Here is a 57,518-nt window from a genome sequence, read left to right as displayed (position 1 = left end):
TGTCGAGCAACGATCCGGCATCGCGGCCAAGCTCGAGCATTTCTTCGACTAGCGCCTGATCGCCGCGCGCCGGCCGGTCCGCGATGTCCATGAACGTTCGGCGGTCCGATCGGCGTGCGCCGAAGCCGGCTCGGCCTATGGCGAGCAAGCGGGCGGCGTCCTCGGGCGCCGGGACGGTGTCGCACGTTACTTGCGAATGACCCGCAATTCACGTGCCGCTGCACGTTCCGGAGTGCATAAGGGTGGTCTCTGGCGCCGTTTGCGGTAATTCTCGCGAACCAGGTTCGGCTATTCCGGTTACCGACTGTTCCCGCGGGTTCACCCAGCGAGCGTGAGCAGTACTTAGTACTGAGCCTCCGTGCTCGAAAACCCGTCGCGGACACATGCACTATGGGTGATCAATGCGGATATTGTCCTTATGTCAAGAGGGAGGGGTTTGTCGGTACCTGACGGCTTTCCGGCCGTCGACGCGGGGGAGACCGGTCGACGTCGTCGGTGGTACCGGCACAGGCGAGGAGCTGGCTATGGAGGGGTTGACCATCGCCATCCTCGTGATCACGCTGTTCTCCGGAGTTCTCTACTCGTGGCGGAACCGCCAGGGGAACGACGCGCTCGCGTCGGTCGCCGGCGATTTCCCGCTCACTCCGGAGAAGGCAGCGCGGATCGCGGTGGAGGCTGGTCTGTCGTGGCGGGAAAGAACTCTGGGAAGGACCGTTCCCGTGGTACGCACCCGGGACGGGCTGAAGGTCGAGATCGGATGCAGGGCGGGAGTGATGGCGTTCGAGGTCAGCGAGACACCGGTGGGGAGCCGGGTCGCCGGCCACGCCGAGGAGGTCGCGGTCGTCAGGCTTCCCGAGCTGGGAGGGCTCGGCGCCTCCTCGACCAACGTGCTGTACCTGAGGGCCGGCACGCCGCGGAATCCGGCCAAGCTGCTCCGGCGGCGCGAGCGGGTGTTCCGCGCTCTCGCGCGCGCGGCGTCCCGCGGCGAGCGGCGGATCGGCAAGCACGAGCTCAGGGTGGGGGCCCGAGCCGGGAGAGATGACGAGCGCCTCGGCGAGCGCGTGGGCGTGAAGGTGGGGGGCCACAGCTGAGGCTCTGAGAGCGCGCACGCCCGCCCCGTCACCTGGCGGCGGTGGCGGGGCAGGCGTGCGTTGGCGGTGCCGGTCAGTCCCGGATGATGTGGACGTCCACCACGGCGGAGCGTCCCGATTCGACGGCCCGCAGCCCCCTCTGGAGGGCGGGGATGAGGTCCGCCCGGTCGGTGACGGTCTCCCCATCGGCGTGGCAGGCGCGCGCCACCGCCGCGAAGTCCGGAGGCGCGCTGAAGCGCGTCCCCTCGGCGTCGCCCCGGGTCGCCGAGAGACCCTGCGGGAAGAGCTCGAAGACGGGCAGCCGGCTGGCCCGGTAGCCGTCGTTGTTGAGCACGACCGCCAGGATCGGAGCGCCCGCCTCGGCCGCCAGGCACAGCGCCGCCGTGGGCACGCCGAACATGAAGGCGCCGTCGCCCACCACGGTCACGACGCGGCGTCCCGGCGAGGCCAGGCTCACGCCGACCGCCCCGGCCAGCCCCCAGCCGAGGCCCGGCGATCCCGTGCCGTACATCGTCGCGGCCTCGGTGCGGCTCAGGACCTCGTGCAGCGCGCGGGCGTTCGTCACGGCCTCCTCGATGACGAGGTCGTCCGGCCGCAGCACCTCGTTCAGCGCGGCGACGACCTCCACCCCCGTGATCGGCCCGTCGGTGGCCGCCTCGGCGGGCCGAGCGGTCTCCGGCGTGCTCGCCTGGGGCGCGGTGCGGCCCATCTCCTGGAGGCGGTCGGCGATCTGGTCCAGCGCGGTGGCGCCGTCGGCGGTGATCCCCACGTCGACCGGGAAGGTCCACATCGGCATGTCGGTCCTGAGTGGGTCGACGTCGATGTGGACGATCGTCGCATCCTCCCGGGGATGGGTGAACCTCGGGATCCACGGCACGTCTGCGTCCACGATGATGATCAGATCCGCCTCCTCGACGGCCCGCTGCCCGTCCGCCGCGGACAGCAGGTTCATCGGGTGGGACGTCGAGATGTTGACGCAGCCGCTCTCCGCGAGGTCGATCACCCGCATTCCCGCCAGGTCGGCGAGACGCGTGACCGCGTGGAACCCCTCGGGCCGCCGGCCCACCTTCGCCGTGACGAGCAGCGGCCGCTCGGCGCCCGCGAGCCGCTCGGCGAGCCAGTCCACGGTCTGCGGATCGGCCGCCGGCGGGCGCGGGACGGCGTACCGGGTCGTGCGGCCGAGCTCGAGCGCGGGCGGGTCCATGAGGACGTCGCGCGACACCATGAGGTACGCCGGACCCGGGCGGCCGCCCGTCGCCACCTGCACGGCGCGGCCGATCGCCCGGGCCAGCATGCCGGGCCGGGTGATCTCCATGACCCACTTGGCGTACCCGCGGACGACGCCGGCCTGGTCGGGGACGTCCTGCTGCCAGTGGATCGTGTGCGAGCGGCCGCCGGGGGCGCCGGGCTCCTCGGCGTACGGCGTCTTGCCCGCGATGACGATCACGCCGGCCCGGTCGCGCAGCATGTTGTGCATCATGGCGCCGAGGTTCTGCGTGCCCACGTCCACGTGGACGAACACGCACTGCGGGCGGCGGGTCACCTGCCAGTAGCCGTGCGCGGCGGCCAGCGCGACCGACTCGAAGGAGCAGATGATGATCTTGGGGGTGGGGACTCCCGCCTTGGCCAGCGTGGCGACCGCCTCCTGCAACGGGGCGGAGTCCGTGCCGGGGTTGAGGAAGAGGTGCTCGACGCCGTGCTCGGCGAGTAGCCACAGCAGGTGCTCGGCGGTGGTCGCCGGCTGGAAGTCGTCCACGCGGTATCTCCTTACATAACAGCATTTTTCGCGTTAAAGGTGCATTGAACATCGAGCGTAGAAGATCAGCACCCGCGCCGTCTCCCCCCTCGCCGCGTTCAGGAGCCGAGATAGCACAGGACGGCGAGCACCCGGCGGCTGTAGCCCGTCACGTGGGACAGCCCGAGCTTCTCGAAGATCGCATTGATGTGCTTCTCGACCGCGCTCTGCGACACGTGGAGCTGCGCGGCGACCGACGCGTTGGTGCAGCCCTGGGCCATGTGGTCGAGCACATCGCGTTCCCTGGGCGTCAGCGTGGCCAGCGGATCGCCGTGGCTCGTGCGGGCGAGCAACTGGCGCACCACCTCCGGATCGAAGGCCGCGCCCCCGGCGCCCACCCGGTCCAGGGCGTCGAGGAAGTCGGAGACCTGGGCCACCCGGTCCTTGAGCAGGTAGCCGACGCCCTCGACGTCACCGCTCATCAGCTCGGTCGCGTAGCGCTTCTCGACGTACTGCGACAGGACGAGCACGCGGGTCTTCGGCCACCGGCGCCGGATGTCGAGCGCGGCCCGCAGCCCCTCGTCGGTGTGCGTCGGCGGCATCCGCACGTCCGCCACCACGACGTCGGGCCGGTGCTCGGCCACCGCCGCGAGGAGCGCGGTGGCGTCGCCCACCGCGGCCGGTACCTCGTGCCCCTCCTCGAGGAGAAGCCGCACCAGGCCCTCGCGCAGCAGCGTCGAGTCCTCGGCCAGGATCACTCGCACGGCAGTTCCGCGACGACGGTGGTCGGCCCTCCGGCGGGGCTCTGGAGGTGGAACCGGCCGTCCAGCGCGGCGACCCGGCGCGCCAGCCCGGACAGGCCGCTGCCCGCGGGATCGGCCCCGCCCTGCCCATCATCGTGTACGCGCACGACGATCATTGTCTCCCGCCGGGCGAGATGGACGGTGATGAGCCGGGCGTTCGCGTGTTTCGCGGCATTCGTGACCGCCTCGCAGACCACGAAGTAGGCGGCGGTCTCGATGGTCGGCGCCGGCCGCTCGGCCAGGTCGTAGCGGACCTCGACCGGTACGGCCGCGTGCTCGGCGACCGTGGCCAGCGCGTCCCGCAGCCCGGAGGAGTCCAGGCCCGTCGGGTACACCCGCCAGGCGACCTCGCGCAGATCGCCGATCGCCTCCCTCGCCGCCTCGTGCGCCTGCAGGAGCAGCGCATCGAGCAGTTCGGGGGAGCGTCCCCGGCGGGCCCTGCCGATCAGCATGGCGAGGGCGACCAGCCGCTGCTGCAGCCCGTCGTGCAGGTCACGCTCGATGCGCCGTCGCTCCTGGTCCACGGCCGCCACGATCCCGGCTCGGCTCTCGGCCAGCTCGGCGATCCGCCGTTCCAGCAGTTCCGTCGTGCTCGGGCCGAGCAGCCGTCGCGCCAGGGCACGCTCCAGGGCCGCCACCCCGAACATGCCCGTGACGTCGAGGAACAGCAGCACGATCCCGGCTACGCCGAGGTAGAGCAGGATGGGCGGCGTGGGCGGGATGCCATCGTAGTTCTCACCGAGCGCCCAACCCCAGGCCAGCTGTGCCCCGGTGCCGAGTCCCAGGACGAGCAACAGGAGCACGATGCCGCCCAGGACGCCGACGGGCCAGCGAGCCGCCACGTAGGCGAGCGCGCGCCGCCCCTCGTACCGCTGGGGCTCCACGCTCGCTTCGCGCCGCGGCCGGCCGTGGGACCCGAGGGCGGACGCGTTCTCCCACCCGGGCACGGGGATGGCGGCCGCGCCCATGAGCCGCAGCCGCCGCACCTCAAGAGCGGCCAGCCGCTGGGCGCCCGCGAGTATCAGGCGCGTCGCCGCCCGCCGCCCCCGAGCGCTCGTCACGCAGCCGAGGGCGACGATCCCGGCCAGGACGAGGTAGATCAGCTCGGCCACGGCGGTGCCCGTGCCGAGCAGGAGCGCGAGCGGCACCCGGGCGGCCCGTCCCGCCGCTCCCGGGCCGGGCGGGTCAGCGAGAGCCATGCCTGCCCTTCTGACGCCGCTCGCTCAGCCGTACGGCCACGAAGGTCGCCGCGGCGAGCACGACCGCCCCGAGCACGATCTTCGACAGGATCCCCGCGTAGCTCTCCACCAGCCCCCAGTTCTCCCCGAGCTGGTGCCCGGCCAGGATGAAGATCGTGTTCCAGATCAGGCTGCCCAGCGTGGTGAGACCCACGAAGGGGACGAGCGGCATGCGCTCCACCCCGGCGGGAACCGATATCAGGCTGCGGAAGAGCGGGATCATGCGCCCGAGGAACACCGTCTTCTTGCCGTGCCGGGCGAACCACGCCTCCGCCTTCTCGATGTCGGACACCTTGACGAGCGGCAGCCGGGCCGCGATCGCCACCGTCCGGTCACGTCCCAGCAGCGCCCCGACGGCGTACAGCGCGAGCGCGCCGACCACCGAGCCCAAGGTGGTCCAGAGGAGCGCGTCGAACAGGCTCATGTCACCCCTGCTCGCGGTGAACCCCGCCAGCGGAAGGATCACCTCGCTCGGCAGCGGAGGGAACAGGTTCTCCAGGGCGATGGCCACTCCCGCCCCTGGGGCCCCGAGCTGTTCCATGAGTCCGATCGCCCATCCGGCGACGCCGTCCACGGTGTTGGTGTTCATGGCTGCACGCTAATCAATACCGGACATATCAGGGCATGAGGAGAACCGTCGGGCTTTCGGGGGGATGCCGCAGCCCGGGGCTGTGGAAAACCGCAGGCCGGAGCGGGCCGTTAGAGACGTTGTCCACAGGGCAGATGCTCGCCGGTCGTCGCGGAGATCAGGTCACTAGTGTCGTGGCAGGACCCGTGTGAACCCTCGTCGGACGGAGCAGATGAAGTGATCGCCGTGCGCCCCTCGCTCAGCGGAGCCGTCGCGTGACGCGCTTTCCCGGCGGCCCCGCCCACCGGACACGGCGATGGTCCGTCACCGGCGTGACACTCTTCGCGACCGCCATGACCCTGCTCCTCACCCCCACCCTCGCCACCGCCGCCCCCTTCACCCCACGTACCTCCGCCCCCGCCACCGCTCCGCGCGGCTCCGCGATCACGGCGCCGCGGCTGGAGGAGCGGGCATGTCCTGTTCCGGTGCCCTCGGGCACCCCCTGCGGGTTCCTGGTGGTGCCGGAGCGCAGGGGCGTGCAAGTGAGCCGGGAGTTGCCCGGCGCGCGGTTCGTGGAGTTCGCGGGTGTGGGGCACGCCGTCTTCCTGTCGAGCCGGTGCGGCCGGCAGACCATCTCGGCGTTCGTCGCCGATCCTCGCGCGGCGGCGCCCTGCGATCCGCGGCAGGCTCCCTACCGGATCTGGAGGCAGGGAGAGTTCCACCTGACCGCGGCCGTTTACCGGGTCAGCACGGGTGCCTGGTGGCTGCTGATCCCGTTCGCGCTCTTCTTCGTGACCTCCGCCGTGCAACTGGTCGCGGGGTTGACGGCGCTCACGCGGCGGCGGCCGGAGGGCAGGGTCTCCTCGGTGGTGGCCCTGACGACGGTGGCCGGCCTGGCCGGGGTGGCGTTCACGTTGCTGGCGGTGGTGGGCGTCTACCGGGCGGCGGCGACCAACGAGACCGCGCTGGCCGTCGGCGTCCCGACGGCCGTGACCTGGTACGGCACCCTGGCGGCGCTGTCGGCCCTGCTCAGTGTCGTCCTGCTGTTCCGCAGCCGCTTCCGGTGGCCGTCGATCGTCGCGGCGGGCGTGGCCGTCACCCTGCTGGTCTGGTGGTTCGCCTTCATCGAATCTCTTTAATCAACGCGGCCAAGAACATCCTCGCTGCCGGGCTGGCAGAGAGGTGAAACGCCTGTGGAGCTGGTGTAAGAGCTCAAAGGAGGGAGTCCTCTCTGGCGGGCGACCGGCGGTGAAGCAGGAAACCTGACCCGCGAGGGTCGGATTCCCCCTCGTTCACGAGGGGGAGGAGGTCAACTAGCCCGGTTCCCGCGGACGCTCACCGGACGCTCCCCGGCCGGCCACCGTACGACGGCGCCGGCATCGCCGTACCGCCTCTCACCGCCGCGGCGCCGGACGCGCAAGCACCACAGCGAGCGGAGAGAGCAAGGCGGTCCGGGTGAAGGTGGGCCGTCGGCGTGCCGGCGATCGGGCGTGGGCGTGGTGGCGGGGGGTTGTGGGCGGGTTCGATGGGTGTGCTGGGAGGTGGGGCCGCAGTGCGCTGGGAGGTGGGGCCGCGGTGTGCTGGGAGGTGGGGCCGCGGTGTGCTGGGGGGAGGGCGGGGGCTAGGGGAGGGTGAGGATTTCGCTGGCGGTGTCGGTTACGAGGATCGTGTGCTCGAACTGGGCGGTCCGCTTGCGGTCCTTGGTGACGGCGGTCCAGCCGTCGGGCCACACGTCGTACTCGATGGTGCCGAGGGTGAGCATGGGCTCGATCGTGAAGGTCATGCCGGGCACCAGCGTGACCGACAGCGAAGGGTCGTCGTAGTGCGGCACGATCAGGCCGGAGTGGAACGAGGTCGAGATGCCGTGCCCGGTGAAGTCGCGCACCACGCCGTACCCGAAACGCTTGGCGTAGGCCGAGATCACCCGTCCCACGATGTTGAGCTGGCGCCCGGGGGCCACGGCCTTGATCGCCCGCATCATGGCCTCGCGCGTGCGCTCGACCAGCAGCCGCGACTCCTCGTCCACCTCGCCGACCAGGTAGGTGGCGTCGGTGTCGCCGTGCACGCCGCCGATGTAGGCGGTGATGTCGATGTTGATGATGTCGCCGTCCTTGAGCACGGTGTCATCGGGGATGCCGTGGCAGATCACCTCGTTCAGCGAGGTGCACAGCGACTTGGGATAGCCGCGGTAGCCGAGCGTCGAGGGGTAGGCGTCGTGGTCGCAGAGGAACTCGTGCCCGATGCGGTCGAGTTCGTCGGTGGTCACGCCCGGGGCGATGTGGCGGCCGACCTCCTCCAGCGCCTGGGCGGCGATGCGCCCGGCGACGCGCATGCGCTCGATCGTCTCGGGCGTCTGCACGTCGGACTCGCCCCGGCGGGGTTCCTTGCGGCCGACATACTCCGGGCGCTCGATGTGGGCGGGAACCTTGCGGGTGGGCGAGAGCCGCCCTGGCCGGAGCAGTGTCGTCATGCGCCAAGTCTAGTTCTGCTCGAAGGGGGCAGGATCTGCCTGAGAGCGAGCGTGGCGGGTGTTTCGGGGGCATGCTTGAAGGCCACCGTGCGAGGAGGACACATGAGCGCTGACCAGTGGTGGTTCTGCCTGAAGCACATGGCGGTCGAGCCGGAGAAGGGCTGCCCGAACAAAGATCGCCTCGGCCCCTATGCCACGCGAGAGGAAGCGGCGGCGGCGCTGCAGACGGCCGCCGCCCGCAACAAGACCTGGCAGGAGGAGGACAAGGAGTGGGACGGTGACTAGACCTGGCGCTTCCAGGGCCGGGTGACCGCCAGTCGCCACAGGGCGAGTATGCCGATGCCGCACCAGATGAGGTTGAGCACGGCGGACGGCCACGCGAGATGGCAGGCGGAGTTGATCATTAAGGCGATCGCTCCGCCGAGGTTGAGAAGCTGGTAGGCGAGGCTGTCACCTGACATCCTGCGCGTCGACAGCATGGCGTAGGCGTAGAGCAGCACCCCGGCGCCGAGCATGCCCAGGATGTCGATGAGGAGAGGCACCGCTTCAGGTCTCCGTCAGCGGGGCCGGCCTCTGGGGGAGGCGTTGGAGGCGGGAAGGAGCGTATAAAGCTGGATATTTCCGGCGTGAGGTCCTGTAGTGCAATGGAGCTCCCCCAATCCATGTGCGTGCCGGCGCTGCGGGAAGTGCCGGTCGGCGCGATCGGCGGCGTCGGTGTTTTCCCACGTCACGCCCTTTTCAGCGGTGTCGCCGCTAACGCTACTGTCGATGGGCGCAGCCGCCCCCCGGACGACGCGGCGGCAGTTCCACGCGGATGTGCAGTCTTCAGAAGCGAGCGCAACCGCGTCCCATCTTGGCGTACGTTTTGCTCCCGGTATCTCCCGGCCGCCGCGGTTCCCGATATCTTAAGGCTCTCGATATCTCCCGGCCGCCCGGCTCCCGATGCCGCCGGGCCGTTCGGGAGTCGCGCTTCGCGGGCCGGCGCCCTGCCCGGGACTCGGCTTCAGTCGCTCACGCTGGGGCCGGTGATGCGTTCGGCGAGGCGGGCCAGCCGGTCGATCAGCCGGGAGCGTGATCGCCGTGCCTCGCCGGCGGCCAGGCTCACGAGATGCTGCGCCGCGTCGAAGGTGAACAGGCCGTCCTGGGCCGGCACGGCCAGAGCGTCGTGGGCCAGGCCCTCCAGCTCGGGGTCGCCGCCGTCCAAAGCGAGGATCGTCGCCCCCGTGCGCCGCGCGTCGTCGACACGCTCGAGCAGCGGCACGGGAGCCTTGTCCTCGGCGACGACGAACAAGGTCTCACCCCGGCGCACGGCCTCGATGCGGTCGATGCCCACCGCGAGGTGAGGCGCCGCGCCGGGCGGCGGGGACCAGCGCACCAGTGTGGGAGCGAGCTGGGCGAGCCCGGACATGCGCGCCTCGTCGTCGAGGTGGGCGGCGAGGTGCCACGGCTCCTCCTGCGGGGTGCCGACCAGGAGCAGCCCTCCGGGCGTGCGGGTCGAGCGGAGGCGGGACCCGAGCTCGCGGGTGCGCTCCACCCATCGGGTGGTGGAGAGCGCCTCGCGCAGGAAGGCCACCGACGCAGCGTCCATGGGCTCCATGGTGCATCATCGCCCCCGCCGCCGTCGCGATATGAACCACCTGGCATGATCGGGGAGAATCGCGAGCCGAGCAAGGAGAAGAGCCACATCATGAGCGATGCGCTTCGGGACGTCAGCGACCTGTCGGTGGGGATCCTCGGTGGCACGGGAGACCAGGGCAAGGGGCTGGCCCGCCGGTTCGCCATGGCCGGGCACCAGGTCTTGATCGGATCGCGCAACGCCTCGCGGGCGCAGGAGGCCGCCGACAGCCTCGGCCCCGGCCTTCCGGTCCGGGGCGCCGAGAACGCGAGCGTCGCCGCCGAGGCCGACGTCGTCATCGTGGCGGTGCCGTGGGACGGGCACCGGTCCATCCTGGAGTCGCTGCGTTCGGAGCTGACCGGCAAGATCGTCATCGACTGCGTCAACCCCCTGGGGTTCGACAAGCAGGGGGCCTTCGCGCTGGACGTCGAGGAGGGCAGCGCGGCCCAGCAGGCGGCGGCCGTCCTGACCGGGAGCCGGGTCGTCGCGGCCTTCCACCACGTCTCCGCCGTGCTGCTGCTCGACCCGGGTGTGGCGGAGATCGACCTTGACGTGCTCGTGCTCGGCGACGACCGCGAGGCGACCGACACCGTCCAGGCGCTGGCATCCCAGATCCCGGGCGCGCGCGGCATCTACGGGGGACGGCTCCGCAACGCCCGCCAGATCGAGGCGTTCACCGCCAACCTGATCTCGATCAACCGCCGCTACAAGGCCCACGCCGGCCTCCGCGTCACCGACGTCTGAGCGCCCCACCCTCGCTCAGGGGTGAGCGGGCCGGTGAAGAGGGTCACGGGGAGGGACGGGCGGGTCAGGGGCCGAGTACGGATAGGCGCCACATCCGGAATGGCGCCGCGTCCGGCCAGGAAATCTGACAAAGGGGGCTTTTACGGTCATTCTTGACGGCATGAGTTCTCTGCACCCGGATACCCGTGCCGTCCACTTGCCCCAACCGCCCCTGAACGGCAGCACGCCGATCGCGGTGCCCCTGTACCAGACCTCCGGATTCGTCTTCGACGATCCCGCCGTGTTCGCGGACGGCATGGGCCGCCCCGATGGCGCCTTCGTGTACGGACGACTCAGCAACCCCACCGTGCGCGCCCTGGAAGAGGCGGTCGCCGACCTGGAGGGCGGCGTGGCCGCCGTGGCCGCCGGCTCCGGCATGGGCGCGATCAACAGCGTGCTGTTCGGGCTGCTCCAGCCCGGTGACCACCTGATCGCCCAGAGGCCGCTCTACGGCGGGACGGCCGCCTCGATCGCCGATCTCGGCGCCCGGTTCGGCGTCTCGGTCACCTACGTCGATCAGGACGACCCGGTGGCGGCGCGCGAGGCCCTGCGGCCGGAGACCAAGCTGCTGTACCTGGAGACCATCGCGAACCCGATGACCCAGGTGGCCGACCTTCCCGGCATGTGCGCCGTCGCCCGTGAGGCGGGGGTGGTCGCCGTGGTGGACAACACCTTCGCCTCGCCCATCCTGTGCCGGCCGCTGGAGCACGGCGCCGACATCGTCGTCCACTCCACGACGAAGTACCTGAGCGGCCACAGCGACGTGCTCGGCGGGATCGCCGTCTTCGCCGATGATGCGCTCTACCGGAGGCTCTGGGCGTACTCCACGAAGCTCGGCGCGACTCTCGACCCCTTCGCCGCCTGGCTGACGCTGCGGGGCATGCAGACCCTCCCGTTGCGCATGGCGCGGCACTGCGAGAACACCCGGATCCTCGCCACCCGGCTCGCCGAGCACCCGGCCGTCGACGCCGTGCACTGGCCGGGCATGCCCGGGCACCCCTCCTACGAGCTGGCGGCCAAGCTGCTGCCCGACTTCGGCGGGGTGTTCTCCTTCGACCTGACCGGCGGCCGCGCGTCCGGCGAGAGGTTCATGAGCTCGGTACGGCTGGCGCTGCTCGCCCCCTCGCTCGGCGGCGTCGAGACGCTGATCCTGCACCCGGCCACGACGTCGCACCGCTCGCTCACCGCCGCGGAACTGGAGAGTTCGGGCATCGGCGAGGGCACCGTGCGCGTGGCGGTAGGCATCGAGCACCCCGAGGACCTGTGGGCCGACTTCGTCCAGGCCCTGGAGCACTGACCCCGGCGCCAGGTCCCCCGCCGTACGGCGGCGCCGGCATCGCCGTACCACTCCTCGCCGTCGCGGCGCCGATTCCACAAGCAGCACACCGGGAGGTAACCCGGATACGCGGGCTTGGATTCGCGCGGGGCCGTACCGCCGGGAGTGGCGGTACGGCTGTCGCGTCGGCGGGGAAGTGGGGGTGAGGCCCGGGTCAGTGGTAGCTGTGCTCGGCGGCGGGGAAGGCGCCGGAGACCACCTCGTCGGCGAATGCGCGGACCGCGTGGTCCATCTCCCCGGCCAGGTCGAAGTACTTCTTCACGAACTTCGCCGGACGCGGGGTGAGGCCCATGAGGTCCTGCCAGACGAGCACCTGGGCGTCGCATGAGGGGCCCGCGCCGATGCCGATCGTGGGGACCGACAGGGCGGCGGTGACCCGCGCGGCCAGGTCGGCGGGTACGCATTCGAGGACGACGGAGAAGACGCCGGCGTGCTCCAGGGCCTTGGCGTCGGCCATCAGCTCGTCACCGGACTGGCCGCGTCCCTGTACGCGGTAGCCGCCGAAGACGTTGACGGACTGCGGGGTCAGGCCGAGGTGGCCCATCACCGGGATGCCGGCCGAGACGAGGGTCTCGACCTGGGGCAGCACGCGGCGGCCGCCTTCCAGCTTGACCGCGTGGGCGCCGGCCTCCTTCATGAACCGCGCCGCCGACTCCAGCGCCTGCTGCGGAGAGGACTGGTAGGAGCCGAAGGGGAGGTCGGCGACGACCATCGCCCGCGAGGAGCCGCGGACCACCGCCGCCGTGAGCGGGATGAGGTCGCCGACGGAGACGGGCAGGGTCGAGTCATAGCCGTAGACCACCATCGCGGCCGAGTCGCCCACGAGCATGACCGGGATGCCGGCCTCGTCGAACACCCTGGCGGTCATCGCGTCGTAGGCGGTGACCATCGGCCACTTCTCGCCGCGCTCCTTGGCGGCGGAGATGTCGCGGACGGTCACCCTGCGCCCAGCTTGGCCGCCGTAGAGCGTGGTCGACGAGCTGGAAATGGCTGACGTAGAGGACATCATGGATCCCTCCAGGCCTCGAGGCGCCCTTGTGGCGTCCCCGGACGGTCAGATCATCGCACGCCTGACCGATATGGCAACACCCGGGATGTCTCTTCCTCATCCCCTGGCGGCGTGAGATCCCTGTCACCGATGGCCGGGCCGAGGGTCGCGAGGATATTGAAACGGAACGGTTGCGTATCGAATCCCCAAGCGCTACGGTAGCGTTGCGAAACTCAATCGTATCGAAATTCTCGAAGCGAAACTTCATGGGGGACAACCGTGGAAGAACCGACAGGTCACCCGCGCCGATGGCGGATCCTCGGCGTGATGGTGTTCAGTTTGCTGGCGATCGTGCTCGACAACACGATCCTCAACGTCGCGCTGAAGGTCATCTCCGATCCGGTGGCAGGCCTCGGAGCGACCCAGAGCCAGCTCGAGTGGGCCATCAACTCCTACACGCTGGTCTTCGCCGGTCTGCTGTTCACCTTCGGAGTGCTCGGTGACCGGTTCGGCCGTAAGCGCATGTTGCAGATCGGCATGGTCCTGTTCGGCCTGGCCTCCCTGGCCAGCGCCTACGCGCAGGATCCCACCCAGCTGATCTTCGCGCGAGCCGCCATGGGCCTCGGCGGCGCCGCCGTCATGCCCGCCACGCTGGCGATCATCTCCAACGTCTTCGCGCCGCAGGAGCGCGGCAAGGCGATCGGCATCTGGGCGGGCGGCGTCGGCCTGGCCATCGCCATCGGCCCGATCACCGGCGGCCTGCTGCTGGAGCACTTCTGGTGGGGCTCGGTGTTCCTGGTGAACGTGCCGGTCGTGCTCATCAGCTCGGTGCTGATCGCCCTCCTGGTGCCCGAGTCCAGGAACCCCGACAAGGCCCAGCTCGACCCGGTCGGCGTGCTGCTCTCCGTCATCGGCCTGGTCGGCGTCGTCTACGGCATCATCAAGGGCGGCGAGCTCGGCACCGTCCTGGACCCCGAGGTGTGGCTGCCCGGCCTCGCCGGCATCGCGGTGCTCGCGGCCTTCGTCCGGCACGAGCGCAGGGCCACCCACCCGGCCTTCGACGTGCGCTACTTCGCCATCCCGAGGTTCTCCACGGCCGTCGCGAGCGTCGGGCTGGTGTTCTTCGCGATGATGGGCGTGATGTTCTTCCTGGCGTTCTACCTGCAGATCGTCAAGGGCTACAGCCCGCTGCAGGCCGGCGCGCTCGTGCTGCCCTTCGCGGCGGCGCAGCTCATCTTCTCGCCGCTGAGCGCCCAGGCGGTCCGCAGGTTCGGCGCCAAGTCGGTCGCCACCGTGAGCCTGGTGGTCGTGGCCGCCGCGCTGGCCAGCTACACGCTCCTGCAGGTCGACACCTCGATCTGGGTCTTCGAGCTCATCGGCTTCGTCCAGGGCGCGGCCATGGCCAACATCAACCCGCCGGCCACCGAGGCGGTCATGTCCTCGCTGCCCCGCGAGAAGGCCGGCGTCGGCTCGGCGATGACCAACACGGTCCGGCAGGTGGGCGGCGCGCTGGGCGTCGCCATCCTCGGCTCGCTCCTGTCGGCCACCTACCGCGACAACATGGCGGGCTCGCTGTCGGTGCTTCCCGAGAACCTCCGGCACGCGGCGGGCGAGTCCATCACGGCCACCATGGGCGTCGCCCAGGCGCTCGGCCCCAAGGGCGCGGCGCTCGTCGAGCCCGCCAAGCAGGCGTTCATGGACGGCATGCACGTCACGGCGCTCTGCGGCGCCGTCGTCGCCCTGATCGGCGCGGCGGTCGTGGCCAAGTGGCTTCCGGGCAAGAACGCGGGCGCGACGCCGGCGGCTCGAGCGGAAAACAAGGAACCGGCAGTAGTGTGAGATCACCATGATGACTGAGCAGATGGGTGCGGTCCGCACGCCCGGCCGTCCCCGCAGCGAGAAGGCGGAGAAGGCGATCATCGATGCGGCGATGGACATGATCGCCGAAGGCACCGGTGTCGCCGAACTCTCCATCGAGGCGATCGCCGCCCGGGCGGGCGTCGGGAAGACCACCATCTACCGGCGCTGGTCCAACAAGGAGGAGCTCGTCGTCGACGCGCTGGCCAGCCTGAAGGCTCCGATCCCGGAGCTCGCGGGCACGTCGGTACGCGATGACGTCATCCTCTACCTGTCGGCGATGCAGCTGGAGACCCACCATCCGCGCACTCGCTGCATCATGAACATCGCGCTGAGCGAGTCCGAGCGCTTCCCGCACCTGGCGGAGCGCTTCCGCGAGATCGTGGTCCGGCCCCGGCGGGAGGTCCTGCGGTCGGCGATCCAGCGAGGCGTCGACTCGGGGGAGCTCCGTGCCGACGTGGACGTCGAGGTGGCGATGGCCGCGCTGTCCGGCGCGATGATGTTCTTCACCAAGTGGCGTGATGACGATGCCGAACTCCCCGCCGATCTCGCCGAGCGCATCGCCGACCTGATCCTTCAGGGCCTGCGTCCCTGAAAGGGCCGGGACGGCGGGCCGTCCCCGGTGCCGTCACCCGACGACCGCGCTGACCGGTATGCCGGTCAGCGCGGTTCGCTGCCCTGGAAGGCGCTCGTCGCCGTCATCGGCCCGGACGCCCCGCCGGGCCGTGGGCCGTCAGGAGGCGGGGGTCTCGCGCCAGCGGTTGGTGATGGGGAGCCGGCGGTCGCGGCCGAAGTTCTTCGGGGTGATCTTCGGGCCCGGGGGATACTGCCGGCGCTTGTACTCGGCGAGGTCGACGAGCCGGATGACCCTGGCCACCAGCTCGGGGTCGTGCCCCGCGGCCACGAGCTCACCCTTGCCCATGTCGTGCTCGACGTAGTCGGCGAGCAGCCGGTCGAGCACGTCGTAGGGCGGCAGGGAGTCGGTGTCGCGCTGGTCGGGGCGCAGCTCGGCGCTCGGCTCCTTGGTGATGGAGTTCTCCGGGATGGGCGGCACGGCGAAGGGGTGCAGCAGATCGCTCTGGCGGCCGGCCTGCGCGTTGCGCCAGCCGGACAGCTGCCACACCGTCGTCTTGAGCACGTCCTTGATCGGGGCGAAGCCGCCGGCGGAATCGCCGTAGAGCGTGGAGTAGCCGGTCGCGAGCTCGCTCTTGTTGCCCGTGGTCAGCACCAGGTGGCCGTGCTCGTTGGACAGGCTCATGAGCAGCATGCCGCGCACGCGCGCCTGGAGGTTCTCGGCGGCCAGGCCGTGCAGGTCGATCTCCTTCTCGAAGGCGTCGACGATGCCCTCGATGGGGACCAGCCGGGAGTGCAGCCCCTGTCGCTCGACGAGGTCGCGCGCGTCGCTCACCGAGTGGTCGGAGGAGTGCCGGGAGGGCATGAGGACGACGTGCACGCGGTCGGGGCCGACGGCGTCGGCGGCGATGGTGGCGGTCAGCGCCGAGTCGATGCCGCCCGACAGGCCGAGGATGACCGACTGGAAGCCGTTCTTGGTGAAGTAGTCGCGCACGCCGAGGACCAGCGCCGAGTAGACCTCTTCGAGATCGTCGAGGCGCGGGGCGACCGTCGGCGGCTCGGGGGTGTAGGCGGGCAGCGGGTCGCGTGACAGCTCAAGACGCTCGACGGTGATCGTGGTGCCGTCCCCGGCGTCCACGGGGAACGACCCCGGAGCGGCCTGCGGGTCGGCGAGCGGCAGCTCCAGATCGGTGACCAGGAGCTCCTCGCGGAACTGGCCGGCACGGGCGATCAGCTCACCGGAGGCGTCCACCACGATGGAGTCGCCGTCGAAGATGAGCTCGTCCTGACCGCCGACCTGGTTGGCGTAGGCGAGGGCGCATCCGGCCTCGCGCGCGCGGCTCGCGCACAGCGCCAGCCGTACGTCGTCCTTCTCGCGCTCGTAGGGCGAGGCGTTGGGCACCACGAGCAGGCCCGCGCCCGCCTCGGCGACGGCCGACACCGGGCCGCCCTCCTGCCAGAGGTCCTCGCAGACGGCGATCGCCACGTCGACGCCGTGCAGCCGGAAGATCGGGAGCCGGTCGCCGCGGATGAAGTAGCGGTATTCGTCGAAGACGCCGTAGTTCGGCAGGTGGTGCTTGGCGGTCTTGGTGACCACCCGGCCACGGTGCAGCAGCGCGGCGGCGTCCAGCGGCGCCCCCTTCGGCTGCCCGGCGCGCGGCGTGACCCCGGAGCGGTCGACGTATCCCACGACCACCGGGATCTCACCGAGGCCCTCCTCGGCCAGCCGGGTGGCGGCTGCCGACAGGGTGGCGATCGAGGCGTCGACGAAGGAGGTGCGCAGCACGAGGTCTTCGACGGGATAGCCGGTCAGGAACATCTCCGTGAAGACGACCAGGTGCGCGCCGCGATCTGCGGCGCGCCGCGTCCACTCGACGAGTTGGCCGGCGTTGGCGGAGAGGTCGCCCACCGCCGGGTTTGTCTGGGCGAGGGCTATTCGCAGTTGAGGCACGGTCTCCACCTTACGTGTGGCGGTCACGACGGGAGAGCGCTGGATCACCCCTGTGGACGGGAGACCCTCGTGATCGCCGGCGGCGGGTCGCCACCGCCGGCCCGCCGCGACGCGCAGGACCCTCGCACAGGTTCTAGCCCCTAGGGCTGATCAGCCCCGACTCGTAGGCCAGCACGACGAGCTGGGCGCGGTCGAACAGGCCGAGCCGCGAAAGGACGGAGGCGATCGAGGTGGCCACCGCCTCCTCCGGCACGGCCAGCGTCGCCGCGATCTGCTGGTTGGTCGACCCGCGCGCCACCAGCTTCACCAGGTCCAGGTCGCCGTCGGACAGGCCGTGCAGCGCCGGCGGGACGGCAGGGTCGCTTCGTCCGGCGAAGGTGGCGATGAGGCGGGTCGTCACGGCGGGGTCGATCAGTGCGTCCCCCGCCGCCGCCGCCCGGATGGCCGCGATGAGCTGCTCGGGCGCGGAGGTCTTCAGCACGAAACCGCTGACCCCCGCCCGCAGGGCCGCGTACAGGTTGTCGTCGGTGCCGAAGGTGGTCATCATGACGACCTTCGGCGGGGCGGCGTCGGCGAGGATCCGCCGGGCCGCCGCCAGGCCGTCCAGCCGCGGCATGGAGATGTCCATGAGGACCAGGTCGGGCTGGGTGCGCCGGATCAGCGCGATGGCCTGCTCGCCGTCCTCGGCCTCGCCGGCCAGCTCCAGGCCGGGCTCGCTCTCCAGGATGACCCGCAGCCCGGTGCGCACGAGGGCCTGGTCGTCGGCGACCACCACCCGCAGCGTCGAGGCGTCCTGCGCGCGCGTCCCGGCGACCGGGACGTCATGGGCGGGGGCGTCCAGGTGCGCCGCCTGGGCGAGGATGTCCCGCTCCAGGCGTTGCAGCGTCGTGCCGAGGTCCAGCCCGAGCTCCTCCCGGAGCAGCGTGCGCGCCCGGCGCAGCGCGCCAAGGGCGTCACCCTGCCGCCCCGCCCGGTACAGGGCGAGGGCGAGCAGCCGCCACGCCTCCTCGCGCAGGGGATGCGCCGAGGCGTGGGCCTCCAGGTCGGGGATGGCCGCGGCGGCCCTGCCCAGGCGCAGCGCCGCGTCGGCGCGGTGCTCGACCGCCATGAGGCGCAGCTCGTCCAGCCGCATCGCCTCGGCGGCGGCCCACGGCAGGTCCGCGAACTCGGCCAGGGCCGGCCCCCGCCACAACGCGAGAGCCCGCTCCATGCGCTCCCACACCGCCGCCGCGTCCTCGCCGGGCTCGGCGCGCACGAGCTTCTCGAACAGCCAGGTGTCGACGGCCTCGGTGCCGGTGCGCAGCGCGTACCCCGGCGGCGCGGTGACCAGTACCGCCGCCTCCTCGCGGGGGGCGCGGTCCGGCTCCAGCGCGCGGCGCAGCCGTGAGACGTAGCCCTGAATCGTGGAGAGCGCCTGCGCGGGGGGCTCGCCGGGCCACAGCTCGTCGATCAGCACGCTCATGGGGACGGCACGGCCGTGCGCCACGAGGAGCCGGGCGAGGACGGCCTGCTGGCGCTGCCCGCCCAGATCGAGCACCGTGTCTTGGAGGAGCGCCCGGAACGGCCCAAGAGCATGAAATTTCAACATCGCAGCGCATAGCGTAGAGCCAAATCCCGCGCAACCATACGGCGGACGCCGCTTTGTGAGGACGGCGGGCCGGTCAGACGGGGAGCACGGCCTCGACGACCGTGCCGCCGCCCGGCATGGACACCGCGCCGCACGTGCCGCCCAGCTCGGCGGCCCGCTCCCGCATCGAGGTCAGCCCGACTCCCGCCCTCGGCCGGTCCGGCAGGCCCGCGCCGTCGTCGGCCACGCGTACCCGCAGCGTGCCGGGGCCGCGGTCGAGGTCGATGCGGGCGCTCGTGGCGTGCGCGTGCCGGCGCATGTTGGTGAGCGCCTCCTGCACGATGCGGTACACGGCGACCTCCACGGCGGCGGGCAGGTCGGACAGCTCGCCGGTGGTCTCCACGGTGGCCGCCGGAGGCCCCTCGCCGGCCAGGGCGCGGACGGCGTCCGCCAGCCCCAGGTCGTCCAGCGCGGGCGGGCGCAGCCCGTACACCAGCTGCCTGATGTCGCCCGAGACGGCGTCCATGCCGGTCCGCAGGTCGCGGAGCAGGGTGTCGGCGGATTCGGGGGAGGTCTTCAGGCTGCTGCGCGCCAGGTTGATCGTCATGGCCATCGAGGAGAGGGTCTGCCCGAGCCCGTCGTGCAGGTCGCGGCGCAGTCGGCGGCGCTCCTCCTCACGGGCGGTGAGGATCCGCTCGCGTGAGCGTTGCAGGTCGGCGGCCATGCGCACGGCGTGGGCGACGTCCGCCGCGTACGGAGCCAGCGTGCTGAGCACGCGCTCGTCATGGGCGGCGGCGAAGCGGCGCGCGCCCGGGGGCCCGAGCAGCAGGTGGCCCACTGTCTCGCCGTGCCACACCAGGGGGATCTGCCGGGGCGTCTCGCCGACCCGCCCGCTCTCGACGTAGCGGGGGTTGCCGTCCATGACCTCCACCGCCGCCCCCTCGACGGCCAGGCCGTCCTGCAGGACCGTCACCACCGACGACAGCGCCTTGGCCGGGTCCGCCTTGCGGACCTCCTGGGTCAGGCGCTCGGCGAGCAGCCGGGGGTCGCCGACGCGGCCGTACAGCATGCGGTCGACGAGCCGCTGGAGCGCGCGCCGCAGCGGCTGGAAGAAGGCCCCGGCGAACAGGGCGGCGACCAGGCCCGCCACCTGGTGCTGCTGGGAGACGACCAGGCTGGACAGGCCGCCGATCCCGAAGTAGACGCCGCTGACCACGGCCAGGACGCCCGCCGCGACGAACGCCCTGCTGACGATGGTGTCGATGCCGTAGAGCCGGTAGCGCATCACCGAGAAGGCGATGGCGATCGGGATGAGGGCCACCCAGATGGTGGCGGGAAGCCACGTCCGCTCACCGGGCAGCATGAACAGCACGTACCCGGCGAAGGCCAGCAGCGGCCAGGCGATCTGCCGCCGCACCACCGAGTCCGGACGGCGGAACCGGACCGCGAGGGACAGCAGCGACAGCACCACGGCGCCGAAGATGCCCACCCAGGCGACCTGGTTGATCAGCTCGTTGTACGGCCGGAGCGCCTCGACCGCCACCGGGTTCGGGATGACGGCGGGCCAGGGGTAGGGATGCGGCTGCGGCCGGACGATCTGGCGCGCGAGCTCGACGGATATGGAGACGATGCCGAGGGCGGCGACCGGCCACCAGCGGCGGGAGGGCAGCCTGCCGTCGGGGGAGAACAGGGGCAGCAACATGGCCAGGGACATGCCGCCCAGCGCCCAGCCGACGATGTAGGGATAGCGCAGGTAGCCCGCCGTGACGAGGTCACCCTGCGAGGCCACCCGGAACATCAGCATGCCGCAGAACTCGCTGATCCCCGCGCTCAGGCCGCCGAGGCACATCAGCCAGGCCATGCTCAGGCGGGGCCGGTGGAACACCAGGAAGGCGCCCACCACCGGGAAGGTGAGGCCGGCCGCGAAGTCGGGGCTCATGGGGACGCTGGGCCGCCATCCGGGCGGAAGCCCGAGCTGGATCAGGAATGAGGCGACGGTGAGGAGGGGCGAGACCACCGCCGTCGCGGCGGCGGCCGCCCGTGCCGCTGTGATCCGCACCATCGCTACGCACCCTTCTCGATGGCGGGGGCACTCCCCGGCCTCCCGCCACCGAGAGGATTATGGCCCGTCGAGGGGGCGGAACTCCCGAAAAGCGGATCAGCCGGGCCGTCCGGCCCGGTGGTGCCGTCCGGCTTCCCTTCTGCCGGTCTGAGCGGGAGGCTCACCTCGACCAGGGTGCCGCCGGCGGGGACGGCCGTGATGGAGCAGGTGCCTCCCAGCTCCGCCGCGCGCTCCCGCATGGACGACAGACCCACGCCCGCGCGCACCTTCGGAGGCAGGCCGCGGCCGTCGTCCCGGACGCTCAGCCGCAGCGCGCCGGGCGAGCGGGACAGCCCCACCACCACGCGGGACGCCCGCGCGTGGCGCCGCGCGTTGGTCAGGGCCTCCTGGGTGATGCGGTAGGCGGCCACCTCGACGGCGGCGGGGAGCCCGTCCAGCGCGCCCTCCACCGTGAGGGTCGCGTCCGGTTCGGCCAGCCGCCGCAGGGCCTCCGCCAGGCCGAGGTCGTCCAGCGCGGGCGGGCGCAGCCCGTACACCAGCTCGCGGATCTCGCCGGTCACCCGGTCCATGTCAGCCCGCAGCCGGGCCAGCAACTGCTCGGCCGACTCGGGGGAGCCGCGCAGCACCCTCCTCGCCATGGTGATCGCCATGGCCATGTCGCCGAGGGCCTGCCCGAGCCCGTCGTGCAGGTCGCGGCGCAGCCGGCGGCGCTCCTCCTCGCGGGCGGTGAGGATCCGCTCCCGCGAGCGTTGCAGGTCGGCGGCCATGCGGACCGCATGGGCGACGTCGGCCACGAACGGCGTCAGCACCGCGATCATGCGCTCGTCGTGGGCCAGCGGGAAGCGTCTCGGCCCGGGCCGCCCGATGAGCAGCCGCCCGACGGGCTCGCCGTGCCAGACCAGCCGTACCTCGCGAGGGGACGGGCCGACCAGCCCCGTCGCCACGCGCCCGGGCCGGCCGCCGATCACCTCGACGGCGACGCCGGAGACGGCGAGGGCGTCGCGGACCGTCGCCACCACGGCCGCCAGGGCGCTCACCGGCTCGGCCGAGTGGACCTCCGTGGTGAGCCGGTCGGCGAACCGGCGCGGGTCACCGCTCTGGCCGTAGAACATCAGGTCGATCACCCTGCGCAGCCCTCGCCGCAGGGGCTGGAAGGCGGCGCCGGCGAACAGGGCGGCGGCCAGGCCGGCGAGCTGGCCGAGGCCCGCGGCGACCAGGCCGAGCGTGCTCACCGCGAAGTAGACCACCCCGACGGCGCCGACGAGCCCGGCCGCGATCAGGGTCCGGCTGGCCAGGGTGTCGATGCCGTACAGGCGGTACCGCGTCACCGCGATGCCGATGGCGGCCGGGATGGCGGCCGTGGTCAGCATGGCGGGCACGGAGAAGGGCATCCAGTGCTCGACGGCCCAGTTGGCGGCCACCGCGTACAGCAGCCAGCCCACCTGGCGGCGGCCGGCGGGGTCGGCGGTGCGGAACCGGTCCACCAGGGACAGCACGCAGAGCCCTTCGGCGATCAGGTACCAGTCGGCGCCGAGGCGGCCGAGCCAGTCGCCGACCGGCGCGAGGGCCGCGATCTCGAAGGGGTTCGGCCCGGCCGGCGAGCCGGGGACGGAGGGCCGGACGAGGTAGAGGAAGGCCAGGAACGCGACGATGCCGACGGCGAACCCCGCGACCGGACGCCAGCGGCGCGAGGGCAGCCTGCCGTCGGGGAAGAGCAGGGGCAGCAGGAGGTCGACGGCGATGATGCACAACGCCCCGACGGTGGCGTTGTAGTCGCCGATGAGCGAGGCCGTGCGCAGGTCGCCCGCGAGATAGGAACGTTCCCAGAACGCCTGCGACAGGCCGAGCGTCGCCGTGGCGAAGCCCCCCGTCAGCATCAGCCAGGCCACCAGGAGGCGGGGCCGCCGCAGGACGAGCAGCAGCCCCAGCGCGGGATAGACCACGCCCACCACGTCGTCCCCGGTCATGACGCCCGGCCGGATGCGCTCGGGCAGGGGGACCTGGAAGCGGAGCACGAGTCCGATCGCGACCAGGCCGGCCGAAGTGGCGGCCAGCGTCCCCGCCACGAAGCTGAGCCGGCGCATGTCCCCCGTGTCCTCCCTCTGCGCTCCCGACGGCGCGGGAGGCATCCGGAAAGTATGGGTCGGCGTATAACATCGAATCAACGCTTGCTTGATATCGCATTTCAACCGATATAAATCGAGAAATCCGACTCCATTATTTACTGTGGCTGTCTAAGCGCTTTCAAGAACCGCTGACCTTGGGACGCGGCGTCAGGTGGCGGGGACGACGAGCTGGGCGGCGGCGCGGCGGCGGACCGCCGGGGCGATCGCGAGCTGGCCGATCGCGGCGAGCAGCCCGAGCGCCCCGACCGTGAACCAGAGCGCCTCCTGGCCCAGCCCCAGAAGACGGGTGCCGATCAGCGGAGCGAGCAGCCCGCCCGCCGACCAGGCGAAGCCGAACAGGCCGCTGTAGCGCCCGCGCAGGTGCGCCGGGGCCAGCGTGGCGACGAGCGTGCCGGCCATGCCCGCCGTGATGACCTCGCCCAGGGTCCACACCGCGACGGTGACCGCGTAGCCGGCGGTCGTGGAGACGAACGCGGTGAACGCGAACCCCACCGCCACCACGGCCATGCCGAGGGCGAGCGTGGCACTGGCGTCCCGCTTGGCCAGCCAGTGGCTCACCAGCGGCTGGACGACCACGATCAACACGCCGTTCACCGCCATCGCCAGCCCGTAGGCCGAGGGGGGCAGACCCTGGCCGGTGACCGCGAGCGGCAGCGTGGTGAACGCCTGCAGGTAGACGAAGGTGTACAGCAGGGTGAGCAGCACGTAGGTGACCATGAGCCGGTCTTTCAGCACGTCGAGGAAGCCGCCGGCCTCCCGGCTCCGCTCCGGCCTGGTCTCGGGCACCGCCCGCCACACCAGGACGCCGAAGATGACCGAGGTGACCGCGTCGATCCAGAACAGCCAGAGGAAACCGGACTGGGCGAGCCAGCCGCCGGCGATCATGGCCACCCCGAAGCCGAGGTTGATCGCCCAGAAGAGCAGCCCGAACGCGCGCGAGCGGTCGTGCGCCGGGATCAGGTCGGCCACCAGGGCCTGCGAGGCCGGCCGGTAGGCGTCCACGACCAGGCCGAGCACGCCCATCGCCGCGACGATGGCGGGGAGCGAGGTGCTGTAGCCGAGGGCGATCATCGTGACCGCCGTGGCGATCATGCCGCCGGTCAGGGTCGCGCGGCGGCCCACGTGGTCGGAGAGCCAGCCCGCCACGAGCTGCGACACCAGCGATCCGATGCCGAAGACCGCCATGACGAGGCCGGCCGTGCCGAGGGACAGGCCACGGGCCTGGGTCAGGTAGATCCCGATGAAGGGCTCGACCATAGTGCCGAGCCGGTTGACGAAGGTGCCGCCGAAGAGCACCCAGAAGGCACGGGGGAAGCCTCCGATCCTGGTCTGAAGGAGGGAGGGCTTGTCGGCGATGATGCTGGTCACGTCGTCAACCCTTGGACATCGGCCCGTGTCCGTGCCAATCTTTTAGGCACGGCTAAAAGGTTCGGTGCGGCGGCGGGAGCACGGTGGGTGTCGAGTGGCGGTTCGGAGCCGATGATCTGGCACGCCTGCGGTTCGCGTTCTCCCCGCTGTGGGAGCTGGTCGCGAGCCTGCGGGTGCTGCGCGCCCCTGCCCGCCACTCCGTCCACCTGCCCTGGCTGCGCGCGGTCCTGCCCAGGCTCGCCGCCCTCGACCTGTCCGAGCTGTTCGCGCTGGCGCCCGCCCACGGGTACATGGCCGACTTCCTCACCCCGCCGCCGGACACGCCGCTGCCCGACTTCGCCGCCGAGCTGGCCCGCGTACGGCTGACGCCGCCCGAGAAGGCCCTGGAGGAGGCCGGGTGGGTGCAGACCTCCGACACCCGGTCCATCGCCCGGTTCCAGGCCGACCCCGTCGCGGGGGTGCGCAGAGTGGCCGACGCCCTCGCCGCGTACTGGGAGGTCGCGCTCGCCGAGTTCTGGCCGCGCGTGTACGGCCTGCTGGAGGCCGACCTCATGTGGCGCACCCGGCGGCTGGCCACCGGAGGCGCCGAGGAGCTCTTCGCCGACCTGCACGCCTCGGTCAGGTGGGAGGGCGACCGGCTGAAGAGCGACGGGCGCTGGTGCCACTCCAGCGAGCTCGGCGGGAACGGGCTGCTCCTGGTGCCGAGCGCGTTCCGCTGGCCCGACATCGCCGTCATGTGCGAGCCCTACCAGCCCATGCTCGTCTACCCGGCGCGCGGGGTCGGCACGCTGTGGGAGGTCGGGCCGCCGCCGGCCCCCGGGGCGCTCTCGGCGCTGATCGGCAAGACCCGCGCCCAGCTGCTGCTCTCGCTGCGGCACCCCTCGTCGACCACGGCGCTGGCCAGGCGGATGTCCCTCACGCCCGGCGCGGTCTCCCAGCACCTGTCGGTGCTCACCGGGAGCGGCCTGGTGGCCCGCAGGCGCCTGGGCAGGGAGGTCCTCTACCGGCGCACCCCCACAGGGGACGCCCTCGTCGGCGGCTCCTGACCGCCCGCCGGGCCGCTGCCGGCGCGGAAGGCCGTGATCAGCAGAAGAAGGGACGGGTGGAGGGGAGCGCGGCGAGCGGGGCGCGTCCGGACGTGGAGCCCTGAGCGCCCGAATCGACGTCCAAGGTGCCCCTGGCCGCGCCGCCCTCGGGCACGGAGCTCTCCGGCCCCGAGCCGCCCGCGCCCGCCCGCCCGTACTCCTCGCCGCCGGACGCCGTCCCCCCGAACGCGGCCCCGGACGCCGTCCCTTCGGAGGCGGGACTTTCCGGCCTGGAGCCCGGGGAGGCGGTGGCGCCGGGCGCCGTCCCCGAGGACGGCGTGTCCCCTGACCGGCCCGGACGGGCGTGCCCGCCCGCGCCGCTCCCGGACGGGGGGCTCCACGGCGCGGCGGTGTCCTGGCCTCCGGCGCGCGGCGGCGCGTTCCCCGTCGTGCGCTGCGCCGCGCCCGCCGGGGGAGCGGGCGAGGCCGCCGCTGGGACGTACAGGCGGCGCGTGGTGCGCTGGATCCCCTCGGGCACCAGGTGGATGCCGCTCGCGACCAGCCGCTGCCCGTACACGTCGGTGATGCGGACGGTGTACGGCCCGGAGCCGGCGCCGCGGTCGGCCACCCAGTAGTTGTCGTATTCGCGTGACAGGTCGCGCCAGTGTCCCTCGTGCAGGATCTGCAGGCGCCGCAGCGGGTTGCCGTGGTCGACGGCCTGGATGGCCAGCCAGCGGGGCGAAGAACCCTTCTTGAGGCGGAACGCCACGGGTCTCGGGACCGCGGGGTTGCGCACGCGGTGGTAGCGGACCGGCACGACACCGCGATCGGGACCGGCGATGCGGGCGAAGGCGGCGCGGCTCAGATCGAGCTCCCCGGCGGCGCACGACCGGCACTCGTCGATCACCTGGACGCGCACGGTGCCGCGCGGGCCGGTGACGTCGAGATACGCCCCGCAGGCCGCCGAGCCCGCGTACTCCACGGGGGAGACGGCGGCGACCAGGTCACCGCGGACGGCACCCGACAGCGAGCAGCCGCGCGCGAACAGGCTCAGCACGCCGGCTGGGTCGCCCGGGTCGGGCGACGCCGCCGCGCACGCGGCGTTCTTCCCGGCCGAGGCGCCGAGCGCCAGCATCGCCAGTGCGGTGCCCATCGACATCGCCCATGCGAGCCGCTGCCAGGCGGCCGCGCGCGGGGCGGGCCGCAGGGTGAGGCGGTCGCGCCTCAGCCGCAGCCGCGGCCACCCGCTCAGAGCACGCCTGGCGTGCCGCCGATCCGCGTTCATGTGTGCTCTCCTCGCCGGACGTCACCCTTGACGAATGCAGAACGACACCATGCTGTCACATTAAGCAACCACACACTGCTCTTGTCCTGTCTCCGGTGTGGCATGCGCGTCTGCGGGCATCCGATGACCGAGATGTGCGCGAGCCGGTCGGGCGCTCCGGCGTCGACTCCTCACTACGGACCCGCGTAACGTGTGCGAAACACCAAGCGGGCAGACTGGTAGATGACCAGACATGTCTTCCGCCGATTCAGAGACTGGCTCAGCGTGACGACGATGGTGTCCGAACACCGTCCGGCAGAAGGGGATGCCTTGGACCGCCAGCAGGAATTCGTGCTCCGTACGCTCGAAGAACGCGACATCCGGTTCATCCGGCTGTGGTTCACCGACGTGCTCGGGTTCCTCAAATCCGTGGCGATCGCGCCGGCCGAGCTCGAAGGCGCGTTCGCCGAGGGCATCGGGTTCGACGGGTCGGCCATCGAGGGCTTCGCCCGCGTGTACGAGTCGGACATGCTCGCCAAGCCGGACCCCGGCACGTTCCAGATTCTGCCGTGGCGCAGCGAGACGCCGGGCGCCGCGCGCATGTTCTGCGACATCCTCATGCCGGACGGCTCGCCCTCGCACGCCGACCCGCGCTGGGTGCTCAAGCGCACCCTGGCCAAGGCGGCCGACATGGGCTTCACCTTCTACACCCATCCCGAGGTGGAGTTCTTCCTGCTCAAGGACAGGCCCGAGGAGGGGCAGAAGCCGGTGCCGAACGACTCCGGCGGCTACTTCGACCACACCCCGCACAGCTCGGGCCACGACTTCCGGCGCAACGCGATCATGATGCTGGAGGCGATGGGCATCTCGGTGGAGTACAGCCACCACGAGGGCGCCCCGGGCCAGCAGGAGATCGACCTGCGGTACGCCGACGCGCTGACGACCGCCGACAACATCATGACCTTCCGCCTGGTCATGAAGGAGGTCGCTCTGGAGCAGGGCATCTGGGCGTCCTTCATGCCCAAGCCCTTCACCGAGTACCCCGGCTCGGGCATGCACACCCACATGTCGCTGTTCGAGGGCGACCGGAACGCCTTCTACGAGCCCGGAGCCGACTACCAGCTCTCCAAGATCGGCCGCTCCTTCATCGCGGGTCTCCTGCGGCACGCGGCCGAGATCACTGCGGTCTGTAACCAATGGGTGAATTCCTACAAACGGCTGTGGGGCGGGGCGGAGGCGATCGCCGGGCTCGGGGGCGAGGCACCGAGCTACATCAGCTGGGGGCACAACAACCGGTCCGCGCTCGTCCGCGTCCCCATGTACAAGCCGCACAAGGGCAACTCCACCCGGGTGGAGTTCCGCTCGCTGGACTCCGCGTGCAATCCCTACCTGGCGTACGCGGTGATCCTCGCCGCGGGCCTGAAGGGCATCGAGGGGGGCTATGAGATGCCGCCCGGCGCCGAGGACGACGTGTGGGCCCTGACCAGCGCCGAGCGGCGCGCGCTCGGCATCGAGCCGCTCCCGCAGAGCCTGGACGAGGCGATCTCGACCATGGAGCGCAGCGAGCTGGTCGCCGAGACGCTGGGCGAGCACGTCTTCGACTACTTCCTGCGCAACAAGCGCCAGGAGTGGCACGAGTACCGCCGCACCGTCACCGAATTCGAGCTGGGCCGCTACCTGCCGGTGCTCTGACCTGCTGAAATACGTTACCGACGAGCGTTCCCCTGTGACTGGGGAAGGCTCGTCGGCAGGGGCGATCCTCCGAACGTTGAAGATCAAGGCACATCCAGGGCACACGCACCGTCGTTGAAGAAGGCGTCCATGGCCCGCCGCGCCCGTTCCGTCGCGCTGGGCATCAGGTGGGTGTAGGTCCGAAGTGTGAAGGCCGGGTCACTGTGCCCGAGGTACTCGGCCACGGTCACGATGTCGACGCCGGCGGCGAGCCAGGCCGACGCGGCGGTGTGGCGGAGTTTGTGGCAGCCGTGCTCTCGGTACGGCCTGCGCCGGGCGCCCGGGAGAGTGGGCGGCACGATCCCCGCGCGCTCGATGACCCCGCGCCAGGTGTAGTTGAAGGAACCCCAGTGCAGAGCCTCTCCGGTCTCCCGGACGAACACGAGACGGTAAGTCCGGGGTTCCCCGTCGGGAGCACGCCACGGCAGGGTGACATCCACGGGCGGATGGTTTTCGATGTGCGCCCGCAGACTCTCAGCCACCGCCGCAGGCATCGGTACCGAACGCGTCTTCCTCTTGGGCAGGGAGAACACCTGTCGACTCCGAACGAGCCGGACCTGACAGTTCACGTGCACCATGCCGTTGTCGAAGTCCAGGTCATCCATCTCGCGATGCCGAACAGCTCACCTTGCCGGAGCCCGCACCCCGCACCCAGATAGACCATCGCCCCGAGGCGGGCCGGGAGCTCCTCGGCGACACCGACGACCTGGGCCGTGTCCAGGGCGTCACCTTCTTAGGATCGTTTCAACCGGCCGAGCGGACTGGACCGATTTCAGCTTGAAGGGGTTGCGGTTGATGATCCGGTCGTCAACGGCAGTGCATTGTCTCCGACCCGATCTTCTGGCCGTACACCCACCTGGACAGCCGACTGTCCACACCTTCCAGGGTTCCGGGGTCGATCGTCAGGCTTGCCCGCCACTCCTTCGCATAGGTGCTCAAACTGAGCTGTCCGGCCGCAGGGTCCAAGTACTCACCCCGATCAAGGCGGCCCCACGGGGCCGCACGCGCCGCCGTCACGGCGAACGCCGCCGCCCTCCGCTAGGGCTCCAGGCGGCCGGCTAAGAGCGCGCCGGACGGCTGGCGCGGACGAGTGGAAGAGGGGGCCGCCGTGCGATGGTACAGATCTGATCACAAGGGGGCGCACTTCTCAGGTCACGGGGACGAGTCGGTCAGCGCACGCGCGCGCGGTCACGGAGCCGGGCTTACTACATGCCTCCGGCGGGGGCGCTCCGGCTCCGGGCAGGCAAGATCGTTCCCTGCCCGTCTGAGTGGGTTGCCGTGGAAGCCTGCCCACCTACCGCCGTCCCAGGGGCAAGCCCTAGCAGACCAGCCGCGGGGCCGCCTTCGCTCCATCACGGCCCTGGCACCGGGCGCGCGACCGGGCAGCCCGCGGCTGGCCCGCTACCCCGTGGGTGGGACGACGGCAGACGGCAGGCCAGGGTGACCCTTGTCGAGGGACGACGCGCGCACTACGCGACAACCTATATTGACCGGGATTCGTACCCTCCGACCGAGAGATCCGCATGTACGAGATGATCGGGATGCTGTACCAGACCGTGCCCCTGACACTGGGCGTAGTCGTCTTCCTTGCCTTGTCCTGGGTTCTGCGGCGTAAGCAGCGGAGGGGGCACTATCTCCTATGGCCAGCAGCAGCTTGGATCCTGGCGGCGCTGGACGAGTGGTACATGACCACCTTCCAGCCGCAGATGAACATCCGAATCGACGCCTTGCCCCTCTTTGCGCTGATGGTTATCACTACCTTGTCTTGCGTCCCGATGGCGTTCCTTCGCCGACGCGCGACCGCATAGGGAACCGATAGGCCAGTCCGCGTCACCAGTGAATCAATGTGGTCTGATCGAAACGGCAAGAGTCTGGTTCGAGTCCTATCGCGAGAGTGAGTGACCAACTGAGTGACATCAGAGATGCCTCACGCCACTCAAACATGCACGTCGATGCACACTGGCGACCCGGTTGACCAGCTCAAACGCCAGGCCAAGCGATCGATACGAATGCTTCGCATCGAAGGGGTCAGGGGTTCGAATCCCCTCAGCTCCACCCAAAGACAAGGCCCGCCAGGCGTGATCCTGACGGGCCTTTTCGCTGTTCAGGGGTTTTCAGTGCACTTCGGGATGATCTTCGCCGGACGCAGACGGTAGGGCTTGTGTCGGGATCCCCGACCCGCTGCCGCGCGCCTGGGTGAGGTCCATTCACGTGTTAGCTCGGAATGCGACCCATGTGGCTCACCTTGATGATCGGCACAAAGACCGCCAGTATCCAGGCGAAATGGAGGACGGTGACCGTGATCCAGGCGCGTTCATTCGTAACCTGAGCGACCGCCATGATGATGGAGGTCACCATGAGGCCACCGGTGATCAGCAGGTAGATGCACAGCGTCAGGCTGGCGGTGAGGAACCGCCGGGGCTGTCCGGGGCCGAGCCACCAGCGCAGGGCCGGCCAGAGGAGCAGGCTCAGCGCGGCAACGACGGCGGACGCGACGGCCACCGCCCCGGGACGGGGCGGTACTTTCTCATCCAGCACGGCAGCGCCGAGCCACGCCGTGACGAGGAGCGGCAAGAAGCAGAGCCAGCCCGCGAAATTCGTCGCCGAGACGGCGAGCTTGTCGGGGAGTGTGAGATGGAGTTCGCGGGACACGGCCCGCCGACGCTGGATGGCGGGGCCGATCCTGTCGCCGCCGCGCCATATCCTGATCGCCCGGTGGATCCCCCATCCGGCCACGGCCACCGCGAGGACGATCGGGACTCCCACCAGGGGGAACTCGTCCTGAGGCCGGTCGACTTCCAGCAGGTCCTCGATCCTGTGGCCCAGCCATTTCAGGATGGTGGGCCCGAACATCAAGCAGACGATGCTCACCACCAGGAGCACCCCTGGGCGGATCGAGGTCCAGGAGAAACGCCTCTCCACCTGTTGCTCGGGCGTCGGTCGTGTTTCCGGTTCCTCGGGCGCCAGCTCGGCCGATTTTGCGGCGTGGTAGTCGGTCTCGAGCAGCAGGTTGCGCTTGGGGTCTGCGGCGTACGCGTCGGCCAGTGCCTCGTGGGCCATCCAGTTGTCGGGATCGATCTCGACCGCGCGCCGACCGTAGGAGATCGCCTGGGTGACGTCACCGAGGAGACGGAACAGCCTGCAGGCTAAGACGAGTTCGCGAGCTTGGAGGTCCGGGGTGACGATCATCGCCCGGTCGATTGCCTCGCGGGCGGCCTGAGGACTGCCCTCAAGGATGTGGACGTGGGCCAAGAGAAAGATGGGACCGGGATCGTCTGGATACTTCGCTATCAGGTGGTTCAGCCGGATGCGAGCCTGATCAAACCGTTTCAGAGTGCACAGTTCTACGACATGGTCGTACTCACCCTCCATTTCTCCAGCTTAGCCAGGAGATTCCTTTTTGTGGGTTGCACCACATCGGGTGTCGATGACGAAGTGAGTGAGAACCGCGACGGATGACCACGAACGTTGGCGGACTCTTACGGACGTTCGCGCAGGTCACCGGCACCATGTCCGCTGGACAGGCATCCGTTTCAGTTGCTTCACACTCAAGAGGTCAGCAGGAAGGCGGATACTGTACCTGGCATCAGGGCCGAGCTGGCCGGCGATACGCGGACAGTAGGCGCTTCTCCCAAGCGATCAATGTGCGATCAGGGCACTTTCAGGGCACATGACTTCGTGACCACGTGCGAAACGTCGAGAACCATCGAGATGCATGACGCCAGGTTGTCGGGGTGGTCGGCGCTACGGCCCAGGTCACGAACACATGGCGTCACTTCCTGCGCAACAAACGCCAGGAGTGGCACGAGTACCGCCGCACCGTCACCGAGTTCGAGCTCGGCCGCTACCTGCCGGTGCTGTAATCGCAGCTCAGAGACGGTTCTCCTTGAACGAAGGACGAGGGGCCAGCGGTGCACAGCCGTTGGCCTCGCGCCGTTTCATTCAATCCTGGGCCGTCTGTGGGCCGTCAGACCTGAGATGCATGGCCTCATACGCCCTGTCCACGGCTCGTCGAGTGCGCCCCTCACTGCTCGGCACGTTGAAGTCGCTCCGGTCGTCCAGTTGGCGGCGCCCGGCGGGCAGGGCCGTGCGGCGTCCGGGAAGAGGGCGACGGCTCAGCCGTGAGCCGGCGCCGCGGCCGGGGGCGGGCCGAGGATCTGGTGGCCGTAACGGCTGCCGGCCTCGATCAGCAGGGGGATGTCGGGCGGGGACGGAGCCGGCAGGCCGGGGTGTTCGGCGGGGCGGCCGATCTCGGCGATGAACTGCTCGAACCCGGACGGGGTGGTCAGCTGCAGGCCGCGGACCGGTCCGCCGGTGACGACGAAGGCGTGCGGGATTCGGCGGGGCAGGAAGGCGAAGTCGCCGGGTCCCGCGGTCCAGTGGTGGTCGCCGCAATCGATGGTGATCTCGCCGTCGAGAACGTAGAACGCCTCGTCCTCGCGGTCGTGGACATGGAGCGGCGGCCCGAATCCGGCCGGCGCGGACCACTCGATGAGGGTGAAGGCGCCCCCGGTCTGGTCCGCGCCCGCCTTCACGCTCATCCGGGTGTCCAGGAACCACAGGTGCGGCCCATCGTCGGTGCCGAGCAGGTAACCGGTGGGATCAAAGCTCATCAGGTCCTCCTGAGTCGTCGCCGGCCGGAGCGTAGAGCCGTACCTCGATGCCGTCGGGATCGTGCAGGCCCACGAGCACCTGACCGACATGCCCGGTGACGATGCCGCCGTGAGGTTCCGCCAGATCGTCCAGCCGCCGCTTCCAGGTGTCCAGGTCGCGGGTGCTGGGCACACACAGGGCGATCGGGTCGAATCCGGCCAGCGCGGCCGCCCTCGCGGGGTCGTGCCGTACGGCCAGGTCCATCGTGTCGTTCGCGTCGCGCATGGCGATCCCCATGAGGGTGCCCTCTTCGACGAACTCCATGTGCGTCTGCAGGCCGAGCACCCGCTCGTACCAGTCGCGGCTGCGCACCACATCCGTCACCGGGAGTTTGACGTGGTGGAAGCCGCTGATCGCCAAGTCCATGATCACCTCCGACTGAATGGTTCACTAGAGTTAACTCTAGCGAATTTCTTTAGAGTAGCCTCTAACGAATGAGCGACTGCGTCAAGAGCACGGCCGGACGCGGCACCCGCCGGGCCGCCCAGGCCCGGGCGACACGGCGCCGGATCATAGACGGAGCCCTGGAGCTGTTCCTGCGGCACGGATACGCGGCGACGACCCTGGATCAGATCGCCGGCGCGGCGGGGGTCGCGGTGCAGACCGTGTACTTCCACTTCGGCAACAAGGCCACGGTCCTCAAGGAGGTCGTCGACGTAATGTCCGTCGGCGACGACGAGCCGATTCCGATGCTGGACCGGCCGTGGGTGCGGCAGGTGCGCGAGGAGCCTGACGGCCGGCGGGCGCTGGCCATCTGGCTGAGCAACAGCCGCGTCATCTTCGGCCGCGTCGCGCCGATCATGAAGGTCGTCCGCGACGCCGCCGGCGCCGACCCCGAGATGGCCGCGCAGTGGGAGACCAACCAACGACAACGCTTCATCGCCCACCACGCCCTCGTGCGGCAGCTCGGGGACAAACAGGCTCTCCGGCCGGAACTGACCGTCCAGGAAGCGGCCGACATCGTCTTCACGCTCGTCAGCCACGAGGTCTATCTCCTGCTCACCGAGGCACGCGGATGGACGCCCGACCGGTGGGAGAGCTGGATCAACGAGACCGTCGCCGGCGCGGTCCTGCGCTGAGAGCATCGAGGGGCATCGGGAGACCACCCCGGCTCCTCGGTTGCACGCGTCTCCAGTCGAAGTTCGGAAGATCGTGGCGTACTACAGCAGCGAAGCCGGCCGGTCCTGGCCTGTCTCACCCGCGGCCAGGTGGCCGCGCTCAGCGTGATACCCCCGGCCGCTACCACGTCGGAACTGGGCCGCCTGTGGGGTGGGCGGCACGTTCCCCGCGCGCCGGGCTTGATGCGATGAAGGAGCGGGGCCTCCGTCGCCGGCCCGCTGCCGCTCCGCGGTGGGGTCGACGGCAGCCGGGATGGTGCGACGGCTAGCGGGACGGCTCGAAGTCGAGGGGGAGGCGCATCCCGAGCTGCGCGTATATCTGCAACTGGTCGTAGTAGACACGCTGGCTGGCGATCAGACCGTCCTCCAGGTTCCAGAACCAGGAGGAGCGCACCGCGATGGCGCGGCCCGTCGCCTCCAGCACCTCGCCCCCAACGACCAACCACGGCCCAGTGTGCGTGCCGACTCCCACCATCTCGGCCGCGATGGCGTCCCCGCTGACGATCTTCTCCCACACCGTGTAGTGGATGTCGGGGAACCCCTGCCATAGCTGCGCGAAGAAGGAGCCGATCTCCTCGAGGCCCCCCAACTCCATCTCCGGCGTTACCGCCACCGCGTCCGGCCGGTAGCACCGCATCGCCGCGTCGAGATCATGCGTGTTCAACGCACTGGTCAGCCGGTCCACGACATCGGGCATCGCGAAGCACCCCCCATCCCCCAACCAGCATATTGAGACCAGGGCAATACACCGTTAAACAGCCACCCCCGCCGTCGCAAGCGCGTCGACTTCGGCCCCGACCTGCCGTACCAACGGGGCACATGACATCGTGATCAGCCGCGAAACACCGCGAAACACCGAGAACCACCGAGACACCGAACGCCAGGTCATCAAGGTGCTTCGGATGTTTCGCCAGGTCACGATCGGGCTGATCACAACTGCGACGTGTGGTCCCTCGGGGCTACAGGATCGAAATCGCGCTCGATCCGCGTCCGTGCGCTCGATGGCGTCTGGAGCGTCCGCGAGTACACGATCTTTTCGCCCGCTCGCCAGATCTCCGCGAAGTCCCGGGTTACCGCGGGTTGATCGCCGCTGGTGCTCACGGTCTCCCAGTACACCATCGTCTCGTACATCCGACGCCCGTAGAGGTAGGTGCCGATCGGCCGCTCGAGGTCATTGACGAACGCGTGCACCTCGTCATCGGGGGCCGCCCACTCGATATTGCCGCGCTTGTCCTCCACGTATCCGTCGAGGGATGCGATAGCAGAGTAGGTGAGCTTTGCCACGTCAAACCTCCGTCGTCATTGAGCACTGCTGTTCGCTTGCGCTCCACGTGCCATCGGCGGCTGGCCTGGATCGGCGCTTTCTCACCCTTGTGGGCGATCTGCCCGCGCGGGTCGCGTCCGGCCAACGTATCCCGTGTCTTGCCCGAGCCCTGGACAACCCGATAGTTGTGCCCGGTGGCAGACATTCCGGTATCAACCTCCGCGGCCAGAAAGCAATGTCGTCATGCGTTTGATTGAGATCACGGGTAAACGTGGGCGGTAGACGGCGGCTACGGCTTTCGTGGTGCTGGACACCTCCTCCAGCCTTGCGCCCGACGAGTTCGGCGTCGGAGTCACCAGCCCGGGGCCGGGGACTGCCTCAGGGCGTCCCCGTGCCCGAGGTTTTCCCTGGGGATGGGTTTTCGCCGGGAATCGTGCCGTGGTCTGGATGGTTGCTCTCTCATGCGACCTGCCGGGATGCGGCGGCCGGGACGGTGGGGGAGCGCGTCGCGTGCCTTCACCCCCCCGGATGTCACGCCGCCGTTACCCACGGCTAACGGGTCCGTCATGGCCACCTGGTGTGATGGCGGTCTGAGTCGTATGAGTAAAATGTGACGCTATCTCACCATTTTTACGATTGTGCTTCTTGGTGTGAAGCAATATGGGGGGTGCACAGGATGACGACCGATGCCGGTCTGCAAACCTCGCTGGCCGTTCCGGCCCGCTTCCGTGGTCCCGAGGGCACCGCGAACGGTGGCTGGAGCGCGGGGACGCTGGCGGGCACCTTGGCGGGCACCTTGGACGGCGCGCACGCGATCGAGGTGACCCTGCGCAGACCGATCCCCTTGGACACCCCCCTGGTCGTCACCCACATGGCCAACTCGGCCTCCCTGGCCCACGGCGGGGAGGTGCTGGCAGAGGCAATCCCCGTGGCGCAGGACGTCACCCCGCCGCCGTTCGTGCCCTTCACCGAGGCCGCCCGCGCCGAGGCCGGGTTCGCCGGCCTGACCGGGCGCCATCCCGCCCCAGAATGCTTCGTCTGCGGCCTGCGCGACCCAGGTGACGGCCTGCGGATCTTCCCCGGCCCTGTGGAGGGCACCGGCCTGATCGCGGCAGGCTGGCGGGTTCCGGTCACCGTCACCGAGGAGGACGGCGTCGTCCCCGCCGCCCTCGTGTGGGCCGCGCTGGACTGCCCCACGGGCTGGGCCAACGCCCCGGCCGGCGGCCCGGGCCTGCTCGGCCGCATCACGGCCCAGATCTTCCGCCGGGTGTACCCCAACGGCACCTACTCCGTAGTGGCACGTGCCACGGGCCGCGAGGGACGCAAGCTCTTCGGCGAGAGCGCCGTGTACGAGGTCGACGGCACCCTGGTCGCCGCCGCCAAGGCCACCTGGCTCCTCCCCGCCTGACTGTTCGAGGTCAGCGGCGAAGCCGCTTCCTGGTGGGATGTCCGCTATGGCGGTGCAGGCCGATCCCGGCGGACGTAGAACAGCTCGGTATCGGCCTCCCGGACCGTCGTGGACTCCGCCAGCCGGCCGACGACCCGCCCGGCGAAGTCGACGACGGCGGCCTGGTACCCCTCGCCCACGCGCTGCCATACCACCAGGTGATCCTCGTCGTACCACCCGATGAGCCGCTCGGTGTACAGGTCGACGCGGACCAGCGGCGCACCGGTCGTCGCGTCGCTGACGCACAGCGCCCCCCAATGTCGAGGGCAGTGCGCCACGAACCTGGACCGCGAGGGGGAGTACGGATCCGGCATGCCCAGATCCGGGTCACCCACGTTCTCCACTGTGCCCGTCGGCTTCCCCGACAGGTCAAGGAAGCGCAGCGCGTAGGTGTCGTAGGAGGGATCCTCGGCATCGGAGTTCTCGGACTCCTCCACGCCGAAGCTCGACACCACCCCCGTCTCGTCCGCGTTCCAGAAGAAATCGAACTCTCCGAGGTCCTCGTCGGCGTCCGTGGGGACGAACACCGGCTTTCCGGAGGGGACGTCCATGGTGATGAAACCGACTCGGGTGGAGCCGCCGTCATCATCGTCCTTTCGCCGGACGGTGAACAGGAGTTTTCCGCCGTCCCTGGACCAGACGGGGGCGGCGCTCCACAGCGGTTGGACGACCGGCATGGTGATCGCACGACTCCGGCCGGTCCGCAGGTCGGCCAATGTGACCACGTCCCTGCCCTTGGACCATCGGTCCGACAAGGCCAGCCCCCACCGGCCGTCCGGTGACAGGGCGGTGTAACGCCCGGCGGCCGAGGAGAACGCCGCCCCCGAAGCCTGCCGGAGCCGGGTGGGGCCGTCGTTGAACGGGTTGTACGCGCGCAGGGTCAGCGGCGACCCGGCAGGCTCATGGATGGTCACCGAGGTTCCCGCTAGCCTGACGAGAGCATCGGATGACTCCGCCGGGGCGGCGGCGGTGGTGTCCGCCCGCCACCGGGCCGGATAGGGCGGATAGGCGACCGCGCCGCCGCGCACTCGCCGGGCGGCCTCTCTCGCCATGGCCCGCAGGGCGCCGCGCAGCGGAATGTAGACCGAGGACACCCGGATGACGGTGCGGCCCTCGCGCACGTACACCGATCGGACGTGCGCGCCCGAGGTGAAGTCGTCATCGGCGAGCGCCGATGTGCGCACGCCGCCCACGGCGTCCTTGAGCTCGCCGAACAACTCCTCCGCCAGGCGGGCGGAGGGTTCCGTCCACACGCGGACGGCGATCTCCATGCCCTTCCCCGTGTATCGGCAGCCGGCCGCCGACGGCAGGTCGTCCGGCTTCTCGCGGTAGTCCGGGCCGAGAGGCGCCAGATCCTCGGCGGACAGCAGATCGCATGCGGACCTCCCCGGCCACGCGGCGGCGGAGACGCGCTGGACGATGTCCTCGTGGTGCTGGAAAGCGGCGAGACGTACCTGGGCCGCCTGCCCGGCGTCGCCGGTTTGCCAGGCCGTCAGGAGCAGGGATCCGGTGGCGGAGAACGGGTCGCCGAGCTGTGGAAGCCGCGTTCGCCGCCCGGTTCCGGACACCGGATCGATGAGATCCACCACCGCAGGGGCACCCACGTCGAGCACGCCGTAGAGCCGGTCCCCGGCGACGAGGAGTCTCGTGTACCGACCGGCGGAGGCCGGTTGGCGGCGAATCCATCTCGTCGATCCGCGCGCCGGGTCGAACGCCTCGATCACCTCGTCGGAACCGGCGCCGTAGGCGAGGACGATCAGGTCGACGATCGGGGTGGCGACGCAGGCGTCCCAGCATCCGGTGCGCTCGACGATGACTCGGCCGGTCGCGGGGTGGTAGAGGGTCAGCCGATGGTCGTGCACCAGCACCACGGCCTCGGGAAGCACCGAGAGGTTCGCCGTGCCACCGACTCTCGCGCTCCAGCGGGTCGTCCCGGTCTCCGGAGCCAGCGCCAGGAGCATGCTCCCGAGGTCGCACCGCGCCACCAGCACGACCGCCGCCGGGGCGGAGCCCGACGACAGGACCGAATCGCAGCCGCCGGGGAGCTTCGCCGTCCATTTCGCGGCGCCCGACTCCGGCGCCAGTCCGACGACCTCCCGCCGTCCGGCGTCCCACGCCGGAACGGCGGAGATCGGCCCGGCCCCGCCGAACGGCCCGCGCCAGTCGCCCGCCCCGCCGAGGCCGGGACGTTCCCAGCGGACCGTTCCGTCGGCGCGGGACAGACCGGTGACGGAGGTCGTGTCACCCTTCGGCGCCGGCCCCATGGAGACGGCGACCAGTGTCCCTCCCTGGGCGATCCAGTCCGACGGCATGGAACGCGTGAAGACGTGCCGCCATCGCACGATCCCGGTCCGGGGGTCCAGGGCCGACACCGACGTGCTGTCGCGCAGCACCAGGTCGTCGTCGGCGACGAACACGCTGGGCGCGGCGTAGCCCGGCCGTACCTCGGTCACCCAGGCCCGCGTGAAGTCCCGTTCGGCGATCCCGTCCGGCGCGGCGGCCGTCACCGTGGCGATCAAGAGGAGCAGCGCGGCCGGCAATCTCGCCGCGATCAGCATTTGGTGTGCCTACCGGTGAGCCGGTAGTCCTCCGCCAACGTCGGCGTCGCGTAGATGAACCGGTATCTGCGCGCCTCGCCGGACAGCCGGAAGGGCTCTCCCCGCTCATCGCGGAAGTACGCGTGCTGGACGGTCGTCCCATCGCCATAGACGTAGTCGACCTGTAGTTCCCATTCGTACGAGCGCTGCTCGGCGGTGGCCGTCACCTCGACCGTGGCACGTTCCTTGTACGCCAGGTTGATGTTGTTCTTGAGGAACCTGTCACGGAGGCGCTTGGTGCCGTAGCCGGGAATCGGGTGATCGAGGTCCACCTGGATCGAGAAGACGTTGTCCCCGCCTGCCGTCGGAATGGTGAAACACGTGCCGGACGGCGGTGGACCGGCCGAGATGACATGCGGCCGCACGTCCAGGACGCGCACAGGATCGTGTCGTAGCCCCTGCAGGACGATGTTGATGTCCATCCGTCCCAGGCGGTAGCCCTTCTTGGCGTGGACCAGCGCGGCGACGTCGTTCAGGTCGGCGTCCTCGCGGAGAAGCCGGCGGCCCGGGCCGCCGGGGATCGCCTCGGTCAGCGCGTAGGACTGGCCCGTGTAGATCGGCGAGTAGACCACACCGCCGATGGCCTGTCTGTCCCACACGTCGGCCCACGTGTCCTGGGTCCACGACCACAGGCTCACCACCCCGCCGCTGAGAATGGTGGCCAGTGCGCCTGCCACCGTGGTCACCACCCACGTCGTCGGCTTCTTCAGCGCGCTCAGGAGCGGATTCCGCGGTGTCTCCTCGGTCTCCTTCCCGCCGGGTTCCCGGGTCGCGGGCTCCGTCGTCATCGGTTCTCCATCTCGCGTAGATGGCGGGCCACGGTCTTCGCCGCCCACAGTGCGAGCGGCGCGTCACCGGAGGCGCGAACGCTCGCGATGACCGGTCCCTGGCACAGGAGCACTCCGTCCCGGTAGTCGTCGTTGTGGAAATAAGCCCGGTCGGCGATCCCCCGGGCTTCGCCTTCGACGATGCCGTCGCGTATTTCGTCCAGCGTGGCCCTCGCGTCCTTCTCCCGGCGGGAGACCCAGATCAGCCGGATGGAGATTGATATCCCGCTGTCGAATCGAATCAGGCACGTGTCCGGAGTGGGAAGCCCGAACTGCGCCGGCGCGGGCGTCGCGGTCACCGAATACGGCCCCGCCGACCTCGATGCGAGATCGGACGCCGTGACCAGATCGCAGGGGTCGGGCCACGCGTTCGGGTCGATGATCCCCCGGTCGACCCAGGTCGGGGCGGGAAGCGTCCGGCCCGTCACCGGGTCGATGACCGTTTCCAGACCGGGCACGCCCTGCCCGGTCAGCGGGTAGTCCAGATATTGGCCGATGACGACCCGCCCGGCTGAATCGCGGATCTTCTCGAACCTCGGGGGCGAGGGCCGCCGCCACAGGATCCGGCCGGTGAGCCGGTCGATCGAGCGCAACTCGCCCTCGGCCACGCTGCCGCTGCGCATCACCACGGCCCGGTCCGTGATGGCGAGCTCGGCGAACATCGCCGCATCGTCGAACAGCACGAGCCCGTCGTCGCCGACGAGCGCGAGCGATTCGTCCCCCTCAAGGACGAAGACCCCCTTCTCCAAGCGCATCGCCGGCTTCCCGGCGGGGTGCATGGCCCGTCTCCAGCGGAGTCCGCCGGTGTGAACGTCGAATCCGAGCAACGTCGTCCGGGCGTCCGCGCAACGTGCGAGGAGTCCCGCGGTCCGCTCGTCCGTGGTCCCCCAGATGTTCTCCCGGCCGTGCGCGTCGGTGTCGGTGTCGGTCTTCTGGTTCGTCGGCTTCAGGCTGACGCACCCGTCCGGCAAGGGGGTCTCCCACGCGATCCGGCCGGTGGCGACCGCCAGGCCCCGGATCACGCGCAGCGAGGGGACGTCGACGACCACCTGTTGTGCGGCCACCCCGAGCACGTAGTAGAAGGGGTTGAAGGATCCTTCGTCCGGATATCCGGAGACGATGCTCCAGGCGGGCAGGCCGGTCAACGCGTCGCGAGCGCTGATCACGCGCCTGCCGTTGCCGGAAGGCTCGATCCCCTCGTCCGGCAAGGACTCGGTCACCACGTAGGAGCCGGTTCTCGCGGTCAACCGGTCGGTGCCGCCGGAGAGTCCGATGCCGGTGGTCCACAGGACGGTCTCGCCCAGACTCCCGACGAGAGACCCGTCGCGCTCGTACACGCGCACGGCCGTGCCCGGTGAGTCGGGCGGCGGGACGACGGGGGGAGTGGCCGGTGCCGCCACCACGCACGCCAGCAGTCCGCCGACGCCGGCCAGCTTCAACCCGGACTTGAGCTTGCGCGAGATATGAGGCATCGCCGTATCCAGGAGCTGGTCACCGCCGGAGGCCTCAAGATTACCGTCCGGAAGCCCGCCGCCCCAGGGGATATGCGCCGAATGTCGGCGACCGGCTAGAAGGGGACGGCTCCGTTGAGGAGGGACAGGGCGCGGACGACGAGCAGGGTCAGGACGGCGATGCCGAGCGGCAGAGACACGCCGAAGATCGACCAGCGGAACAGGCGGTAGCTGAGCGGGGCCTGTCCCTGGCGGCCCTTGCCGGGCGTCCACGGCCGGCGCAGGTCGGCCGTGGTGAGATCGGCGTCGCCGCCCGCCGCCGGGTCGTCGGCTTTCGCCGCAGCCTCGCCCGCTCGCGTCGCGGTGTCATCGGACCGTGCCGTCGCCTCCCCGTTCGCCGCCGAGCCGTTGAGGTGCTGGGCGGCGGGATCCACCAGCGGCAGGCCGGTGAGCCAGGCGAGCAGGTGGGCGATGGCGGTGTCGTCGGCGGGGAGGCCCGAGGCGAGGTAGCGCACCTCGCCCGCCGTTCTGGCCAGGTCGCGGACCATGTTCCCCAGGCCGACGCCGTCGAACCAGCCGGGCAGCCGGTCGGCGTCGCGGCCGACGCCGGTCGTGCGGAGCAGGTCGGTCTTGGTGACCACGACGGCGACCCTCTTCTGCCGCCCGCCGTCGGCCCGCGCGGCCAGTTCGTTCCTGACCCGCTGGAAGGTGTCGGAGGGGTCCTCGGGGGACAGCACGACACCCGCGCGCTGAAGGGCCTGCCGTTCGGCGTCCGACAGGCTCTGCTGGACGAGCGGGAGCGCGAAGGGGTCGACCACGATGAGCATCGCCTCGCCGTGGGCGAGGTAGCTCATCGCCTCCACCCGGGTGGCCCCGGTGAAGCCCTCCCCGGAAGGGTCGAACAGGTAGAGGATGCGGTTTCCGCTGCGGGTGCGCGACCCCGGCAGCGTGACGTCCACCATGGTCGCCGACGGCGCCCGCGTCGTGGTCTTCGAGACCTTGCCGAGCCGCAGCTCCTGCCGTAATCGGGTGAAGGCGATCTCGTCGCCTTCCACCACGAACCCCGCCCGCCCCCGTGCGGTCTTGACGACCCCGTGCAGGGCGTTGATCGCCAGCACCATGAACGTGGTCTTGCCGGCGTCGGGCCCGCCGATGAAGGGCAGCGGCTCGATCCGAGCACGCCCGATGCGCGGCGGCAGCGCGCGGCCGCATTCGGGACAGTACGCCGGCAGCCGGTAGCGGCCGAGCACGATGGCCGTGGGGAGGCGGGTGCCGCACCGGCACACGTGCCGGAAGGCGCCCTCGAGGTCGGGCCTCAGGTGCCGGTGCCGCCGGCCGCACGTGGGGCAGGCGTACTCGGGGAGGGCGATCCGGGCGTAGCACTGAGGGTGCGGGCAGGTCTGCAGGATCCGCCGCACCCGCATGAAAACGGCCTCCACGCCGAGCAGGAGCAGCAGGCAGGCCCCCCACACCACCAAGCCGGCCCCGGCCACCAGCGCGTACGCGGCGGTGAGCGCCGCGGCGACGGCGGCGAGCGGGACCGCGGCCACGACCACACCGGCGACGATGGCCAGCCAGATCGGGAAGACGAAGAACCCCTGCACGTTGCTCATGAGCCGGCGCGTGACCGTGCCGATCGCGAGCCCGGCGGCCTGGCTCATTGCGGGGACGGCGAAGCGCTGGGTCCGCCACCAGTCCAGGGCCATCTGGCGGAAGAGGTAGTGGCGGTACACGGGGTCCCCCTCCCTGTCCGCCTCCGGAGAGTCCGGGCGTCCTTCGGTGGCCGGCCCGCCCGCGACCGCGGGAGAGGCCCCGTGCGCCGTGGCCGGGAGCAGCACCCGTCCGGCGCTCAGGAAGTAGTGGCCGAGGCCCACCAGGGTGGCGCCCGCCAGGGTCAGCGCCGCGACCACCGGGAATCCGTACAGGAACCCGAAGTACATGCACAGGCACCACAGCGCGATCAGGAACACCACGACGAGCGGCATCAGCCCGCCCCCGCTTCCCTCGGCCCGCCGGTCACCGGCCCTCCCGCTTCCAGGGCCGGCCGCGTCGCGCCTTCGCCATCTCCCGCAACCCGGCCGACAGCTCCGCGTCGTGCTTGAAGTGCGACTCCATCGACCCGAACAGTGACCAGCCGTTGAGCTGCGACCGCGCCCAGTCGTCGAGCTCGGGCACCGGCACGGCGGCCAGATGGAGGCGGACCGCGACCTCCAGCAGGGCGACCTGCTCGTCCCGGCCCCTGCGCCCGTCCAGCCAGGCGCGCGCGAGCCCGGCACGCCCGGCGTCCGGCAGCTCCATGACAACCCCGGCGCGGAACCGCGGGTCCCGCAGGGCCAGGGTGCGGGCGATGGCGGCGACCGCCACCTCCAGCAGTTCCTCGTCGGCCTCCGGGCGCAGGAGGTCCAGCCGTTCGAGCAGCGCGGCCGCGTCCCCGGGGACGGTCGCCTCGTGGAGGCCCACGGTCAGGAGCACCACCTCGGCGTCCGTGGCCGGATAGCCGGGCACTGTGTCCCGCACCAGCTCGGCGAGCCGTACGACGCCGGGGTCCTCGATGCCCTCGGCCAGGAACGCGCGGACCGGCAGGTCGCTGAGGTGCGGGAAGTACGCCATGGCCGCGCCGAGCCTGCCGACCAGGGCCGCGCACTCGGCGGCGCCGGGCGGGTCCTCCCAGACGGTGAGGACGGCCGCGTCGAATTCCCCCGCCGCCGCGTCCCCGGCACCGGCACCGGCACCGGCACCGGCACCGGCACCGGCACCGGAAGCGGAGCCGGTTCCGTGGCCGGAGCCGGGATCGGAGGGCGTGCCCGTGCCGCCGCAAGCGGGGGAGGCGGTGCCCGAGGCAGAGGCGGGGGAGCCGGTGCCCGAGGCGGAGGCGAGGGCGACCAGCCGCACGGTGGCCTCGACACGGGTGATCCGCCCACGCCGGATCTGGGAGCGCACCACCGCTGTGCCCGTCAGCGGGGCGGACGACAGGTCGCGTGCGGCCAGGCCCTCGCAGACGGCGCCGGTCAGCATCCGGTGGCGGTCCTGGGATGCCGACTCCTCCAGACCGGCCACGGCGCCCGCGAGCACGGCCTCCCGCAGGTCGGGCGGCACCTGGTCCAGCAGCCGCCCGAGGTCGCCCCGCCCTTCGCGGACCAGGGCCCGCGTCACGCCGGCGAGGTCGGCGTCGGAGACGGGCGCGCCGACCGCCCGGGCGGTCCGCGCGACCTCGCCCAGCTCCGCGAGGTCGCGGGCGGTGGCGATCGCCCCCGCGGCCTCCCTGCGCAGCTCCTCACGGGTCTCCGGCCCCGACACCGGTGGGGGCGGCGGCAGGGCGGGGTCGCGCAGGGCCAGTACGGCGCAGCGCGCGGCGTACCGTTCCGCGACGCCGGGAGGCGCCAGTGCGAGGGCGGCGGACGCCAGTTCGAACCCCATCCGGCCGGACATCAGGGCGAGGTCGGCCCACAGCCAGTCGGGCAGGTCCCGCGACAGCGCGCCGGCGATCTCCACCTGCTCCTCGGCGGTCACACTGGGATCGCCCCGGCAGAACGCCAGCAACGCCGCGCCGGTCTCCGCGGAATCGGAGCCGTGGGCCGCGAGCTCCGCCAGCTCGCCTATCGCGTCGATCCCGGCCAGGTCGGTCCGCCGCCAGCAGTCGGTGACCGTGCGGGCGAAGCGGCCGAGCCGGGCGCCCGCAGGCGGCGGCTCGTCCAGCCGAACGACGGCGGCGTCGATGTCGGAGGGCATCCAGACGTCGGGGGTGGTTCCCACGATGAGCTGCGGCGCCGACCCCGGATCGGCGCTGTAGGTGAGGAACGGCAGCCGCGCCGCCACCTGCCACGGCAGCGAGTAGGAGATCACGCCGATCCACCGGACGATCTCCTCGATGTCGGTGCAGACCAGCACCAGGCGCCCGTGGCCCTGGGAGAGGGCCCTGACCACGGTCTCCAGGAGGCCGCCGAGCCTGATGTAGGCGGGATCACCGCAGGAGGCGAGCCAGGAGGCCAGCGACTCGGGGTCGACGCGGTCGCCCGGCGGTAGGTCGGCGAGGGCGGGCAGCGGCGTGCCGGGAGGGGCGGGGGCGTCGGACCACAGCGAGGCCTGCCAGAACTCCACCGGGCGCAGGCCCGTCAGCTCCTCGGGGTCGGCGACGACCGCGTGCCCCAGGTAGTTGCCGTACCGGCCGGAGTAGTCCTGCCCCAGGTAGACGCAACGGGTCAGGACGCACCGTGCGCCGACGGGGCCGTAGGCCAGCGCCACGGGGAGCCGCGCGACCTGCGCGGGGGTGGGGGCCAGTGGGGCGGTGGGCGGGGGCTTGTAGGTCAGATAGGGGGCCACCTTGCCCGCGAGTTCGGGAGGGAGCCCCGGCGACTCGGCGACGAACTGGAAGCCCGCGCGCCCGGCCGGTCCCGCCTCCGCGGAGGTGTAGTGCAGCTGCCAGGCCACCTCTACTCACCTCCGCCGGATGAGGAACAGTCCAGTGCGGCTGCGCAGGCTCGCCGGGTCGCTCGACGTACGGTGGCGCCGGCATCGCCGTATCTCACCTCGCCGTCACGGCGCCGAATGCACAGGCACCACAGCGGGCGTAGAGGGGAGGTCACGCGGCCGGTTCCCGGGCTGTGCCGTGGCGGGGTCATATGCGGACTCCGGCGAGCATGCCGAAGCGGTGGAGGAGCCACAGGAGGGGGTCCTCCACGCGGTAGGGGCGGATGCCGCCGGGGCCGACCGCGTCGGCGCCGGGGACGCCGCCCAGGGCCGAGAGGCCGAACAGCGCGAAGTCGGTGAAGTGCTGGCGGAGGTAGCGGTCGACCATCCCCGCCTGCCAGTCGTCCAGCAGGGCCCTGACCTGCTCGTGGACGGCCTCGCGGTCGTCGAGGTCGAGCGTGCCGGACGGGGTGCGGGCCCGGTGCAGCGCCGACTGGGCGTCCATGCCCTCCTGCAGGGCGTCGATCTTGCTGAGCGCCACCGCCACCGGGACCTTGAGCCGGCCCGACCCGGCGCGGTCGCGCAGCAGCTCGGTGACCCGGCTGATCACGTTGATCGGGTCGCTGTCGGGGTCGCCGGCGTTGACGCCGCTCCTGACCTGGGCGAGCCCGCTGAGCGACGCCTTGGCCCCCGGCAGCTCCAGCGGGTCGACCAGGAAGACGATCGCGTCGGCGGCGTTGAGGTAGCGCAGGTGCGTCTCGGTGGACTCGCGGCTGCGCAGGTCCTCCCCGGCGGTGTCGAAGAGCACCAGCGTCAGCGACATCGTCTTTGATCGCAGGCGTCCCGGGACGGTCCGGGTGAGCAGGTACACCAGCGGGTCGCGCGGCTCGGTGGCGGCGGGCCGGGTGGTGCTGAGCAGCCGCTGCTCGCCGTACAGCGGGCGGGCGAAGTCCTGCTTGTAGCGGGTGATGGTGCGGTCGTCGCAGGCGACCAGGGAGGCGTCCAGCTCGGCGCCGACCCGGTTGGTCAGCTCGTGGAGCAGGACGGCGATGTAGGTGCTCTTGCCCGACCCCTTGGCCCCGACCAGGGCCACGATCTTGCCCGGGTTCGCGCAGTACTCGGCCGGCAGCCGGTTGTGGCATTCGGGGCACACCCGCCACCCGGTGGATCGGCCGCACCTGGGGCAGTCGGCGCGGCGGCCCGGCCTGCGCACCGAGAACACGGGGGGCAGGGAGGCGGCGGCGGGGGAGCCGAGGTATTCGGCCAGGGTCTCGTCCAGCAGCGCGTCGCAGCCGCCGCCGCGCCCGGACCTGCCCGCGCAGCGGAACGCGATGCGGTTGCGGTCGAGCCGCGCGAAGCAGAACGGGCAGGTGATCACCAAGGGGTCATCCCACCTTCATTCGCCGGACGGGCGGGTCGATCAGGGCCACCTCGCCGTCCGCCGCCGCAGGCTCGCCCGAGCCCTGGCCGGGGTCCGTGGCGGCGCCCTCCGGCGCGGGGGCGTCCCACAGGTATCCGCCGTCGCGGAGCATGTCCTCGAGCACGCTGTCGTTCCGGAGCACGCCGTCGTTCCACACCGGACCGGCGTACGCGGGGTGATCACGGCCGGCGGGCTCCTGGTGTCCCGGTGCGCCGCCGGCGCCTCGCCCGCCGCCACCCGTGGCCCAGCGCGGGCCTTCGACGGCGCCTTCGGCGAAGCAGCGCAGCCAGTACGGCTTGGCCTGCCGGGGGGCGGGAACGGTGAGGCGGGCCGGTACCTCCAGGTCGGTCCACTCCGCGAGGAGGATGCCGTCGTCGGCCGACTTGGGCTGGACGTGCCCGGGTTTGAGCACCAGGGCGAGGCGGCGCAGCCGTACGGGCCGGTCGGCGGTGACCTCGACCACCAGCGAGCGACGCCAGGCCGGGCCCTGCTGGCTGAGGTCGTAGCGGACGGGGACGTGCCCGGACAGCCGCAGGCTCACGGCGGTCCCGCGGACCCGCTCGCCGTGCACCATGGACGTGGGCGCGACCTCGACGGTGACCGGCTCGCCTTCCGGGACGTCGAGCCGCACGCCGCCCTGCGCGCGGTAGGCGGCCGAGTTCACGATCATGCTGCGGCCGTTCCAGCGGACCTCGACCTCGGGCACGTCCGGCGGCCAGACGAAGCCGACGTACACGGTGACGCCGCGGCGCTGCGCGGTGAGCCGGGCCGGGGGCGCGAGGTTGAGGTGCTCGATGTGCCGGCCGACCGTGGCGAGCTCGCCCGCCACGGTGACCGCGAGGAGGACGCCCTGGCCGCCGCCCGGCCGGATGGACTGGCCATCTCGGGTCGGCGCGGAGGGGATCGGGCGGGTGGCGGCGCGCAGCTCGGCGAGCGACAGGGTCGTGCCCATCGGCCAGGGCGGCGCCGCGTCGAGCCCGACGATCTCCAGCTCGCCGGTCGCGGGCTCCTCGTACTGGACCAGGAACGTGCCCGGGGCCGAGGGGTCGGGCCGGAGCGTGAAGTCGGTGACCGGCCGCGGGCGCCCGAGCGGCGTCACGGTGCGCCGCACGCCCGGGGTGACCACCTCGCCGTCGGGTCCGGCGTAGGCGGCGGAGACGACGTAGATGTGGCTGGTGCCGTTGGTCACGTCCCTGTCGCGGAATCCGGTGTCGCCGGCGGTGACGGGCCGCCCGTCCCGGGTCACGATGACCCGGGTGGCCTCGGCGGGCCGGGTCCAGCGGCCGGACACCACGCCGTCGCCCGCGGTGAGCCGCACGGCGCCGGGTTCGGGCTGGACGACCACCGGCTGGGCCATCGCGGGCATGGCGACGGCGTCGTCCCTGCGGGCCACCACCCAGTAGGTGACCGGCGTGTTGACCGGCGGATGCTCGTCGCGGGCCGAGGGCCGTTCGGTCGTCTCCAGCGCGATGCCGTCCCGGTAGACGTCGTACAGGACGCGGCCGGCCCGCGAGGGCGAGGGCTGCCACACCAGGCTCACCCCTTCGCCCTGTATGGCGGCGCGTACGGCCCGCGCCGGGTGCGGGGCGAGCCGGGCGAGGAGCTCGGCGGCGCCGGGCAGGTCGGGGACGCGTTGCAGCGCGTCGCGCACGGCGAGCCAGGCGTCGTCGGGGTCCAGGGCGGCCCGCGCCCGGTCTCTGAGGCGCACGGCGTGCGCGAGACGCGCCCGCACCTCGGTGGCCAGCTCGGCGGCCTCGCCGGTGAGCGCGCCGGGGTCCAGGGCCTCGGCGAAGTCGGCCGCCGCGTGGATCTCCCCGGCGTCGACGAGCTCGCGCAGCCGGGCCGAGGGGCCGCCGGTGAGGCCGCCCTCCCCGCGGACGGCGAAGATGAGCCTGCGGGCGTCGCCGGTGGCGAGGTCGAGATCGGTGGTCGCGTGCCGCAGCAGCGTGTCGTCGTAGGGGTGCTCGCGGATGCGCTCCCGCAGGCGGGCGACGATGTCGTACCGGATGAGGGCTTCGGGGTCGGGGGAGTTGCGCAGGGCGGCCAGCACCGTGTCGGCGCTGACGGTCCACGGGCCTCGCGTCCGGGTCGCCCATCGCCGGGCCGCCTCGGCGGCGGCGTCTCGCACCGAGCCGCCGCCGGCGACCGCGAAGCCGTCGAGCACCCGCATGCCGGTGCACTCGTCGCCGAACAGGAACCGGCCCAGGTGGGGCATCCCGAGCGTGTCGAGCGCCTCGCGCACCTTGGCGAACCCGGGGTAGGGCGGGGCCTCCGGCAGCCGGTCGGGTTCGCGGACCTCGATGGACCGCTCGGCGGCCAGGCGGGCCGCCTCCTCGGTGCTGACGCCGCTGGAACGGGCGATCGTGGCCACGAGGGCGGGGGAGAGCATGCGCAGCCTGCCCGCGGCGTCGTCGAGCCGGCCGCCCGCGCCCGCCAGCCTGCGCGCCGCCCTGTGCTCGGACTCGCCCAGCGCCTCCCTCAGCGGCGCCAGGTCGCCGTCGGCGGTGGCCGAGAAGATGGGGGCGAACCGGCTGTGGTCGGCCTCCAGCCGGTCGGCCAGCCGCTTGTACTTCAGCATGCCGCGGGCCCGCCGCCAGCATTGGCGTACCTGCCGGACGGTCTCGGCGACCTCCGCGGCCGTCATCGCCTCGCGCAGCTGGTAGCGGACCGTGAGGTCCTCGGGCGGGAGCCCGCCCGCCTCGCGTGCGGGCTCCAGCACCTCCCGGGTGTAGCGCTGCTCGTCGAACGCCATCCGGCCGCCCGGCTAGCTGACCTGGACGCGGGACAGGGCGGCCCGGGACTCGGCCACCTCCTCCTCGGACATGCCGCCGATCTGGATGCGCAGCTCCAGCTCCTCGCCGGTCTCCCGCTCGCGGGCGGTGACCTGCAGCAGGCCGGAGGCGTCCAGGGCGAAGGTGACCTCGATCGGCCATCCGGCCGGCTTGCCCGGCGGGATCTTCAGCAGGCCCTCGGCGATGAGGCCGTTGTCCTCTGGGTCGTCTGACTCGGCGGTGCCGGCCTGCTCCATGACCTCGACGGTGACCCCGGTCTGGCCGGCGTCGATGGTGTAGAAGTCCTGCGTCACGCCGGCCGGGAGCGGGTCGTTGGCGTGGACGAGGTGCTCCACGCTACGGCGGCGGGTCTCCTTGTCGGTCACCATGATGCCGAACGCGCGGGAGGCGACCGTCTTGATCGTCCGCCCGGCGATCTGCTCCTGCTGCTCGGCGGACAGGCCGGCTCGCTCGGCGATCTCCTGGGCCTTGTCCGGCTCGCCGGCCTTCCGCAGGCGCCGGTAGGTCTCCTCGAAGGCGTAGAGCGCGGCGCCCTTGGCGACGGCGAGGTCGGGATCCTGCAGGCGCGGGGTGAGCTGGAACTCCTTCTGCAGGGCCTCGCTCACCGACGGCATCTTGGTGGAGCCGCCGACCAGCACCAGATGGTCGTAGGACCGCACCCCCTTGCCCGCGGCCGTCTCCATGGTGCGCCGGGTGATCTCGATGGTGCGGTCGAGCAGGTCGCGCGTCAGCTCCTCCAAGGACTCGCGGGTCAGCTCGACCGTGGTCACCCTGCCGTCGTGCATCACGCGGACGGCGTGCTGGGTGCGCGTGGAGAGGGTCTTCTTGAGCTCCTCGGCGTCGCGGCGCAGCTGCTGCTCGGAGTGCTTGTCGAGCAGGGGGTCGCCGGCGTCGGGGTGCTCCTGCCGGAACCGCTCCGCCAGGTGCTCCGCCAGCCGGTCGTCCCAGTCGGCGCCGCCCAGCTCGTGGTCGCCGTCGGTGCAGACGACCTCGATGTTGCCGCCCTCGATCTTGATCACCGTGGTGTCGAAGGTGCCGCCGCCGAGGTCGTACACCAGGATCGTGCGGTCCTGGTCGGGGTTGAGCACGCCGTAGGTGATGGCCGCCGCGATCGGCTCGGAGACGACGTCGATGACGTTGAGGCCGGCGATCTCCCCGGCCTTCCTGGTGGCGTCCCGCTCGGCAGCGCCGAAGTACGCGGGCACGGTGATCACCACGTCGTCGACCGTCTCGGACGTCGTGGTCGTGGCGTCGTCGGCGAGCTTGCGCAGGATGAAGGCGGAGATCTCCTCCGGGGTGTACGGCCTGCCGTGCCTGACGCGGGGCGCGTCCTGGCCCATGTCGCGCTTGATCCGGCTGACGACGAGGTCGGGGTGCAGGACGGCGCTGTCCTTGGCCGTGGCGCCGACCACGACGTTGTCGGGGGATTCGAAGAACACCACCGAGGGCGTGGTGTCGGCGCCTTCCATGTTGCGCAGCACCGTCGGCCGCCCGACGTCGTCCACATAGGCGATACACGAATATGTCGTGCCGAGGTCGATCCCGTGAACAGCCATCGCCTACTCGCTCCCCTTCTCCGTACCGCCGCCCGCGCGCTCCGTGGCCCCGTTCACCTCGTCACCCGCGTTCTGGTCCTTGCCGTCGTTCCGGTCTTTCCGCTGCTGTAAATCGTGCGCGTTGCCCGCTTTATCCGGCTTTTTCGTCTTTTTCATGTTTTCTGATTTCGGGCGGCCTGCCGCTTCCCCCTCCGGGGCGGCCCGCCCGACGACGACCGAGGCCTTGCGCAGGACCCGCTCGCCCATCGCGAACCCCTCGGCCAGCACCTCCACGACCGTCCCGTCCGCGCCGGCCTCCACCGCGCGCGTGCCGGCCGGCCGGTGGAGCGCGGGGTCGTACGCGTCGCCCGCCTTGACGCCGGCACGCTCGGCGCCCGTGCGGCCGAGCGCCTCGGCGACCTCCTCGGCGATGGCCGCGAACAGGCGACCGGCCAGCTCGGCGGCGGGCGGGTCCGGCGCCTGCCAGCGGGCCGCCTCGCGGGTCACCGTGTCGTGGAGCCGGTAGAGGCCCGCCCTGACCGGGGTCAGCGCCTCCTGCAGGAGCCCGTGCCGCAACTGCTGGTTCTCGGTGTGCAGGCGGTCGATGACCTGCTCCCGGTGGGCCGCCCGATCGTGCTCGCGCCCCGCCGTCTCGGCGAGCGCGGCGAGCCGTCGGGTGAGCTCCTCGACCTGGCGCGCCAGTTCCTTGGCCGCGTCGGGGAGACCGGGTTCGCCGGAAGATGTCGCGTCGCTGGAGGCAGTGTGCGGCTCTTCGGGGGGCGGCGCCATCAATCTCCTCGTGGCGGAAATGCAGAGTTCCTGATGTCAGTAACTCTAACCACCAATGACCCCGCCCGGTAGAGAGTAATCTGTCCGCTAATGAGCCTTATGTCGTGATTGACAGGGCGCCGAACCCGGCTCATCCGCAGCTGTCATATCAACACCCGGCATAACTGGTTTATCAGTAAATGTGCATTGAAGGTGCCGGGTTTATCAGGATCGTGGTCAGGCGAATCGTTCGCCGGTTTCCGCCGGCGCCTGCCGGACGAGCGTCATCAGGGAAGTGTCCGCCGGCTGGTCGAGCCAGGCCTGCGTGCCCACGGGAAGCTCGCCATGAACGCCGCCGCGAGGAACGGGCGGCCGAGCCGGTGGTGCCGCTGGACATCGTCCGGCAGCGCACCACGGCGCTGGCGATCCTCGCCGGCGCCCCTGCGTACCAGCCTCGACCTGCCCGCCACCATCGAGGCCGCCGTTCCGGACGCGGACCTGCTCGGGGCGGGCGACGGGACGGCCGGGCCACGGATGCGGGCCGATCGCGCGTAGGCCCCCCGGCCACGCGGGGGGCCCGGTTCTGCGGAGTCGTCAGCTGACGGTGGCGTTGCGGATCGTGCCGGTGCTGTTCCACACGTTGAGGCCGAAGTAGCCACTGGCCGTGGCGGTGTCGGTCACGTCGATCACCGGTTCCGCGCCGTTCTCCAGGTACACCTGGATGCGCGGTCCGGTGGCGACCACCTTGAGGTGGTAGGAGGTGCCGGGCGTGATGGTGGTGTGGTAGTCGCCGAGCACCGCGCCCGGCCGCCAGAGCCGTACGAAGCCGCCGGTATCGACGTTGGCGGTGTAGTGCATGGCCAGGTCGGCGCTGGCCCTGAAGGTGAGGGCCGCGGCGGCGCCGGGCGCGTCCGGACGGAGATCTCCTTCATAGGTGAAGTCCGAGCCGGTCTGGCCGCTCAGGTAGAAGGCGTTTCCACCGGGCGTGGTGCCCGTCTTGCCGTCCGCCAGGCTGGTCCAGGTGCCGCCGACCGGGCGCCACGGCCCGGCGAGATTGCTGCCGGGGTTGGTGCCGGGAGTGGACGGCGGCCAGATGCGCTCGAGGTCGTGGTACTTCAGCGAGACCAGCCGCACCTCGCCGCCGGCGGCGTAGACCGAGATGCCCCGGCTGCCGGGCCCGGCGGTGAAGTTGACGTTGTCGGTGTAGGAGAGGACGCCGTCGTTGCCGAAGATCTCGAGCTGGCCGCGGTCGACGAGGACGCGCATCGTGACGCGTCCGTTCCGGGGCGCGAGGGGCGCGCCGTACAGCGTCTGGGCGGCGCGGTCGTAGGCGACCTTGCGGTCGTAGCTCCCGTCGGCCCGGGTGTGCAGCAGCAGGCCGAACTCCGAGGCGGTGGCGCCGGCCGCGTCGAACTCGGCGGTGATCTCGTAGGTGTCACCGGCGATCCCGGCGAGCGGGTTGGAGTCCGGGCTCGCGGTGATCGTTCGCTGGGACCAGGAGCGGCCCTTGCCGCGGATCTTGGAGATCTCACGGACCGGGTTGCGGACGACGCGCATGCCTTCGGGGAACGTACGGAGCCCCAGCTGGGCGGGGAAGCTCGCGTTGCCGGTCCACGAGCCGCCGCGGTTGCCGGGCTGCCAGGCGATCTGGACGATCCGGTCGCCGGGCATGTTGTTGAAGGTCAGCGGCGCGTAGACGGTGCCGCCCGGGTCGTTCCTGCCCTTGTCCATACGCTGCGGCGTGGTCCAGGTGGTGGTGAACCTGGTGCCGTCGAAGTCGCCCACCACGTATTCCATGCTCGCGTCGTTGAGCACCCACTTGACCGTGCGGCCGCCGTCCAGCGGCAGCGGGTACATGTCCGGGCACTCGAACAGCCAATCGGCGGCGAAGCGGCTGGCGAAGGTCCAGTCGAGCAGGTTGGGGGAGGTGTAGACGTTGACGCCGTTGCCGCCCTCGTTGGACCAGACCACCATCACCCACTTGCGGGTCGCCTTGTGCCAGAAGACCTTGGGGTCGCGGCTCTCGCCGCCGGGGGTCACCACCTTGCGCCCGTTGTCGTAGGACTTGAAGGTCTTCGCCCCGTCGGTGCTGTAGTTGACGGTGACCCCGTTGGTGCCGGTGAACACCACGATGGGGTCGTCCTTCTTGCCGGCCTTCAGCCCGGAGGTGCCGTCCTTGTCCACCACGCCGGCCCCGGACCACAGGTCGCCGGGATGCACGCCTGGTTCCAGCGCGATGGGCTGCTGGGTCCAGTGCACGAGGTCGGGGCTGGTGGCGTGTCCCCAGTGCATGGTGTCCCAGCCGAGCCCGTGCGGATTGTGCTGGAAGAACAGGTGGTAGGTGCCCTTGTAGTACAGCGGGGCGTTGGGGTCGTTCATCCAGCCACCGCGCGGGCTGAAGTGGAACTGCCCCCGGTAGGGCTCGTCGTAGGCGCCCTCACTGGTCGTGGGGTACGGGTATTCGGGGTAGTCGGCCGGGTCGCCGGCGAAGGCGGGGGAGGCGGCGGGGACGAGGAAGGCCAGGGTGGCGAGGAGTATGAGGACGAGCCGCGGAGGTGATGCTCGACGCATCGATCTTCCCTTCGGGGGGCGGGAGAGAACCGGCAGATCGGCGACGTGGCGTCACCGTCCGGGGGAGAACGGGGTCAGCGGGCAGGCGGAAGCCGTCGACGGCGCGCGGGGCCGCCGGAGAGGGCCGCCGCGGGCTGCGGCACTGTTGCGTACAGGTTAAGGAAACGTTTCCTGAGTCGCAGGCAAGTATTGATGGACGTCCGGGAAAAGTCCAGAGGCAGTGCCCAGGGAAACTGCGGTGTAATGGACAGCGCCCGCGGGGCATCGGAAGATGACCCCGGTGGGGCACGGCCGGGCCGGTACCGAAGGAGACGCGAGTGGCCGCACAACGCGGGGGGCGTGCGACGGGGCGGTCTCCGACGATGAAGGACGTCGCCGCGCTGGCCGGCGTGGGGCTGGCCACCGTCTCCCGGGTCATCAACGGCACTCCCGTCGACCCCGTGCTGGCCGCTCAGGTGACGGAGGCGGCGAAGCGGCTCGGCTACCGGCATGATCCGACCGCGAGCAGCCTGCGGCGGTCGGACCGCCGTACGCGCACCATCGGGCTGATCCTCGAAGACGTGGCCAACCCCTTCTCCTCCCTGCTGCACCGGGCCGTCGAGGACGCCACCAGCGAGCTCGGGCTGCTGCTGCTCGCGGGCAGCAGCGACGAGGATCCCGAGCGGGAACGCAGCCTGCTCGGGGCCTTCCACGCCAGACGGGTGGACGGGCTCATCGTGGTGCCGACCGGCCAGGTCGACGACGAACTGCAGGCGGTGCGGCGGCAGGGCATGCCGATCGTGTGCGTGGACCGGGCCGCGGAGCTGGAGGGCGTCGACACCGTCACGGTGGACAACGCCGAGGGTGTCGGCGACGCGGTCCGGCGGCTGCACGCGCTCGGGCATCGCGACATCGCCTTTCTCGGAGATCGGACCTCGCTGTGGACCGCCCGGCGACGGTGGGAGGGCTTCGTCTCGACGATGGCCGCGCTGTCCTGCCCGCTGCGGGAGGGCTGGGTGCGCCGCGACCTGCATGGCGAGGCGGCCGGAGAACGGGCGGCCCGTGAGATCCTCACCGGTGGCACGCCGCCCACCGCCCTGGTGACCGGCCAGAACCTGCTCACCATCGGCGCGCGGTCCGCGCTGCAGGATCTCGGGCTGCATCACACCATCGCGCACGTCGGCTTCGACGACTTCGAGCTGGCCAACCTTCTGAGCCCGCCGCTGTCGGTGATCGCCCAGGACCCCAAGGCCCTGGGCCGCCGCGCCTCGGAACTGCTGCTCTCCCGTCTGGACGGCTACGACGGGCCGGGGCGCCACGTCGTGCTGCCGACGCGGTACGTCGCACGCGGATCCGGCGAGATCACCCGGCCTGGGGTGGGCACCGGCTGAGGCCGGTTCCTGAGCGGACACGGCGAGCCGGCCGTTCACCCCGGTGCCGGCGACGCCGGTCCTCGACGATCCGGCGACTCACCCGGGTGCCAGTGCCGCGCGTCCCTGGTCCGGCGGGTTCTCCCCGGAGAGCTCTTCGGCGAGATCCCTGGCCCACGGGGGATTGGCGCCGGCGACCGAGCAGGTGAGCGCGGCGACCTTGGCGGCGAAGGTCGCGGCCGACACGGCCTGGCCGAGGTCGAGGGCGTCGAGCCGCCCGCCGAGCGTCCCTGAGGCGTGCAGGCGGTGCAGCAGCCCGGCGGTGAAGGAGTCGCCGGCCCCGACGGTGTCCACGACCTGCGTGGCGGGCGCGGGCACCTCCGCCCGCTCACCGTCCACCGAGACGACCGCGCCGCGGGCGCCGCGGGTCACCACGACCAGCCGCACGCCCGCGGCATGCCAGGTGTCGCACACCTCCTCGACGCTCTCGCCGGGGTGGATGTGCGCGAGGTCCTCGTCGCTCAGCTTCACCACGTCGGCCAGCGCGCACCATCGCGGCATCCGGGCCCGGTACACCGCGGGGTCCACCAGAGCCGTGCGCACGTTGGGGTCGATCGACACGGTGGCGTGGCGGGCGGCGGCCGCCAGCAGCGCCTCGATGTGCTCGGCGCCCGGCCCGCGGACCAGCGCGAGGGAACCGGTGTGCAGGCAGACCGCTCCGCCGAGCCGCTCGAGGGTCAGTTCGGCCCTGCTCCACTGCCAGTCGGCGGCGCCGTCCGGCCGGAAGGAGTAGACCGCCTTGCCTTCGCCGTCGACGGTGGCGACGGCGAGGGTGCTCGGCTCCGGGGCGGGCACGGAGCCGGTCAGATCGACCCCCGAAGCCGCCAGGTGACGGCGGAACAGGCCACCGAAGGCGTCGCGGGAGATCCGGCCGAGGAACCGGGCGGGCGTGCCGAGCCGGGCGAGCGCCGTCGCCGTGTTCGCCGGACCTCCGCCCGGCAGTACGCGAAGGGCCAGTTCGCCCGGATCCGGAGTCTCGACGACGAAGGCGTCCGCGACGCACTCGCCGAGCACGGCGACCTGGGTGACGGGCATGGCCTGGCCTTTCTGCCGGAAGGTGTGGGGGTACGTGGCGACGTTGCCAACTCGTTACAGGCCGAGGGCATTG

The 57,518-nt window shown here is 71.3% G+C and carries 47 protein-coding genes and 1 pseudogene (1 of these 48 running past the window's edge); 16 read left to right on the top strand and 32 right to left on the bottom strand.

Annotation, left to right across the window (positions count from 1 at the left end):
• A protein-coding gene (locus MYF83_RS07910; protein WP_248959532.1) for a LuxR C-terminal-related transcriptional regulator crosses the window boundary here: on the top strand, positions 1–52 show its final stretch. 860 nt of this gene lie to the left of the window's left edge; 52 of the gene's 912 nt are visible here — the last part of the coding sequence; its start codon lies beyond the left edge, outside the window; it ends in the stop codon at positions 50–52.
• A 472-nt stretch (positions 53–524) separates the two neighbouring features.
• Positions 525–1,091, top strand: a complete 567-nt coding sequence (locus tag MYF83_RS07905; protein ID WP_248959531.1) for a hypothetical protein — start codon at positions 525–527, stop codon at positions 1,089–1,091.
• 73 nt (positions 1,092–1,164) lie between these two features.
• Here the strand turns inward: MYF83_RS07905 and MYF83_RS07900 are convergent, their stop codons facing one another.
• From MYF83_RS07900 to MYF83_RS07885, 4 genes are all read right to left on the bottom strand, one after another.
• Positions 1,165–2,847, bottom strand: coding sequence for a thiamine pyrophosphate-requiring protein (locus tag MYF83_RS07900; protein WP_248959530.1), 1,683 nt, complete (start codon positions 2,845–2,847; stop codon positions 1,165–1,167).
• 98 nt (positions 2,848–2,945) lie between these two features.
• Positions 2,946–3,590: a response regulator transcription factor gene (locus MYF83_RS07895; protein ID WP_248959529.1), complete on the bottom strand. Its 645-nt coding sequence runs from the start codon at positions 3,588–3,590 to the stop codon at positions 2,946–2,948.
• A complete protein-coding gene (locus MYF83_RS07890) occupies positions 3,581–4,828 on the bottom strand; it encodes a sensor histidine kinase (RefSeq protein ID WP_248959528.1) in 1,248 nt (415 codons plus the stop codon). Before MYF83_RS07890 ends, MYF83_RS07895 begins: the two co-directional genes overlap by 10 nt.
• Positions 4,815–5,456, bottom strand: coding sequence for a DedA family protein (locus MYF83_RS07885; RefSeq protein WP_248959527.1), 642 nt, complete (start codon positions 5,454–5,456; stop codon positions 4,815–4,817). The genes MYF83_RS07890 and MYF83_RS07885 overlap by 14 nt, the downstream gene beginning before the upstream one ends.
• Positions 5,457–5,710: 254 nt before the next feature.
• Between MYF83_RS07885 and MYF83_RS07880 the strand changes: the two genes are divergently transcribed.
• The gene (locus tag MYF83_RS07880) at positions 5,711–6,574 is read left to right on the top strand and encodes a hypothetical protein (protein ID WP_248959526.1); all 864 of its coding nucleotides are present in this window, start codon (positions 5,711–5,713) and stop codon (positions 6,572–6,574) included.
• 482 nt (positions 6,575–7,056) lie between these two features.
• Here the strand turns inward: MYF83_RS07880 and map are convergent, their stop codons facing one another.
• Positions 7,057–7,905 carry a type I methionyl aminopeptidase gene (map, locus tag MYF83_RS07875; RefSeq protein ID WP_248959525.1) on the bottom strand — a complete coding sequence of 283 codons (849 nt, stop codon included), beginning with the start codon at positions 7,903–7,905 and terminating at the stop codon, positions 7,057–7,059.
• 102 nt (positions 7,906–8,007) lie between these two features.
• Here map and MYF83_RS07870 point away from each other — a divergent pair, with 102 nt between their 5' ends.
• Positions 8,008–8,190, top strand: coding sequence for a hypothetical protein (locus MYF83_RS07870; protein WP_248959524.1), 183 nt, complete (start codon positions 8,008–8,010; stop codon positions 8,188–8,190).
• Here the strand turns inward: MYF83_RS07870 and MYF83_RS07865 are convergent.
• Both MYF83_RS07865 and MYF83_RS07860 read right to left on the bottom strand, forming a co-directional pair.
• Positions 8,187–8,447 carry a CBU_0592 family membrane protein gene (locus MYF83_RS07865; protein ID WP_248959523.1) on the bottom strand — a complete coding sequence of 87 codons (261 nt, stop codon included), beginning with the start codon at positions 8,445–8,447 and terminating at the stop codon, positions 8,187–8,189. The genes MYF83_RS07870 and MYF83_RS07865 overlap by 4 nt on opposite strands.
• A gap of 461 nt (positions 8,448–8,908) precedes the next feature.
• A complete protein-coding gene (locus MYF83_RS07860) occupies positions 8,909–9,493 on the bottom strand; it encodes a hypothetical protein (RefSeq protein WP_248959522.1) in 585 nt (194 codons plus the stop codon).
• A gap of 99 nt (positions 9,494–9,592) precedes the next feature.
• On the opposite strand from MYF83_RS07860, the gene npdG reads away from it, so the two are divergent.
• Entirely contained in the window at positions 9,593–10,264 is a 672-nt protein-coding gene (npdG, locus tag MYF83_RS07855; RefSeq protein WP_248959520.1) for an NADPH-dependent F420 reductase, read from the top strand.
• A gap of 160 nt (positions 10,265–10,424) precedes the next feature.
• Positions 10,425–11,600: a trans-sulfuration enzyme family protein gene (locus tag MYF83_RS07850; RefSeq protein WP_248959519.1), complete on the top strand. Its 1,176-nt coding sequence runs from the start codon at positions 10,425–10,427 to the stop codon at positions 11,598–11,600.
• A gap of 193 nt (positions 11,601–11,793) precedes the next feature.
• Here MYF83_RS07850 and panB read toward each other — a convergent pair whose 3' ends face one another.
• Positions 11,794–12,645 carry a 3-methyl-2-oxobutanoate hydroxymethyltransferase gene (gene panB / locus MYF83_RS07845; RefSeq protein ID WP_248959628.1) on the bottom strand — a complete coding sequence of 284 codons (852 nt, stop codon included), beginning with the start codon at positions 12,643–12,645 and terminating at the stop codon, positions 11,794–11,796.
• A 261-nt stretch (positions 12,646–12,906) separates the two neighbouring features.
• Here panB and MYF83_RS07840 point away from each other — a divergent pair, with 261 nt between their 5' ends.
• Complete coding sequence (locus tag MYF83_RS07840) at positions 12,907–14,466, top strand: MFS transporter (protein WP_248959518.1); 1,560 nt, start codon at positions 12,907–12,909, stop codon at positions 14,464–14,466.
• A gap of 7 nt (positions 14,467–14,473) precedes the next feature.
• The gene (locus tag MYF83_RS07835; protein ID WP_248959517.1) at positions 14,474–15,079 is read left to right on the top strand and encodes a TetR/AcrR family transcriptional regulator; all 606 of its coding nucleotides are present in this window, start codon (positions 14,474–14,476) and stop codon (positions 15,077–15,079) included.
• Between the two features lie 138 nt (positions 15,080–15,217).
• Here the strand turns inward: MYF83_RS07835 and MYF83_RS07830 are convergent, their stop codons facing one another.
• The 5 genes from MYF83_RS07830 to MYF83_RS07805 form a co-directional block, all read right to left on the bottom strand.
• Positions 15,218–17,008: an NAD+ synthase gene (locus MYF83_RS07830; RefSeq protein ID WP_248959516.1), complete on the bottom strand. Its 1,791-nt coding sequence runs from the start codon at positions 17,006–17,008 to the stop codon at positions 15,218–15,220.
• A 133-nt stretch (positions 17,009–17,141) separates the two neighbouring features.
• The gene (locus tag MYF83_RS43635; RefSeq protein ID WP_308201412.1) at positions 17,142–18,596 is read right to left on the bottom strand and encodes a BTAD domain-containing putative transcriptional regulator; all 1,455 of its coding nucleotides are present in this window, start codon (positions 18,594–18,596) and stop codon (positions 17,142–17,144) included.
• 73 nt (positions 18,597–18,669) lie between these two features.
• Complete coding sequence (locus MYF83_RS07815; protein WP_248959515.1) at positions 18,670–20,637, bottom strand: sensor histidine kinase; 1,968 nt, start codon at positions 20,635–20,637, stop codon at positions 18,670–18,672.
• 2 nt (positions 20,638–20,639) lie between these two features.
• Positions 20,640–22,721 (bottom strand): sensor histidine kinase, encoded by a 2,082-nt coding sequence (locus tag MYF83_RS07810; RefSeq protein WP_248959514.1) that lies wholly within the window; start codon positions 22,719–22,721, stop codon positions 20,640–20,642.
• A 189-nt stretch (positions 22,722–22,910) separates the two neighbouring features.
• A complete protein-coding gene (locus tag MYF83_RS07805) occupies positions 22,911–24,131 on the bottom strand; it encodes an MDR family MFS transporter (protein ID WP_248959513.1) in 1,221 nt (406 codons plus the stop codon).
• 83 nt (positions 24,132–24,214) lie between these two features.
• Between MYF83_RS07805 and MYF83_RS07800 the strand changes: the two genes are divergently transcribed.
• Positions 24,215–25,177: an ArsR/SmtB family transcription factor gene (locus MYF83_RS07800; protein ID WP_248959512.1), complete on the top strand. Its 963-nt coding sequence runs from the start codon at positions 24,215–24,217 to the stop codon at positions 25,175–25,177.
• 37 nt (positions 25,178–25,214) lie between these two features.
• Here MYF83_RS07800 and MYF83_RS07795 read toward each other — a convergent pair whose 3' ends face one another.
• Positions 25,215–26,441, bottom strand: coding sequence for an expansin EXLX1 family cellulose-binding protein (locus MYF83_RS07795; RefSeq protein ID WP_248959510.1), 1,227 nt, complete (start codon positions 26,439–26,441; stop codon positions 25,215–25,217).
• 309 nt (positions 26,442–26,750) lie between these two features.
• Here MYF83_RS07795 and glnA2 point away from each other — a divergent pair, with 309 nt between their 5' ends.
• Positions 26,751–28,112 carry a gamma-glutamylpolyamine synthetase GlnA2 gene (glnA2, locus tag MYF83_RS07790; RefSeq protein ID WP_248959509.1) on the top strand — a complete coding sequence of 454 codons (1,362 nt, stop codon included), beginning with the start codon at positions 26,751–26,753 and terminating at the stop codon, positions 28,110–28,112.
• Between the two features lie 83 nt (positions 28,113–28,195).
• Here the strand turns inward: glnA2 and MYF83_RS07785 are convergent, their stop codons facing one another.
• Positions 28,196–28,756, bottom strand: coding sequence for a tyrosine-type recombinase/integrase (locus tag MYF83_RS07785; RefSeq protein WP_279339251.1), 561 nt, complete (start codon positions 28,754–28,756; stop codon positions 28,196–28,198).
• Positions 28,757–29,674: 918 nt separating this feature from the next.
• Here MYF83_RS07785 and MYF83_RS07780 point away from each other — a divergent pair.
• Positions 29,675–29,959: a hypothetical protein gene (locus tag MYF83_RS07780; RefSeq protein WP_248959508.1), complete on the top strand. Its 285-nt coding sequence runs from the start codon at positions 29,675–29,677 to the stop codon at positions 29,957–29,959.
• A 406-nt stretch (positions 29,960–30,365) separates the two neighbouring features.
• Here the strand turns inward: MYF83_RS07780 and MYF83_RS07775 are convergent, their stop codons facing one another.
• A complete protein-coding gene (locus tag MYF83_RS07775) occupies positions 30,366–31,523 on the bottom strand; it encodes a tetratricopeptide repeat protein (protein ID WP_248959507.1) in 1,158 nt (385 codons plus the stop codon).
• Between the two features lie 362 nt (positions 31,524–31,885).
• Between MYF83_RS07775 and MYF83_RS07770 the strand changes: the two genes are divergently transcribed.
• On the top strand, positions 31,886–32,014 hold the full coding sequence (locus MYF83_RS07770) for a glutamine synthetase (protein WP_248959506.1): 129 nt from the start codon (positions 31,886–31,888) through the stop codon (positions 32,012–32,014).
• 252 nt (positions 32,015–32,266) lie between these two features.
• Here MYF83_RS07770 and MYF83_RS07765 read toward each other — a convergent pair whose 3' ends face one another.
• Together MYF83_RS07765 and MYF83_RS07760 are read right to left on the bottom strand one after the other, a co-directional pair.
• Positions 32,267–32,764 carry a quercetin 2,3-dioxygenase gene (locus MYF83_RS07765; RefSeq protein ID WP_248959505.1) on the bottom strand — a complete coding sequence of 166 codons (498 nt, stop codon included), beginning with the start codon at positions 32,762–32,764 and terminating at the stop codon, positions 32,267–32,269.
• Positions 32,754–33,170, bottom strand: a complete 417-nt coding sequence (locus MYF83_RS07760) for a VOC family protein (RefSeq protein ID WP_248959504.1) — start codon at positions 33,168–33,170, stop codon at positions 32,754–32,756. The genes MYF83_RS07765 and MYF83_RS07760 overlap by 11 nt, the downstream gene beginning before the upstream one ends.
• Before the next feature lie 68 nt (positions 33,171–33,238).
• On the opposite strand from MYF83_RS07760, the gene MYF83_RS07755 reads away from it, so the two are divergent.
• Positions 33,239–33,883, top strand: coding sequence for a TetR/AcrR family transcriptional regulator (locus MYF83_RS07755; protein WP_248959503.1), 645 nt, complete (start codon positions 33,239–33,241; stop codon positions 33,881–33,883).
• Between the two features lie 304 nt (positions 33,884–34,187).
• Here the strand turns inward: MYF83_RS07755 and MYF83_RS07750 are convergent, their stop codons facing one another.
• From MYF83_RS07750 to MYF83_RS07740, 3 genes and pseudogenes are all read right to left on the bottom strand, one after another.
• Positions 34,188–34,619, bottom strand: a complete 432-nt coding sequence (locus MYF83_RS07750; RefSeq protein WP_248959502.1) for an ester cyclase — start codon at positions 34,617–34,619, stop codon at positions 34,188–34,190.
• A 233-nt stretch (positions 34,620–34,852) separates the two neighbouring features.
• Positions 34,853–35,206, bottom strand: coding sequence for a dihydrofolate reductase family protein (locus MYF83_RS07745; RefSeq protein ID WP_248959501.1), 354 nt, complete (start codon positions 35,204–35,206; stop codon positions 34,853–34,855).
• 38 nt (positions 35,207–35,244) lie between these two features.
• Positions 35,245–35,352: pseudogene (locus MYF83_RS07740) on the bottom strand (IS5/IS1182 family transposase); the annotation flags it as partial.
• Positions 35,353–35,862: 510 nt separating this feature from the next.
• Here MYF83_RS07740 and MYF83_RS07735 point away from each other — a divergent pair.
• The gene (locus MYF83_RS07735) at positions 35,863–36,594 is read left to right on the top strand and encodes a hotdog fold domain-containing protein (RefSeq protein ID WP_248959500.1); all 732 of its coding nucleotides are present in this window, start codon (positions 35,863–35,865) and stop codon (positions 36,592–36,594) included.
• A 44-nt stretch (positions 36,595–36,638) separates the two neighbouring features.
• Here the strand turns inward: MYF83_RS07735 and MYF83_RS07730 are convergent, their stop codons facing one another.
• From MYF83_RS07730 to MYF83_RS07690, 9 genes are all read right to left on the bottom strand, one after another.
• The gene (locus MYF83_RS07730) at positions 36,639–39,191 is read right to left on the bottom strand and encodes an outer membrane protein assembly factor BamB family protein (RefSeq protein ID WP_248959499.1); all 2,553 of its coding nucleotides are present in this window, start codon (positions 39,189–39,191) and stop codon (positions 36,639–36,641) included.
• Entirely contained in the window at positions 39,185–40,018 is an 834-nt protein-coding gene (locus MYF83_RS07725) for a hypothetical protein (RefSeq protein ID WP_248959498.1), read from the bottom strand. The genes MYF83_RS07730 and MYF83_RS07725 overlap by 7 nt, the downstream gene beginning before the upstream one ends.
• Positions 40,015–41,529, bottom strand: a complete 1,515-nt coding sequence (locus MYF83_RS07720; RefSeq protein WP_248959497.1) for an outer membrane protein assembly factor BamB family protein — start codon at positions 41,527–41,529, stop codon at positions 40,015–40,017. The genes MYF83_RS07725 and MYF83_RS07720 overlap by 4 nt, the downstream gene beginning before the upstream one ends.
• A gap of 95 nt (positions 41,530–41,624) precedes the next feature.
• Positions 41,625–43,493, bottom strand: coding sequence for a TRAFAC clade GTPase domain-containing protein (locus MYF83_RS07715; protein WP_248959495.1), 1,869 nt, complete (start codon positions 43,491–43,493; stop codon positions 41,625–41,627).
• A gap of 31 nt (positions 43,494–43,524) precedes the next feature.
• Complete coding sequence (locus MYF83_RS07710; protein WP_248959494.1) at positions 43,525–45,936, bottom strand: GAP1-N2 domain-containing protein; 2,412 nt, start codon at positions 45,934–45,936, stop codon at positions 43,525–43,527.
• A gap of 187 nt (positions 45,937–46,123) precedes the next feature.
• Complete coding sequence (locus MYF83_RS07705) at positions 46,124–47,293, bottom strand: TRAFAC clade GTPase domain-containing protein (RefSeq protein ID WP_248959624.1); 1,170 nt, start codon at positions 47,291–47,293, stop codon at positions 46,124–46,126.
• A gap of 7 nt (positions 47,294–47,300) precedes the next feature.
• A complete protein-coding gene (locus tag MYF83_RS07700) occupies positions 47,301–50,087 on the bottom strand; it encodes a hypothetical protein (protein ID WP_248959493.1) in 2,787 nt (928 codons plus the stop codon).
• 12 nt (positions 50,088–50,099) lie between these two features.
• On the bottom strand, positions 50,100–51,683 hold the full coding sequence (locus MYF83_RS07695; protein ID WP_248959492.1) for an Hsp70 family protein: 1,584 nt from the start codon (positions 51,681–51,683) through the stop codon (positions 50,100–50,102).
• A gap of 3 nt (positions 51,684–51,686) precedes the next feature.
• A complete protein-coding gene (locus MYF83_RS07690; RefSeq protein ID WP_248959491.1) occupies positions 51,687–52,451 on the bottom strand; it encodes a nucleotide exchange factor GrpE in 765 nt (254 codons plus the stop codon).
• Between the two features lie 324 nt (positions 52,452–52,775).
• Here MYF83_RS07690 and MYF83_RS07685 point away from each other — a divergent pair, with 324 nt between their 5' ends.
• A complete protein-coding gene (locus MYF83_RS07685) occupies positions 52,776–52,985 on the top strand; it encodes a hypothetical protein (protein WP_248959490.1) in 210 nt (69 codons plus the stop codon).
• A gap of 39 nt (positions 52,986–53,024) precedes the next feature.
• On the opposite strand, the gene MYF83_RS07680 is transcribed toward MYF83_RS07685, so the two are convergent.
• Complete coding sequence (locus tag MYF83_RS07680) at positions 53,025–55,001, bottom strand: glycoside hydrolase family 32 protein (protein WP_248959489.1); 1,977 nt, start codon at positions 54,999–55,001, stop codon at positions 53,025–53,027.
• A gap of 317 nt (positions 55,002–55,318) precedes the next feature.
• Here MYF83_RS07680 and MYF83_RS07675 point away from each other — a divergent pair, with 317 nt between their 5' ends.
• Complete coding sequence (locus tag MYF83_RS07675; protein ID WP_248959488.1) at positions 55,319–56,371, top strand: LacI family DNA-binding transcriptional regulator; 1,053 nt, start codon at positions 55,319–55,321, stop codon at positions 56,369–56,371.
• A 78-nt stretch (positions 56,372–56,449) separates the two neighbouring features.
• Here the strand turns inward: MYF83_RS07675 and MYF83_RS07670 are convergent, their stop codons facing one another.
• Positions 56,450–57,445: a carbohydrate kinase family protein gene (locus MYF83_RS07670; protein ID WP_248959487.1), complete on the bottom strand. Its 996-nt coding sequence runs from the start codon at positions 57,443–57,445 to the stop codon at positions 56,450–56,452.
• Positions 57,446–57,518 lie beyond the last annotated feature (73 nt).

Source organism: Sphaerisporangium perillae (assembly GCF_023276435.1).
Classification (GTDB): Bacteria; Actinomycetota; Actinomycetes; order Streptosporangiales; family Streptosporangiaceae; genus Sphaerisporangium; species Sphaerisporangium perillae.
Note: the sequence above shows the minus strand (reverse complement) of the source record. Positions and strands in the feature narration are given on the sequence as shown.

Excerpts from the sequence above, each read along its gene's own strand:
- MYF83_RS07905 (WP_248959531.1), top strand. The coding sequence starts at position 525 with ATGGAGGGGTTGACCATCGCCATCCTCGTGATCACGCTGTTCTCCGGA.
- MYF83_RS07890 (WP_248959528.1), bottom strand. The coding sequence starts at position 4,828 with ATGGCTCTCGCTGACCCGCCCGGCCCGGGAGCGGCGGGACGGGCCGCC.
- MYF83_RS07885 (WP_248959527.1), bottom strand. The coding sequence starts at position 5,456 with ATGAACACCAACACCGTGGACGGCGTCGCCGGATGGGCGATCGGACTC.
- map (WP_248959525.1), bottom strand. The coding sequence starts at position 7,905 with ATGACGACACTGCTCCGGCCAGGGCGGCTCTCGCCCACCCGCAAGGTT.
- MYF83_RS07870 (WP_248959524.1), top strand. The coding sequence starts at position 8,008 with ATGAGCGCTGACCAGTGGTGGTTCTGCCTGAAGCACATGGCGGTCGAG.
- MYF83_RS07860 (WP_248959522.1), bottom strand. The coding sequence starts at position 9,493 with ATGGACGCTGCGTCGGTGGCCTTCCTGCGCGAGGCGCTCTCCACCACC.
- npdG (WP_248959520.1), top strand. The coding sequence starts at position 9,593 with ATGAGCGATGCGCTTCGGGACGTCAGCGACCTGTCGGTGGGGATCCTC.
- MYF83_RS07850 (WP_248959519.1), top strand. The coding sequence starts at position 10,425 with ATGAGTTCTCTGCACCCGGATACCCGTGCCGTCCACTTGCCCCAACCG.
- panB (WP_248959628.1), bottom strand. The coding sequence starts at position 12,645 with ATGTCCTCTACGTCAGCCATTTCCAGCTCGTCGACCACGCTCTACGGC.
- MYF83_RS07835 (WP_248959517.1), top strand. The coding sequence starts at position 14,474 with ATGATGACTGAGCAGATGGGTGCGGTCCGCACGCCCGGCCGTCCCCGC.
- MYF83_RS43635 (WP_308201412.1), bottom strand. The coding sequence starts at position 18,596 with ATGTTGAAATTTCATGCTCTTGGGCCGTTCCGGGCGCTCCTCCAAGAC.
- MYF83_RS07815 (WP_248959515.1), bottom strand. The coding sequence starts at position 20,637 with ATGGTGCGGATCACAGCGGCACGGGCGGCCGCCGCCGCGACGGCGGTG.
- MYF83_RS07810 (WP_248959514.1), bottom strand. The coding sequence starts at position 22,721 with ATGCGCCGGCTCAGCTTCGTGGCGGGGACGCTGGCCGCCACTTCGGCC.
- MYF83_RS07795 (WP_248959510.1), bottom strand. The coding sequence starts at position 26,441 with ATGAACGCGGATCGGCGGCACGCCAGGCGTGCTCTGAGCGGGTGGCCG.
- MYF83_RS07785 (WP_279339251.1), bottom strand. The coding sequence starts at position 28,756 with ATGGATGACCTGGACTTCGACAACGGCATGGTGCACGTGAACTGTCAG.
- MYF83_RS07780 (WP_248959508.1), top strand. The coding sequence starts at position 29,675 with ATGTACGAGATGATCGGGATGCTGTACCAGACCGTGCCCCTGACACTG.
- MYF83_RS07775 (WP_248959507.1), bottom strand. The coding sequence starts at position 31,523 with ATGGAGGGTGAGTACGACCATGTCGTAGAACTGTGCACTCTGAAACGG.
- MYF83_RS07765 (WP_248959505.1), bottom strand. The coding sequence starts at position 32,764 with ATGAGCTTTGATCCCACCGGTTACCTGCTCGGCACCGACGATGGGCCG.
- MYF83_RS07760 (WP_248959504.1), bottom strand. The coding sequence starts at position 33,170 with ATGGACTTGGCGATCAGCGGCTTCCACCACGTCAAACTCCCGGTGACG.
- MYF83_RS07755 (WP_248959503.1), top strand. The coding sequence starts at position 33,239 with ATGAGCGACTGCGTCAAGAGCACGGCCGGACGCGGCACCCGCCGGGCC.
- MYF83_RS07750 (WP_248959502.1), bottom strand. The coding sequence starts at position 34,619 with ATGCCCGATGTCGTGGACCGGCTGACCAGTGCGTTGAACACGCATGAT.
- MYF83_RS07735 (WP_248959500.1), top strand. The coding sequence starts at position 35,863 with ATGACGACCGATGCCGGTCTGCAAACCTCGCTGGCCGTTCCGGCCCGC.
- MYF83_RS07730 (WP_248959499.1), bottom strand. The coding sequence starts at position 39,191 with ATGCTGATCGCGGCGAGATTGCCGGCCGCGCTGCTCCTCTTGATCGCC.
- MYF83_RS07725 (WP_248959498.1), bottom strand. The coding sequence starts at position 40,018 with ATGACGACGGAGCCCGCGACCCGGGAACCCGGCGGGAAGGAGACCGAG.
- MYF83_RS07720 (WP_248959497.1), bottom strand. The coding sequence starts at position 41,529 with ATGCCTCATATCTCGCGCAAGCTCAAGTCCGGGTTGAAGCTGGCCGGC.
- MYF83_RS07715 (WP_248959495.1), bottom strand. The coding sequence starts at position 43,493 with ATGCCGCTCGTCGTGGTGTTCCTGATCGCGCTGTGGTGCCTGTGCATG.
- MYF83_RS07700 (WP_248959493.1), bottom strand. The coding sequence starts at position 50,087 with ATGGCGTTCGACGAGCAGCGCTACACCCGGGAGGTGCTGGAGCCCGCA.
- MYF83_RS07695 (WP_248959492.1), bottom strand. The coding sequence starts at position 51,683 with ATGGCTGTTCACGGGATCGACCTCGGCACGACATATTCGTGTATCGCC.
- MYF83_RS07690 (WP_248959491.1), bottom strand. The coding sequence starts at position 52,451 with ATGGCGCCGCCCCCCGAAGAGCCGCACACTGCCTCCAGCGACGCGACA.
- MYF83_RS07685 (WP_248959490.1), top strand. The coding sequence starts at position 52,776 with ATGAACGCCGCCGCGAGGAACGGGCGGCCGAGCCGGTGGTGCCGCTGG.
- MYF83_RS07680 (WP_248959489.1), bottom strand. The coding sequence starts at position 55,001 with ATGCGTCGAGCATCACCTCCGCGGCTCGTCCTCATACTCCTCGCCACC.
- MYF83_RS07670 (WP_248959487.1), bottom strand. The coding sequence starts at position 57,445 with ATGCCCGTCACCCAGGTCGCCGTGCTCGGCGAGTGCGTCGCGGACGCC.